The sequence below is a fragment of the Acrocarpospora macrocephala genome (genome assembly GCF_009687865.1).
In the GTDB taxonomy this organism is placed as follows: domain Bacteria; phylum Actinomycetota; class Actinomycetes; order Streptosporangiales; family Streptosporangiaceae; genus Acrocarpospora; species Acrocarpospora macrocephala.
The window spans coordinates 4,536-47,835 of record NZ_BLAE01000086.1 but is presented as its reverse complement, the minus strand read 5'-3'; the positions used below and the strand labels follow the sequence as shown (position 1 = coordinate 47,835).

Annotated in this window: 39 protein-coding genes; 33 read left to right on the top strand and 6 right to left on the bottom strand. The window is 68.3% G+C overall.

The genetic code is table 11. From position 1 onward, the window contains the following. The 23 genes from Amac_RS47290 to Amac_RS47180 form a co-directional block, all read left to right on the top strand. A partial coding sequence (locus tag Amac_RS47290; protein ID WP_155361003.1) for an HNH endonuclease occupies window positions 1-311 on the top strand: 311 nt, incomplete at its 5' end. Between the two features lie 365 nt (window positions 312-676). Beyond that, entirely contained in the window at window positions 677-1,678 is a 1,002-nt protein-coding gene (locus Amac_RS47285; protein ID WP_155360995.1) for an MDR family NADP-dependent oxidoreductase, read from the top strand. Between the two features lie 16 nt (window positions 1,679-1,694). After that, window positions 1,695-2,069, top strand: coding sequence for a MerR family transcriptional regulator (locus Amac_RS47280; protein ID WP_155360994.1), 375 nt, complete (start codon window positions 1,695-1,697; stop codon window positions 2,067-2,069). A gap of 38 nt (window positions 2,070-2,107) precedes the next feature. Further along, on the top strand, window positions 2,108-2,536 hold the full coding sequence (locus Amac_RS47275) for a hypothetical protein (protein ID WP_155360993.1): 429 nt from the start codon (window positions 2,108-2,110) through the stop codon (window positions 2,534-2,536). Between the two features lie 119 nt (window positions 2,537-2,655). Continuing rightward, the gene (locus Amac_RS47270; protein ID WP_155360992.1) at window positions 2,656-3,078 is read left to right on the top strand and encodes a Zn-ribbon domain-containing OB-fold protein; all 423 of its coding nucleotides are present in this window, start codon (window positions 2,656-2,658) and stop codon (window positions 3,076-3,078) included. Window positions 3,079-3,158: 80 nt separating this feature from the next. Then, window positions 3,159-4,217, top strand: a complete 1,059-nt coding sequence (locus Amac_RS47265; protein WP_246269153.1) for a thiolase C-terminal domain-containing protein — start codon at window positions 3,159-3,161, stop codon at window positions 4,215-4,217. Next, window positions 4,214-5,881, top strand: coding sequence for an AMP-binding protein (locus tag Amac_RS47260; RefSeq protein WP_155360990.1), 1,668 nt, complete (start codon window positions 4,214-4,216; stop codon window positions 5,879-5,881). Before Amac_RS47265 ends, Amac_RS47260 begins: the two co-directional genes overlap by 4 nt. Beyond that, on the top strand, window positions 5,878-6,642 hold the full coding sequence (locus tag Amac_RS47255) for an SDR family NAD(P)-dependent oxidoreductase (RefSeq protein ID WP_155360989.1): 765 nt from the start codon (window positions 5,878-5,880) through the stop codon (window positions 6,640-6,642). Before Amac_RS47260 ends, Amac_RS47255 begins: the two co-directional genes overlap by 4 nt. Continuing rightward, window positions 6,639-7,412 (top strand): crotonase/enoyl-CoA hydratase family protein, encoded by a 774-nt coding sequence (locus Amac_RS47250; RefSeq protein ID WP_155360988.1) that lies wholly within the window; start codon window positions 6,639-6,641, stop codon window positions 7,410-7,412. Before Amac_RS47255 ends, Amac_RS47250 begins: the two co-directional genes overlap by 4 nt. After that, a complete protein-coding gene (locus Amac_RS47245; RefSeq protein WP_170323016.1) occupies window positions 7,409-8,563 on the top strand; it encodes a CaiB/BaiF CoA transferase family protein in 1,155 nt (384 codons plus the stop codon). Before Amac_RS47250 ends, Amac_RS47245 begins: the two co-directional genes overlap by 4 nt. Beyond that, window positions 8,560-9,276, top strand: coding sequence for a CoA transferase subunit A (locus Amac_RS47240; RefSeq protein ID WP_246269152.1), 717 nt, complete (start codon window positions 8,560-8,562; stop codon window positions 9,274-9,276). The genes Amac_RS47245 and Amac_RS47240 overlap by 4 nt, the downstream gene beginning before the upstream one ends. Continuing rightward, window positions 9,263-9,928, top strand: a complete 666-nt coding sequence (locus Amac_RS47235; protein WP_155360986.1) for a 3-oxoacid CoA-transferase subunit B — start codon at window positions 9,263-9,265, stop codon at window positions 9,926-9,928. The genes Amac_RS47240 and Amac_RS47235 overlap by 14 nt, the downstream gene beginning before the upstream one ends. Next, window positions 9,925-11,352 (top strand): amidohydrolase family protein, encoded by a 1,428-nt coding sequence (locus tag Amac_RS47230; protein ID WP_155360985.1) that lies wholly within the window; start codon window positions 9,925-9,927, stop codon window positions 11,350-11,352. Before Amac_RS47235 ends, Amac_RS47230 begins: the two co-directional genes overlap by 4 nt. A gap of 28 nt (window positions 11,353-11,380) precedes the next feature. Then, on the top strand, window positions 11,381-12,307 hold the full coding sequence (locus Amac_RS47225; RefSeq protein WP_218041709.1) for a fumarylacetoacetate hydrolase family protein: 927 nt from the start codon (window positions 11,381-11,383) through the stop codon (window positions 12,305-12,307). A gap of 14 nt (window positions 12,308-12,321) precedes the next feature. Beyond that, entirely contained in the window at window positions 12,322-13,275 is a 954-nt protein-coding gene (locus Amac_RS47220; protein ID WP_170323015.1) for an MBL fold metallo-hydrolase, read from the top strand. Window positions 13,276-13,393: 118 nt separating this feature from the next. Next, window positions 13,394-13,972 carry a TetR/AcrR family transcriptional regulator gene (locus Amac_RS47215; protein WP_155360982.1) on the top strand — a complete coding sequence of 193 codons (579 nt, stop codon included), beginning with the start codon at window positions 13,394-13,396 and terminating at the stop codon, window positions 13,970-13,972. 357 nt (window positions 13,973-14,329) lie between these two features. Then, window positions 14,330-15,490: a substrate-binding domain-containing protein gene (locus Amac_RS47210; RefSeq protein WP_155360981.1), complete on the top strand. Its 1,161-nt coding sequence runs from the start codon at window positions 14,330-14,332 to the stop codon at window positions 15,488-15,490. Continuing rightward, window positions 15,491-17,029, top strand: coding sequence for a sugar ABC transporter ATP-binding protein (locus tag Amac_RS47205; RefSeq protein ID WP_155360980.1), 1,539 nt, complete (start codon window positions 15,491-15,493; stop codon window positions 17,027-17,029). It begins immediately after the preceding gene. Then, complete coding sequence (locus tag Amac_RS47200) at window positions 17,026-18,069, top strand: ABC transporter permease (RefSeq protein WP_155360979.1); 1,044 nt, start codon at window positions 17,026-17,028, stop codon at window positions 18,067-18,069. The genes Amac_RS47205 and Amac_RS47200 overlap by 4 nt, the downstream gene beginning before the upstream one ends. Window positions 18,070-18,078: 9 nt before the next feature. Further along, window positions 18,079-19,236 carry an acyl-CoA dehydrogenase family protein gene (locus tag Amac_RS47195; RefSeq protein WP_174900311.1) on the top strand — a complete coding sequence of 386 codons (1,158 nt, stop codon included), beginning with the start codon at window positions 18,079-18,081 and terminating at the stop codon, window positions 19,234-19,236. Beyond that, window positions 19,233-20,039 carry an HpcH/HpaI aldolase/citrate lyase family protein gene (locus Amac_RS47190; RefSeq protein ID WP_155360978.1) on the top strand — a complete coding sequence of 269 codons (807 nt, stop codon included), beginning with the start codon at window positions 19,233-19,235 and terminating at the stop codon, window positions 20,037-20,039. Before Amac_RS47195 ends, Amac_RS47190 begins: the two co-directional genes overlap by 4 nt. 6 nt (window positions 20,040-20,045) lie before the next feature. Continuing rightward, the gene (locus Amac_RS47185) at window positions 20,046-21,203 is read left to right on the top strand and encodes a CaiB/BaiF CoA transferase family protein (RefSeq protein WP_155360977.1); all 1,158 of its coding nucleotides are present in this window, start codon (window positions 20,046-20,048) and stop codon (window positions 21,201-21,203) included. After that, window positions 21,200-22,036: an HTD2 family dehydratase gene (locus Amac_RS47180; RefSeq protein ID WP_155360976.1), complete on the top strand. Its 837-nt coding sequence runs from the start codon at window positions 21,200-21,202 to the stop codon at window positions 22,034-22,036. The genes Amac_RS47185 and Amac_RS47180 overlap by 4 nt, the downstream gene beginning before the upstream one ends. Window positions 22,037-22,179: 143 nt before the next feature. Here Amac_RS47180 and Amac_RS56925 read toward each other — a convergent pair whose 3' ends face one another. The 3 genes from Amac_RS56925 to Amac_RS47160 all read right to left on the bottom strand — a co-directional run bounded on the left by Amac_RS56925 (window position 22,180) and on the right by Amac_RS47160 (window position 28,437). Next, entirely contained in the window at window positions 22,180-25,548 is a 3,369-nt protein-coding gene (locus Amac_RS56925; RefSeq protein WP_246269151.1) for a coiled-coil domain-containing protein, read from the bottom strand. Between the two features lie 215 nt (window positions 25,549-25,763). Beyond that, a complete protein-coding gene (locus Amac_RS56920; RefSeq protein WP_246269150.1) occupies window positions 25,764-26,978 on the bottom strand; it encodes a hypothetical protein in 1,215 nt (404 codons plus the stop codon). A gap of 247 nt (window positions 26,979-27,225) precedes the next feature. After that, window positions 27,226-28,437, bottom strand: coding sequence for a hypothetical protein (locus Amac_RS47160; protein WP_246269149.1), 1,212 nt, complete (start codon window positions 28,435-28,437; stop codon window positions 27,226-27,228). Window positions 28,438-28,500: 63 nt separating this feature from the next. Between Amac_RS47160 and Amac_RS47155 the strand changes: the two genes are divergently transcribed. Continuing rightward, on the top strand, window positions 28,501-29,466 hold the full coding sequence (locus tag Amac_RS47155) for a winged helix DNA-binding domain-containing protein (protein ID WP_155360975.1): 966 nt from the start codon (window positions 28,501-28,503) through the stop codon (window positions 29,464-29,466). A 247-nt stretch (window positions 29,467-29,713) separates the two neighbouring features. Here Amac_RS47155 and Amac_RS47150 read toward each other — a convergent pair whose 3' ends face one another. Then, window positions 29,714-30,442 carry a M50 family metallopeptidase gene (locus Amac_RS47150; protein WP_218041712.1) on the bottom strand — a complete coding sequence of 243 codons (729 nt, stop codon included), beginning with the start codon at window positions 30,440-30,442 and terminating at the stop codon, window positions 29,714-29,716. Window positions 30,443-30,541: 99 nt separating this feature from the next. Between Amac_RS47150 and Amac_RS47145 the strand changes: the two genes are divergently transcribed. The 6 genes from Amac_RS47145 to Amac_RS47120 all read left to right on the top strand — a co-directional run bounded on the left by Amac_RS47145 (window position 30,542) and on the right by Amac_RS47120 (window position 35,614). Next, the gene (locus Amac_RS47145) at window positions 30,542-31,654 is read left to right on the top strand and encodes a magnesium and cobalt transport protein CorA (RefSeq protein WP_246269148.1); all 1,113 of its coding nucleotides are present in this window, start codon (window positions 30,542-30,544) and stop codon (window positions 31,652-31,654) included. 114 nt (window positions 31,655-31,768) lie between these two features. Then, on the top strand, window positions 31,769-32,395 hold the full coding sequence (locus tag Amac_RS47140) for a class I SAM-dependent methyltransferase (RefSeq protein WP_155360973.1): 627 nt from the start codon (window positions 31,769-31,771) through the stop codon (window positions 32,393-32,395). A gap of 175 nt (window positions 32,396-32,570) precedes the next feature. Next, complete coding sequence (locus tag Amac_RS47135) at window positions 32,571-32,957, top strand: RidA family protein (RefSeq protein WP_155360972.1); 387 nt, start codon at window positions 32,571-32,573, stop codon at window positions 32,955-32,957. 226 nt (window positions 32,958-33,183) lie between these two features. Next, window positions 33,184-33,708, top strand: a complete 525-nt coding sequence (locus Amac_RS47130; RefSeq protein ID WP_170323014.1) for a PadR family transcriptional regulator — start codon at window positions 33,184-33,186, stop codon at window positions 33,706-33,708. Window positions 33,709-33,755: 47 nt separating this feature from the next. After that, the gene (locus Amac_RS47125; RefSeq protein WP_155360997.1) at window positions 33,756-34,760 is read left to right on the top strand and encodes an ATP-binding cassette domain-containing protein; all 1,005 of its coding nucleotides are present in this window, start codon (window positions 33,756-33,758) and stop codon (window positions 34,758-34,760) included. Beyond that, on the top strand, window positions 34,757-35,614 hold the full coding sequence (locus Amac_RS47120; RefSeq protein ID WP_155360970.1) for an ABC transporter permease: 858 nt from the start codon (window positions 34,757-34,759) through the stop codon (window positions 35,612-35,614). The genes Amac_RS47125 and Amac_RS47120 overlap by 4 nt, the downstream gene beginning before the upstream one ends. 43 nt (window positions 35,615-35,657) lie before the next feature. On the opposite strand, the gene Amac_RS47115 is transcribed toward Amac_RS47120, so the two are convergent. Beyond that, window positions 35,658-36,716, bottom strand: coding sequence for a hypothetical protein (locus Amac_RS47115; protein WP_155360969.1), 1,059 nt, complete (start codon window positions 36,714-36,716; stop codon window positions 35,658-35,660). 214 nt (window positions 36,717-36,930) lie between these two features. On the opposite strand from Amac_RS47115, the gene Amac_RS47110 reads away from it, so the two are divergent. After that, window positions 36,931-39,138 (top strand): thiamine pyrophosphate-dependent enzyme, encoded by a 2,208-nt coding sequence (locus Amac_RS47110; RefSeq protein ID WP_155360968.1) that lies wholly within the window; start codon window positions 36,931-36,933, stop codon window positions 39,136-39,138. A gap of 2 nt (window positions 39,139-39,140) precedes the next feature. Here the strand turns inward: Amac_RS47110 and Amac_RS47105 are convergent, their stop codons facing one another. Beyond that, window positions 39,141-39,707 (bottom strand): SACE_7040 family transcriptional regulator, encoded by a 567-nt coding sequence (locus Amac_RS47105; RefSeq protein ID WP_155360967.1) that lies wholly within the window; start codon window positions 39,705-39,707, stop codon window positions 39,141-39,143. Between the two features lie 37 nt (window positions 39,708-39,744). Here Amac_RS47105 and Amac_RS47100 point away from each other — a divergent pair, with 37 nt between their 5' ends. Then, a complete protein-coding gene (locus Amac_RS47100; protein WP_155360966.1) occupies window positions 39,745-41,313 on the top strand; it encodes a carboxyl transferase domain-containing protein in 1,569 nt (522 codons plus the stop codon). Window positions 41,314-41,318: 5 nt separating this feature from the next. Next, on the top strand, window positions 41,319-43,300 hold a 1,982-nt coding region (locus tag Amac_RS56915), incomplete at its 3' end, for an ATP-binding protein (RefSeq protein ID WP_281356413.1).

Below are 43,300 nucleotides of genomic sequence, written 5' to 3'. Positions count from 1 at the left end.
AGGTCCTGGACATGGGCCGCGCCGTTCGCCTGGCCACGCCCGCCCAGCGGCGGGCCGTCCTGGCCCGCTACGCCACCTGCTACCGCGAAGGCTGCCCCATCCCCGCCGACATGGCCGAAATCGACCACGTCCAAGGCTGGGCCGAGGGCGGTACCACCGACCTGGATCTCCTCGCCCCCGCCTGCACCTGGCACAACCGCGACAAAGCAACCCACCCCGACCGCTACCGCACCCGCCGCAACCACGACGGCACCTGGACCCTCCTCTACCACGGCAAACGAAACCGCTTCGCCGGACGGTTCCGGCGCTGAACCGAACCGGCACGAGAGCGCCACCCACCCAGGCCGGGAACCCCGGGGGTTGAGGGAGATCTCCGATCCTGAGACAGCGCGTGAAGGGTCAATCCTGGCCCGCCATGCGTAGCCACCTGATCGGTGCGCCACCATGCGTGGCTACGCGATCGGCGCGCTATGCCTGCTGAACTTCACCGACATCGCCGAAGGCGCCCGCTGGGCCCGCGACGACTTCCACAACCCGCTCATCGCCCTCGGTCTCACAAAGTGAGAATTCCTTCGGCCCTGCTATGGGGTTGCTCTTGACGTGCGCGTCAAGGGTTAGGGTCACCACGCCCTTTGGCCGTGAATCTGAGGAGCGTAACGTGCCGTCCCTGCCGCACATGTCAAGAGAAGTTCGGCTCGCCACAGTGCCGGACGGGCTGCCCCAGCCAGAGCATTTCGTGGTCGCCGAGGTCTCGCTGCCACTGCCGGACGATGGCCACGTGCTGGTCCGCAATCGTTTCTTCCACGTCCTCGCCGCGCTTCGCACGTTGATCGGTGGGAGTGTGAAGGGCTCGCCCATGCCGCCGCTGCGCCCCGGCGACACCCTGCTCGGGCCCGCGATTGGGGAGGTCGTGTCGGCCACCGAGGATAGCGGGCTGCGGCCGGGCGACCTGGTCTCACACTGGTTGGGCTGGCGCGAGTATGCGGTCGTGCCGGTCGGCCAGGTCACGCCGTTGGGCGACGCGCTGCCCGACCCAGTCGCGCATCTGGGCCAGGGCGCGTTCGCCTACGCGGCGCTGACCAGGGATGCCGAGGTCAGGCCGGGGGACACGGTGTTCGTCTCGGGCGCCGCGGGCGCGGTCGGATCGCTGGCCGGGCAGATCGCCCGGCTGCTCGGCGCCGGTCAGGTGATCGGCAGCACCAGCTCGCGAGAGAAGGCCGATCGGCTGATCTCTGAGCTGGGATACGGCGCGGCCGTGATCCGCGGCGCGGCGCCGATCGAGGAGCAGCTTGCGAAGGTCGCCCCCGACGGCATCGACGTCTACCTGGACAACGTCGGCGGCGACCAGCTCCAGGCGGCGGTGGCCACAGCCCGGCCTGGCGCCCGGTTCGTCCTGGTCGGCGCACTGTCCGGCCAGATGTCACCCAACGGAACGGGTGGGACGGCGCCAGTCGAACTCGACACCTACCAGCTAATCCTCAAGCGGATCTCGATGCAGGCATTCCAAGGCTTCGACGAGCAGGCACGATCCGAGTGGCTCGAACGCTTTGGAGGCTGGCTACGCGCGGGCGACATCACGTTCCCGCACGTTCGGGTCACGGGCATCGATTACGCACCCCGGGCGTTGCACGAAGTGCTCGATGGACGGCATTTCGGGACCGTCATCGTCGAACTGTAGGACTTCTGGAGGACGGATGCGCATCGGTGACGCGGCGGCCGCGGCGGGCACCACACCCCGGGCACTGCGCTTCTACGAGCAGCGCGGGCTGCTGACCCCGCCCCCGCGCACGATGACCGGGCAGCGTGAGTACGGGGAGCGCGAGGTGGCCCGAGTGCGCATTATCCGCGAGCTGCTGTCGCTCGGGCTGACCGTCGAGGACGTCCGCAGCTGCGCCGATCGCCTGGAACTGCTGGACGGCGACACGCTCCCGCCCCGTGGCGGCCCCGGCTGCACCATGTCGAGCGGCGTGGTGGAGCGCAGGATCGCCGCCCTCGACGCGGAGATCGCTCGCCTGTCCCAAGTGCGCGAACAACTCGCCGCGCGGGCCCGGGTGGAGGAAGACGCATGAGGGCTTGGACGGCCTTCTCCGACGTAGAGTTCACTTTGATGAGCACAGACCGCAATCCGCCGGGCTACATGACCGAGGACCTGCAGTTGCGGGAGATCTCAGGCCCGCCGAGCTACAAGGGAATCACCGACAAATCCGTCGACTACATCGCCATCGCGAATCAGTCCGACGTCATCATCGCGTACATCTACGCCAACAACGAGGACGACGTCGTGGGGTGGCAGGTACGTCCAGCTGCCGGCCACGAGGCGCACAGCGCCTACTATCCATGGATGATCAAGCTGCGTGACTGCAAGGCACGTGGCCTCAGGCCATCGGCCGCTCTCGCCGAACTCGTTCGGGATGAAATCGACGCTCCGGCGAATCCGCGCAGCCATGTCGTCCCTGGCTCGCGGCAGCACGCCGTCGGGCTCGCGGCACTCAAGCAGATCGCGGGTGCGCCGCCGATAGTCGCGAAACCGTCGTAGCCCAGGCTTGAGGGCGGGCGTCTAGGCGCCTCGGGCCTCAGCCTGGCGGGCATGTGCGCTTGTCCGGTACCGAATCAAGGCATATAGTACCGCTCGTGATACCCATCCACGACTCATCGATGGCCGTGTCGGTCGGAGCTGCCAGAGCACAACCCACACCGACGACGGAACCGTTCTGGTCCGCCGCGCGCGACGGCAGGCTTGACATCCAGCGGTGTGACTCTTGCGCGACCGTCGTGTTCTACCCGCGGGTTTCGTGCGTCGGGTGCGGCGCTCGGGAGTTGACGTGGGTAACTGCGAGCGGGCGAGCCACGCTGAGCAGCTTCGTCATCGTTCATCTGCCTGCTCCGGGGTTCGAGGACGCCGTTCCGTACGTTTTGGCGATCGTCCGGCTCGTCGAAGGTCCGTCGATGATGACCAACATCGTTGGCGTCGAACCGCGGCCAGAGAACCTGCGGGTGGACATGGAGCTGGAAGTCCGGTTCGAGCAGCGCGCTGGTCGCGTCTTGCCCGTCTTCGCTCCGGCCGGGGGTGTCCATTGAGGAGGTCGCTCGCCGCGATCACCGGGGCCGCCGAGACCGACCTGGGGCGGCTGGACGACCGCTCTGAACTGGACCTCCATGTGGAGGCGGCGCTTCTCGCGCTCGCTGACGCGGGACTGAGTCTGGCGGACGTCGACGGCGTCACCAGCGCTGTCCACAACCCGGTGGAGGTGGCACATGCCCTCGGAGTCGAGCCCACCTGGTTTGACGGCACGACCGTCGGGGGCACGTCGTTCCTCGTCCACGTCCGTCACGCCGCGGACGCCATCGCTGCGGGCCATGCGAATGTGGTGCTCGTCCTCCATGGTGAGTCCCGCCGGTCGACGGTCGGCCGCCACCCGCGGCCGATCCCGGCCGACGGCATGATGGGACAGTTTGAGCTCCCCTACGGCGTCTACGGCCCGCCAACCATGTTCACTCTGCCGTATATGCGGTACGCGCATGAGACCGGCACGACCGTCGAGCAGTTGGCCGCGGTGCCGGCGATTCAGAGCGAATGGGCTGACGGTAACCCGCGCGCAGCACGTCCGACCCGGGTGTCTGTCGATGACGTCCTCGCCTCCCAGCCCATCGCCTGGCCGTTCACCAAGCTCATGTGCTGCATGGTCAGCGACGGTGGAGGTGCACTCGTGGTCACGGCCGCGGACCGAGCGAAGGACGGCAGGCGACCCCCGGTCTACCTCTGGGGTGCCGGTGAGGCCGGTCAGAGTCCTCTGGTGTCCCAGATGCCCGACCTGACGAGGGCCGAGACGTTCGAGCGCTCGTCGACAGCGGCCTTCAGAGAGGCGGGTATCGCCGTCTCCGACATCGACCACCTGATGATCTACGACGCCTTCGCTCATGTGCCGCTCTACGGACTCGAAGCGCTGGGAGTTGTCGGCAGGGGAGAGGCGGGCGCCTTTATTGCCGATGGCAACACCCGCCCCGGCGGTTGGATGCCCCTCAACACCAATGGCGGCGGCCTGCGGTACACCCATACCGGCATGTACGGAATGTTCGCGATCCAGGAGTCCGTTCGTCAGCTCCGCGGTGAGGCCTTCGCCCAGCTGGAGGACGTCGAGATCAGTGTCGTACAGGGAGTGGGCCACTTCTTCTCCGAGGCTGCGACGCTGGTCTTGTCGAACCAGGAGCCGATGTGACCGCCTCGACCGATGCCGGAGCGCGGGAGGCCCGCGGGTTCTACGAGATCGCCGCCGCCGATCCCCGGCGCGCTGCGATCCACGTCGACGGTGCCGTGGTCACGTACGGCGACCTGCTCGGCCGGGTCAACCAGTGGTCGCACCTGCTGTCGGGGCCCCGGGGCGTCTCGCGAGGCGGAACGATCGCCGTGGTGCTGCCCAACAGCCTCGACTTCGTCGTGGCCCAACTCGCGGTCGAGCAGACCGGCCTTCGCATGGTTCCGGTCAACTGGCACCTGACCGCTGCGGAGATCGCCTATCTCCTCGACGACTCCGGCTCCGGCCTGGTGATCACCGATCCGCGGCATGCACATGTCGTGGGGGAGGCGGCGGCCGAGGTCGGCATCGCCGGCGACGCACTCCTCCTCACCGGCCGGCCGGACACCGGGATCGCCCTCGAGGCGCTGCTCGCCGAGCAGCCGGTGGCGATGCCATCAGGGAGGCACGCCGGATCCATGCTGTTCTACAGCTCGGGGACCAGCGGTCGCCCCAAGGGCGTCAGACGCCCCTTCCCAACCAGCACACCGGATGAGGCCGCCGACGCCCGGTCCCGCCAGCGCTCGGCCCAGTTCGGGATGGGTGAGGAACACCAAGTGCATCTCGCCGTCGCGCCGCTCTACCACCCGGGCCCGAACCTCAACGCTCTCAGTGCGCTGCACCTGGGTCAGGAGCTGGTTCTCCGGCCGCGTTTCGACCCACGGGAGATACTCGAACTCATCGACGCTCACCGGGTGACGAGCACCTTCATGGTGCCGGTGATGTTCCACCGGATGCTCGAGCTCCCCGAAGCGGATCGGGCCCGGTTCGACGGGTCCTCGCTCGAGGTCGTCATGCACGCCGGAGCGCCCTGTCCCGTCGAGGTCAAGCACAAGATGATCCGCTGGTGGGGCCCCGTCCTCACGGAGTACTACGGATGCACCGAGTTCGGTATGGCCACCTTGGTGACCTCGCAGGTCTGGCTGGACAAGCCAGGCTCGGTTGGTCGCGCCGCCGATGGGATCTCGCTGCAGATCCGCGACGACCACGGGGTGAGCCTGCCGCCCGGTGAGATCGGGACCATCTGGGTCCGGGGCGGCTACGAGTTCGCCTACAGTGGCGCGGCCGTGAGTGCGGCCAGCGACCAAGAAGGCCCTGCCGACGGCTTCCGGACCGCCGGCGACGTCGGGTACCTCGACGAGGACGGCTTCCTGTACGTCGGCGACCGGCGGGCGGACCTAATCCTTTCCGGGGGCGTCAACATATACCCGGCCGAGGTCGAGGCTGCCCTGGTCACCGAGCCCACGGTCGCGGACGCCGTCGTCGTCGGTGTCCCGGACACCGAGTGGGGTCAGCGAGTGGTCGCTGTCGTCGAGCTCAAGCCCGGCGAAGAGGCCGGAGAGGAAGCCGTCGAGCGGCTCCGCCGCCACCTGGCCCCCCGTCTCGCACGCTTCAAGAGCCCGCGCGAGTACCGGTTTGTCGACTCGGTCCACAGAACGTCCCTGGGGAAGGTCAACAGGACTCGGATCCTGGACGAGGTCCTTCTCCCGACGACCGCGAAGGCAGGACCCGCCAGCGACGCGGCCGCCCTCACCCGCCGTGTGCTGTGCCGCGGCGGCAGCCGCACTGATCGAGAGGAACCTAGGTGAGCAACAAATCTCCGGTGTACGTGGTCACCGGCGGGGCCGGTGGCCTCGGAGGCGCCACTGCCCGACGATTGGCGGATCGCGGCGCGACGGTCGTCGTGACCGACATCGTCGCCGTCGACGAAACCGCCGCGAAGGCACGGTGGGGAGAAGGCATCACCTTCGTGCAGGGTGACGTCTGCTCCGAGACGGACCTCGCCGGCGTCTTCGACATCGCTGCCGACCGCGGGCCGCTGCGTGGGCTCGTCCACTGCCCCGGCAAGGGATTTCCCCGTCGGATCGTCGACCGCGAGGGCATCCCCTTCCCCCTCGACCAGTTCGAGAACGCCCTGCGGCTGAACCTGGTGGGGACGTTCAACGCATTGCGTCTCGCCGCAGCGCACATGGCCGGCAACCAACCGGACGAGGGCGAGCGCGGCTCCGTCGTCATGACGGCATCGGTCGCAGCCTGGGACGGACAGGTGGGCCAGATCGCGTACGCCGCTGCGAAGTCGGGCGTCGTCGGCATGACCCTGTGTGCGGCGCGCGACCTGTCCGACCTGGGCATCCGGGTCAACACGATCGCACCCGGAATCTTCGACACGCCGCTGCTGGCCCGATTCGGCGCCGAGGTTCGTGAGCGGCTCGCGGCCACGGTCACCTTCCCCCGACGTCTCGGGGACCCGGAGGAGTACGCGTCGCTAGCCGACGAGCTCCTGCACAACCGATACCTCAACGGCGAGGTCATCCGGCTCGACGGCGCGATCAGGATGGCTGCCCGGTGACCGGGGCCACCGACTCCGTCCTGTTCGAGGAGGCGGACGGCGTCGCGACGATCACGCTCAACCGCCCGGCGGCGCGCAACGCTGTCGACGCGGCGATGGCGCAAGCCCTTGCCGAAATCGTCGACCACCTCAACGAGCGCAGCGACCTTCGGGTCGCCATCCTCACCGGGGCAGGGGGGAGCTTCTGCTCGGGCATGGACCTCAAGGCGTTCGTGCGCGGTGAGCGGTCCTCCATCCCCGGTCGTGGGTTCGCGGGATTCACGGCTCGACCGCCCGCGATCCCGGTGATCGCCGCCGTTGAGGGTGCTGCCGTCGCCGGCGGATGTGAGCTCGTCCTCGCGTGCGATCTGGTGGTCGCGGGGCAGTCGGCGAGGTTCGGCGTACCCGAGGTCAAGCGGGGCCTGGTCGCCGTGGGCGGAGCGCTCCTCAAGCTTCCCGCGCGGATCCCTTACCAGATCGCCATGGAGTGGATCCTGACCGGCGACATGGTCGGCGCCTCCCGCGCGCACGACGTCGGTCTCGTCAACGCCGTGGCGCCGGACGGAGATGCGCTCGCGGCAGCGCGGGCGATGGCGGACCGGATCGCCTCCAACGGGCCCCTGGCACTGCGAGCAAGCAAGGAGATCGTCATGACCTCGCCCTCATGGCGCCACGACGAGGCGTACGACCGCCAGCTGGAAGTCGCCCGCCCTGTCATGGAGTCGGCGGACGCTCGTGAAGGGGCGCTCGCCTTCGCCGAGAAGCGCCGACCGGTCTGGAGCGGCCGATGAACAGCGGGCCTCTCAACGGTGTGCGGGTGGTCGAGCTCGGCGGGATCGGACCGGCGCCTTTCGCCTGCATGATGCTCGCGGACCTGGGCGCCGACGTGATCCGGATCGATCGCCCCGGAGCAGAGCTCCACCCGGTTCTCCACCGCAGCCGGCGGTCCATCGCGCTGGACCTGAAGTCCGAGCAGGGACGCACGGTCGCACTGCGGATGATCGAGGCCAGCGACATCGTCATCGAAGGCTTCCGTCCGGGTGTCGCCGAGCGCCTCGGCCTCGGCCCGAGCGACGTCCATCGCGCCCATCAGCGGGTGGTCTACGGCCGGATGACCGGCTGGGGTCAGGACGGACCGTGGGCGCAGCTGCCAGGGCACGACATCAACTACATCGCCCTGACCGGAGCGCTTCATGCCATCGGCCCGGCCGGCGGCGACCCCGTCGTCCCGTTGAACCTGATCGGCGACTTCGGCGGGGGCGGCATGCTCCTCGCCTATGGCGTGCTCGCCGCCCTCGTCAGTGCTCGCACGACCGGTCGCGGCCAGGTGGTCGACGCGGCGATGATCGACGGATCGGCCGCACTCATGGCGATGCTGCACGGCTACCTCGTCGAAGGTCGATGGGTGGACCAGCGCGGGGTCAACCACCTCGATGGGGCGGCGCCGTACTACCGCACCTACGAATGCGGCGACGGCCGGCATGTCGCCGTCGGCTGTATCGAGCCCCAGTTCTACGCCGCCCTCCTGGACGGACTGGAACTCTCCGATGATCCGGCGTTCTCCAACCAGGAGGACCGCGACCGGTGGCCGGTGATGATCGAGCGGTTGCGGGAGAAGTTCGCCTCACGATCCCGCGACGAGTGGGCAGAGGCGTTCACGACGAGCTCGGCGTGCGTCACGCCCGTCCTGTCGATGAACGAGGCACCGCTGCACCCGCACCACGCCTATCGACAAACCTACGTGGCTCTCGGCAGCGGCCACATGCCTCGGCCGGTTCCACGATTCGACCGGACCCCCGCAGGCGACCCTCGGCCGGCGCCGATCGTCGGTAGCGACGGCGCGGCGCTCCTCGCCGAACTCGGCATGGACCAGCGCGAGGTGCGGCGTCACGTCGACGCCGGAGCCGTCGTGCTGCCGGCCGGGATCGAGGACCGGTCGTGAGGGCGGCAGGCGGGCTCGGGTCCGTCCAGGAAGTGGTCTACCCGCACCTGTTCGACGGGATGACGATCGCGGTCGGAGGTTTCGGCCTCTGCGGCAACCCGTTCGACCTGATCGAGGCGGTACGCGACTCAGGGGTGAAGGATCTGACGATCGTCTCCAACAACATGGGCGTGGATGGCAAGGGCCTCGGTGTTCTGCTGGAGGGCCGGCAGGTGCGCAAGGTGGTGGCGTCGTACGTCGGCGAGAACCAGTTGTTCGCCCGGCAGTACCTCGACGGGCATCTCGAGGTCGAGTTCACCCCGCAGGGCACGCTCGCGGAGCGACTTCGGGCCGGCGGCGCCGGTATCCCTGCCTTCTACACCCCGACCGGTGCGCATACCTCGGTCGCCGAGGGTAAGCCCACGATGGAGATTGACGGCCGCATCTACCTTCTCGAGCGCGCGATCGTCGCCGATCTCTCACTGGTCCGGGCGCAGAGCGCGGACCGGGCGGGCAACCTGACCTATCGCCGGACCGCCCGCAACTTCAACCCTGTCGTCGCCACGGCGGGACGGGTCACGATCGCGGAAGCCGAGCAGCTCCTCCCGGAGTTCATCGACCCTGACGCCGTGGAGACACCGGGCATCTACGTGGACGAGGTGGTCGTCGCATCGCCCCGGAAGAAGGAGATCGAGCAGCGCACGACGAGGAGAGTGGCGCATGTGGACGCGTGAGGAGATGGCAGGTGTCGCGGCCCGGGAGCTGGTCGACGGCTCCTACGTCAATCTCGGCATCGGGATCCCCACGCTGGTCGCCAACCTTGTGCCCGCGGGCGTGCGAGTCACGCTGCAGAGCGAGAACGGCCTGCTGGGCATGGGGGAGTTCCCTGTCGAGGGCGAGGAGGACGCCGACCTGATCAACGCCGGGAAGCAGACGGTCACGATCAACCCGGGTGGGAGCTTCTTCGGCTCCGACCAGTCCTTCGCGATGATCCGGGGCGGCCATGTCGACCTCGCGATCCTTGGCGCGATGCAGGTCTCCGAACTCGGCGACCTGGCCAACTGGACCATTCCGGGCGTGCTGGTGAAGGGGATGGGCGGTGCGATGGATCTCGTCGTCGGCGCCAAGCGCGTCGTGGTCGTCACCGACCACACCGCCAAGGACGGCCGTTCGAAGGTCGTGAGGTCGTGCGACCTCCCGTTGACCGGGCGGCGTGTCGTGGACCGCATCATCACCAACCTCGCAGTGTTCGATGTGACGGACCAGGGACTCGATCTGGTCGAGCTCGCCCCGGACGTCACGCTCGAGGAGGTACGCGACCGCACGGCATGCGATTTCGCCGATGGTCGTAATCGGCAGGACGAGCTCAGGAGGAGCGCACGGTGACCAACCACACCATCTACCAAGGTGCCCGGGTTCTGGTAGGAGACCCACGCGCAGGCTCCTTCCAGGACGTCGACGTCGAGGTCGTCGAGGGACGTATCGCGCGCCTCGGCAGAGACCTGGAGGCCGAAGGCGCCCAAGTCGTCGACGTCGGCTGGGCCTGGATCATTCCAGGATTCGTCGACGCCCATCAGCACATGTGGCAGGCCACGATGCGCGGCCTGACGGCCGACTTCACCCTCGCCGACTACGTCTGGGTCATCCGCCGGAATCACTCCGGAATCCATCGTGCGGCGGACGTCTACAACGGCACGCTCGGAGCCGCCGTCGGACTGCTCGACTCGGGTACGACGTGCTCGGTCGACTACAACCATTGCATCGTCACGCCGGACCATGCCGACGCCGGTCTCGAGGCGTTCGTCGAGTCGGGCATCCGCGGCGTGTGGTGCTACGGCCTGTACGACCAGCCGGCGGCGACGAGGACGTTCACGAGTGTGGAGCAGCGGATCGCCGACGCCCACCGGGTGCGCAACACCCGATCCAGCGACCTCGAAGACCGGGTCAGGTTCGGCATCGCGCCGACGGAGATGAGTCTGGTCGGCATCGATCAGGTCGCCCGCGAGATGCAGGTGGGCCGAGACCTCGACTGCCTCATCCACACCCACACCAACGCTCGCTGGCGGCCGGGCTACCCCTCGGAAATCCAGCAGCTCGCCCAGGCCGGTCTGTTGTGGTCGCACCAGCTGCACTCCCACTGCAACACCGCCGACGCCGCGGACCTGGCACTCCTCGCAGAGTTCGGGTGCAAGGTCTCCTCTACGCCGGAGACCGAGCTCGGCATGGGGATGGGGTACCCGATCGCCGCGGCGGCGGACCGCGCTGGTGTCGCGGCCGGGCTCGGTACCGACATCCAGTCCAACAACTCACCCGACATGTTCACCGCGATGCGGCTGATGCTGTCCGGCGAGCGCGCGCGGAGCAACCAGAAGGCCCTCGAGGAGGTCGGCATTTACGAGATGGAGGGACTTCAGCTCAAGGCAGCGGACGTGATGCACTACGCGACGCTCGGTGGTGCCATCGGCCTGGGCCTGGAGTCGGAGTGTGGGTCGATCGACGTGGGCAAGGCAGCGGACCTCGTGCTCATCGACCGCCGCGGACCCAGGCTCAACCCGTCGCTTGACCCGCTCTCGACCATCGTGATGAACGCGACCATCGCCGACGTGGACACCGTGGTCGTCGGCGGAGAGGTCGTCAAGTGCGGCGGACGGATGCGTGCCGACCTGCTCGAGAAGGCGACGCGTGGGCTCCAGGAGTCCGGCGCCTACATCCGAGAGCAGTCCCAGGCCTACGGCGGGCTCGTGCCGCCCAAGCCGGACTGGTGGGGCGCGGACACGGCCGGGTCGGGCGCACCCACCACCAAGGCATGAGCAGAGGGATGGCACGAGCATGCGCTGGGTGACCTGCGAACTCGAGGGCGAGGAGCGCGTCGGGCTCATCGTCGGGGACGACGTCCACCTGCACGACAGGGGGCCCGGCCTGATCGAGGTGATCGACGGCGGCGAGGTGGCAGAGGTCGCTGCGCGCCTGCGGCGGTCGCCGTCCGACGTACTGCCGCTCGACAAGTGCCACCTCGTCTCGCCGATACCGCGCCCGCCTTCGGTCCGCGACACTGTTGGGTTCCTCGACCATGTCCGGGGCTGCCGCCGTGCCTACGGTCGGGATCCTCATCTGGAGGAGGTGTGGCACCAGGTGCCGGCGTTCTACTTCGGGAACCCGTCCTCCGTCCTCGGGCCCTACGACGAGGTGCCGATGGCACCCGGCTCGCGCTGGTTCGACTTCGAGCTCGAGGTCGGTGCCGTCATCGGTAGGACGGGTCGCGACCTCGGCCTGCGTGCCGCGCAGGAGGCCATCGTCGGCTACACCCTGTTCTGCGACTGGACGGCGCGCGACCTGCAGCGGCTCGACACGGCGCTGGGAATCGGGCAGGGGAAGGGCAAGGACTCAGGTCTGACCCTGGGTCCGTGGCTGGTCACCGCCGAGGAGATCGCGGACTCGGTGCGCGACGGCGCGCTGGACCTGGAGATCTGGGCGTCGGTGAACGGGCAGGAGATCGCTCGGGGGACGCTCGCCGGCATGGACTGGACGTTCGCCGAGATCGTCTCCTATGTCTCGCGGGGGACCGATCTGCGCCCCGGTGACGTCATCGGCTCCGGCACCCTGCCCGGCGGGTGTCTGCTGGAGCACCTCACGGGGGATCCCGACACATTCGATCGTTGGCTGAGGCCGGGGGACGTGGTCTCCCTGGGGGGCGACCTCCTGGGGCGTACGGAGCAGAGAGTCGTCCCCGGTGTCCCGGTCCACCGTCTGCCGTCCGGATTCTAAAGGAGCTGGTGAATGTGGTCGAGTACACACGTGGGCTGCATCGTGTGGCCGAGGACGTCTGGGCGTGGCTGCTGCCCGATGGTGGGTGGGGTTGGAGCAACGCGGGACTGGTCCGAGGGGAGGGGGAGTCCTTCCTCATCGACACGCTCTTCGACCTGGAGCTGACCGGGGAGATGTTCGAGGCGATGACTTCGGTGACCGAGGAACACCCGATCCGTGCTGCGCTGAACACCCACGCGAACGGAGACCATTGCTTCGGCAACCAGTTGCTGGGACCCGAGGTGACGATCCATGCGACGGCTGACACCGAGCACGAGATGCGACATGGTACGACCCCCGAGCGGCTGGCCGGTCTGGTGGCGGGCGATCACGAGCCGCTCCTGTCGGAGTTCTTTCAGCACTGCTTCGGCGCGTTCGCCTTCGACGGGATCATCCTGCGCGGCCCCGACACGACATTCGACGAGGCACGCACCGTCGACGTCGGGGGACGTCTGGTCGAGCTCCGTCGGCTGGGGCCGGCACACACACACGGCGATGCGGTCGCCTTCGTCCCCGACTGCGGGGTTCTCTTCACCGGCGACCTGCTGTTCAACGGTGGTACGCCGATCATGTGGGCAGACTCCATATCGAGCTGGATCGCCGCATGCGACCGCATGATCGAGCTGGGGCCTGAGGTCGTCGTCCCCGGACACGGGGCCGTGACCGATGTCGACGGCATCCTCACGATGCGCGACTACCTGGCGGTGGTTCGCGACGGGGTCGACGCCTCGCTGGCAGCGGGCCGCTCCTGGCGCGAAGCCGTCGAGCATCTCGATCTCGGGCCCTACGCGCGCTGGCCGCAGGCGGAGCGGGTGGTGGTCACCGTCTACAACGCCTACCGGGGTGCCCGCCCTGAAACGCCGGTCTCCCAGGCGACCGAGCTGTTCGCGGAGATGGCGCGGTGGCGACAGCGCCACCAGGGCAAGTGATCAACCTGGCGACGAGGCGACGAGGCGACGATGCGGCGCTGGTATCCTCCTCGCCAGGAAAGTACCGCCGTGCGCTCGTGTCGGCCGCCCGGCGTCCACCGTGGGATCAAGGTGCTGAATGAGCGATGTGAGACCGAACCTGCTCTCAGCCCGGCAGGCCGACGTCCTCAATGCGCTTCAGGAGGTTTTCCTCGCCGAGGGCTTCCGCCACCTCACAATCGGTGACATGGCGGGGCTGGCGCACACCTCGCGTCGCACGCTCTACCAGCTCGGCCAGAGCAAGGAGGAGGTCGTGGTCGGCGTCATCGACCGATTCTTCAACGGCATGGGTAAGGACGCGTTGCGGCGGGCGCAAGACGCCGCCGGGGTCCACGATCAGATCGAGGCCTACCTGTCGGCGTCGGTCGAACGCAACCGGCGCGCCAGCCGCCAGTTCATCCACGACGTCGAGAACTACGCACCGACCCGGCACGTCTACGACCGGCACCAGGAGATCGCTATCCGCGAGCTCGAGAGCATCGTCCGCAAGGCGATGCAGAGGGGCGAGGTGACCGAAGGGACACCCGCCCTGTGGGCGGAGATGCTCGGTGCCGTGATCCGGCGCTTGCGGGACCCCGAAGTCCTCGATCGGGTCGGCGCCTCACGCGGTGACGCACTGGAGCTGTTCGGGCACTTCTGCCGTCGCGGACTGGCCTGAACGCCGCGTCCCTGACGCCGTACCGCGCAGCTCCTGGTGCTGCCGCGTGCCCTGAATCCGTCGTCTGATCGGCGCGTGCGAACGGGACAACCCGCTCCTGCGACGGTGGCCAGGCGTGCCCGAAACCCGCTGCCGATGCGTGCGGAGCGCGTGGCGACAGGGTTGACGTGGTACCAGAATCGTTCCTACGATACCGCTCACGGTACCCCACTGTGGGCCACATCACGTTCATTGGGCTGGACGTAGTCGGCATGGGGTGTGCCGAAGAGCTCGATCGAGCCACTCGGATGAATCGATCGACCTGCCACAAGACGGCACGGTTACAGGACCAGCGGCCGCAAGAACCGAGGAGATGGGATGAAGAGAACTCGTATCGCGGCGCTGTGCGCGCCGCTCCTGGCGCTGGTTCTGGCCGGGTGCGGGGGGTCCTCGAGCGACTCTGCCGGGTCGACGAGCACCGACGTGATCGACAAGGCGAAGGCTGCCACAGCGGCGGCGTTCGCGGGCACCGACCGTGCGCTGCCTGCTGACGGGCCCTCAGCGCAGGAGGGCAAGACCGTGTGGGCGCTCGCCTGCAGCACCCAGGCAGCGGGCTGCGTACTCCCCGCCGAGGGCTTCGTGGCGGCCTCGGAAGCCCTGGGGTGGGACGTCAAGCTCGTAGACGGCAAGGCCGATCCAGCGGTCTACAACGCCCAGCTGCGCGCAGCAGCCGCCGCATCGGTGGATGCGGTCGCACTGTTCGGCGTCGACTGCTCGATGGTGAAGGCCTCGATCGAGCACGTGCAGGGCGTGGGCGTGAAGGTCTTCGGCGGCAACGCACTCGACTGCGACGACAAGTTCAGCGGCGGCGGAAAGCCGCTGTTCGATGAATACCTGCGGTTCAACGACGACCTGATCTCGTACGAGGACTACATGAGCACTTTCGTCGGCCCGACGATCGCCGACTGGGTGATCGCCGAGACCGACGGCAAGGCCGAGATCATCCTGATGCGCCAGGACGACAATGCCACCCTCCGGCTCGTCGGCGACGCGCAGGCGGAGCGGCTCGCCGAATGCGGCGGTTGCCTCGTGCACGAGGTCCCGTTCACTGCCGGTGACCTCTTCGGTGGCAAGCTCCAGGGCAAGGCCACGGCAGCGCTGCAGAAGCACCCGAATGCCGGCGTGGTCATGGTTCCCGCGGACTCCGCGATCACCCTGGGCGTCGGCGCCGCAGTCGACCAGGCCCGCAAGAGCGGTCGGGACGGACTCCTGCTCACCGGCAACGAAGGCGTGCCCTCGTCGATCGAACTGATCCGTAAGGGGACCCAGTCGTACGCGGTCGGTCGACCGCTGACGTGGACCGGCTGGGCCGCCGCCGACGGGCTGAACCGCCTGTTCGCCGGTGTCGACCAGGTGGACTCTGGCACGGGTATCGGAAGCATGGACGCCGACCACCTCCCGGAGGGAGATGTCTACGACGGCAACCCGAAGTCGTCGAACTACCAGGGAAACTACAAGAAGATCTGGGGCGTGGACTGAGTGTTCGACGCCACCGTCGACGCCTCGGCGAGCGCGCTGTCGCTCGTCGGGGTGTCGAAGACCTTCCCGGGCACGAGAGCCTTGGCCGACGTCAGCTTCTCGATCGAGCCCGGTCACTTCCACGCTCTGGTCGGCGGTAACGGATCGGGCAAGTCCACGCTGATCAAGATCCTCGCGGGCGTGTACGGCGCCGATCGGGGCGGATCTCTGCGACTGGGCGACGCGACCTTCGACGTCGAGCGACTCTCGCCACGTTGGTCGCGGGAGTCCGGCATCAGGTTCGTCCATCAGGATCTGGGCCTGTTCCCGCAGCTGACCGTCACCGAGAACGTCCTGGCTGGGTCGTCGTACCCGCGCAGGGCCGGCGGGCTCGACTGGGGGGAGGCGCACCGCTCCGTGCAGCGACTCCTGGACGGTCTCGGTGCGGAGGTCGACGCGCGGACAGCTGTTCGCGACCTGCGACCGGCCGATCAGACGCTGGTCGCGATCGCCAGGTGCCTCCGCGACCGTGACGCGGGAGGGGTGGGGCTCCTCGTCCTCGATGAGCCGACGACCCGCCTGCCTGCGGACGAGGTCGAGGGGCTGCTGCGGCGGCTGAAGTCCTATAGCCAGCAGGGACAGAGCATCCTCTACGTCACGCACCGCCTCGACGAGGTGCTCACATACGCCGACACGATCACGGTGCTCCGCGACGGGAGACACGTCGACACCCGCCCGGCCGCGGAGCACGATCGAGCCGGCCTGGTCGCCAGCATCGCCGGACATGCTCCCGAGGACGTCAACCGGGTGAGCCGTACCGCGTCGGACGCCGTGGTGCTGTCGGTGCGCGGACTCACCGGCGGCCCCTTGAAGGACATCTCGTTCGATGTCAACTCGGGCGAGGCTGTCGCCCTGGCCGGACTGGTCGGAAGCGGTAGAACCAGCCTGTTGCAGAACATCTTCGGCGCGGTCCGCCCCCGCAGCGGGTCGGTGGAGGTAGCCGGCCTGCCCGTGCGCCGAGGCCACGTCGCGGACGCGATCGCCAAGGGGCTGGCCATGGTCCCCGAGGAACGGGGTCGCGATGCGGCGTTCCAGAGCCTCTCGGTCTCCGACAACCTCTCGGCGACCACGGTCGGCCGGTACCGACGCGGCGGGTGGCTGCGCCGTTCCGCCGAACGCCGCGACGCCGAGCGGGACGTGGCTGCCTACGGGATCAAGGGGGCCATCGATGCGCCCATCTCCAGGCTCTCCGGGGGGAACCAGCAGAAGGCCATCATTGCCCGAGCCATGAGGACCTCCCCAGCTGTGCTGCTCCTCGACGAGCCGACGCAGGGGGTTGACGTCGGCGCACGGGCCGACATCTACGCACAGATCGACGCGGCAGTCGCCGCTGGCGCAGGCGTGCTCCTTGCGACGTCGGACCTCGACGAGCTGCTCTACCTGGCGGACCGGGTGATCGTCCTCGTCGACGGTCGGGTCACGTGCGAGGCCTCGGGTGACCGCATCACGCGGCACTGGATCTTCGAGAACGTCTACCAGCATGAGAAGGCACCGAAATGACATCGCATGACGGCCAGAGCGTGACGCGCGCCGTGAGTCCAGACATCGAGGAGGTGCCGCAGCGTCAACCGTTCACCGCGTCGCTGCGCGTCGCCGAGCGCTTCGGGCTCGTGATCCTGCTGGCGGGAGTGGCCGCCTACTTCGCGCTCAACCCGGCGACCTCGGCGACGTTCCCGACCACATCGAACTTCCGCAACATCGCGGCCAACGAGTCGGTGCTGATCCTGGTCGCGCTTGCCGCGCTGATCCCGCTGGTCGCCCACCGATTCGACCTCTCGGTTGGGGCGATCGTCGCGCTGACGTCGATCGCGGCGGCCAAGGCCACCACCTCGATGGACCTCCCCATCCTGGTCGGCATTGGCCTCGCCGTCGGGACCGGCGCGATCATCGGCCTGGCCAACGGGGTGCTGGTCGCCTACTGCCGTGCGAACTCGCTGGTCATCACCCTGGGGATGGCGACCCTGCTCGGCGGGGTGGCCGCCAGTTGGTCGGGCTACCGGACGATCGTGGGTGTGCCCGAGGCGCTCACGAACTTCGGGAACGGACTCTGGCTGGGCCTTCCGCGGCCGGTAATCCTCGTGGTCGCGGTCGCGCTGGGCGTGTCGTTCCTGCTGGGCCTGACGGTCTTCGGCCGGCGGCTGCTCTCGGTCGGAGTCAATGAGTCGGCCGCGCACCTCGTCGGCCTCCCGGTCCAGCGGACGGTCGCCCTCAGCTTCGTCGCGTCGGGTGCGCTCGCGGGCCTGGCCGGTGCATTGCTGCTCGCCCGTACTGGCAGCGCGGCCTCCGGCGTCGGCGTCGGCTACCTGCTGCCTGCTCTGGCGGCGATCTTCCTCGGCTCGACGACGATCAGGCCCGGCCGCTACACCGTCGCCGGGACGCTCGTCGGGGTGTTCTTCGTGGCTATCAGCATCAACGGCCTGACCCTGGCCGGTGCCGCGGACTGGGTCGAGCCGGTGTTCAACGGTGGCGCGGTCATCGTGGCAGTCGCGGTCTCGTCGCTGCTGACCCACCGTCGCCTGACCGGCGCGGCCCGACGATAGGAGCATGGAATGTACGAGCTGAACGCCGAAGAGTCCGCCATCGTGTCGGTGGTGCGGGACTGGGTCGACCGGCAGGTCAAGCCGGTCGTCCGGGATCTCGAGCACGCCGACACCTACCCCGAGACGCTCATCGAGCAGATGAAGTTGATGGGGATCTACGGTCTCGCGATCCCCGAGCCGTGGAACAGCGCGGGGGTGTCCACACCCTGCTACGCCGCGGTGACCGAGGAGTTGGCGCGCGGCTGGATGAGCCTTGCCGGTGCCATGGGCGGCCACAGCGTCGTGGCGAAGCTCCTCGTCAACTTCGGCACCCAGGAGCAGCAGGACCACTACCTGCCGCGGATGACAACCGGTGAGATCCGGGCGACGATGGCGCTGACCGAGCCCGGCGGTGGATCCGACCTGCAGGCGATGCGCACCGTCGCTCGCCGGGACGGCGACGACTACGTCATCAACGGGTCGAAGACTTGGATCACCAACGCCCGGCGCTCACAACTCATCGCGCTGCTGTGCCTGACCGACCCCGATGCGCAGCCGACGCACAGCGGGATGAGCATCCTGCTGGTCGAGAAGGGTCCCGGCTTCTCGGTGTCACGTGACCTCCCCAAGCTCGGCTACAAGGGCGTCGAGAGCTGCGAGCTGGCCTTCGACGACCTCCGAGTCCCGGCGACGTCGTTGCTCGGGACCGAGGAGGGCCGCGGCTTCGGTCAGATGATGCGCGGTCTCGAGATCGGACGGATCCAGGTCGCATCCCGTGCCCTCGGCGTCGGCCGCGCTGCCTTGGAGGATGCGCTCAAGTACAGCCAGGAACGGGAGAGTTTCGGCCAGCCGATCTGGAAGCACCAGTCCGTCGGGAACTACCTGGCCGACATGGTGACCCAGCTGACCGCGGCGCGGCAGCTGGTCCAGTACGCGGCGCGCCGGTACGACGACGGTGGTCGCGCGGACATGGAGGCCGGGATGGCCAAGCTGTTCGCGTCGGAGACCGCGATGAAGATCGCGCTGGACGCGGTCCGCATCCACGGCGGCTACGGCTACTCCACCGAGTTCGATGTCGAGCGCTACTTCCGAGACGCGCCGCTGATGATCGTCGGCGAGGGCACCAACGAGATCCTGAAGAACGTCATCGTCCGCCAGCTCGTGGCGCGCAACCGGGTGGCGCGATGACGGTGGCCGGGGCCGCGACGTGGCTGTTCGTCCCAGGCAGTGACGCCCACCGGTTCGGTAAGGCGGTCGCTTCGGGCGCCGACGCGGTTCTGCTCGACCTCGAAGATGCGGTCCGCCCCGAGGACAAGGACCAAGCACGTTCGGCGGTCCGCGAGTGGCTCAGCTCCGGCGGACGTGCCTGGGTGCGGGTCAACGATGCCACGTCGCCCTGGTTCGCCGATGACCTTGACGCCCTGGAGGGGGTCGAGGGGCTCGCGGGCGTCATGGTGCCGAAGGCCGAGTCCCCGGGCGTGCTGGCTGCGGTCAGCGAACGGATGGGCCCGGTGGTCGCGCTGATCGAGACGGCGTTGGGCCTTCATCGGGTCCATGAGGTTGCGACAGGGACGGGCGTCGCGCGGCTGGCGTTCGGCTCGCTGGACCTTGCCGCCGATCTCGGTGTCGAGGATGACCCGACGCCGCTGCTCCACGCGCGCAGCAGCCTGGTCCTAGCCTCAAGGGTGGCCGGGCTCCCCGCCCCGGTCGATGGCGTCACCACGCTCATCCACGACGCCGGCGCCGTCGAGAGAGACGCCCGCCGTGCGCGGAGCCTGGGCTTCCGCGGCAAGCTGTGCATCCATCCGGCCCAACTCGCCGCCGCCTCGAGAGGTCTTGCGCCCGCTGAGGCAGAGGTCGCCTGGGCGCGCGAGGTGCTCCGTGCCCAGGACGAGTCGCCAGTAGCCGTGAGCAGTGCTCCGGACGGCCGGATGGTCGACAAGCCCGTCGTTGAGCGCGCCCGGAACATCCTGCGCTCCCACCCCCAGTGAGGTCAGATGCTTCCCCTTTCCGGCGTGACGGTCGTGGCGCTCGAGCAGGCGGTCGCGGCGCCGTTCGCGACGCGCCAACTGGCCGACCTCGGCGCACGGGTCATCAAGGTCGAGCGCCCCGGAGCCGGGGACTTCGCTCGTGACTACGACCGCACGGTGCACGGTGAGTCCAGCTACTTCGTGTGGCTCAATCGAGGCAAGGAGTCGATCGAACTCGACATCAAGTCCACCGCCGATCGTGCGGTGCTGGACGCGATCATCGACCGGGTCGACGTCCTCGTGCAGAACCTGACCCCCGGAGCCGTCGAGCGGCTGGGACTGGACGCGGTGACCCTCCGCGAGCGACGACCGGAGCTCATCCACTGTTCGATCTCCGGGTACGGGACCGGAGGGCCGGACGGCGCGCGGAAGGCCTACGACCTTCTCGTGCAGTGCGAGGCCGGTCTGGTGATGGCGACGGGCACCAGCGAGGAGCCAAGCAAGGTCGGGATCTCTATCGCCGACATCGCCACGGGTATGTACGCCTACTCCGGTATCTTGACCGCGCTCCTGCAACGTGCCACTCAGGGCGCAGGGGCCACGATCGAGGTGGCCATGATCGACGCGCTCGGCGAGTGGATGCTGCAGCCGGCGTACTACTCGGGGTACGGCGGACAAGCGACTCGCCGTACCGGTGCCAGGCATGCTTCGATCGCGCCGTACGGGCCGTACGCCGCAGGTGACGGCGCGCTGGTCTTCCTCAGCGTCCAGAACGACCGGGAGTGGGAACGCCTCTGTCGTGAGGTGCTGGATCGTTCGAACCTGGTCGAGGACCCACGTTTCGCGCACAACCCTGAGCGGGTGGCGAACGACGCCGCGATCCGGCCGTTGATCGAGGCAGCCTTCAGCCGTCTCGGCGTTGACGAGGTCGTCGCCCGCCTCGACGCTGCGGGGATCGCCTGCGCCCGGATGCGCACGCCCGCGGACCTATTGAGCCATCCGCAGCTGCTCGCGCGAGAGCGGTGGCGGACGGTGACGACCTCAGGCGGCTCGTTCCAAGCTCTGCTGCCGCTGGCGTCGATCGTCGGGCAGGAGGCGCCGATGGGTGCCGTGCCCCGGCTCGGCGAGCACAATGACCTGCTCCGCGCCGAGTTTCTGGCACCTCGTGATGTGGTAGGTCGATGAGCGACTCCCACGTGATTGTGCGGACGGAGATCCTGCGGCCCGCGCCGGCCGTCGCCCTGGCCCGGCTGCTCGACGTTGCGCCTCCGAACCTGGAGCGAGACGGCCTGCCATTGCTATGGCACTGGCTCTACCTCCTCGAGTGTCCGCACCAGGCAGATCTAGGGGCGGACGGCCATCCGGTCCGGGGGGTGATCCCCACACCGCCGGAGCCAGGTCGCCGCCGAATGTGGGCGGGCGGCCGGGTGACCCGGCTGCGCCCCTTGATGCTGGACCGAGAGGCCACCCGCAGGTCGGAGATCACCTCGGTCGCCGACAAGGAGGGGCGATCGGGGCGTCTGACCTTCGTGACGGTCAGACACACGATCACCCAAGCAGAGGATGTCGCGGTGGTGGAGGAGCAGGACGTCGTATACCGTGACGCCGCTCGCCCCGGCCCCGGGTCCGAATCTGCAGCCCGTGCGTTCGTACCGCAGCCGCCGGAGCGTAAGGAGTGGGAGGAGTGGGAGGTCGAGACCGATCCGACGCTGCTCTTCCGATTCTCAGCGCTGACGTACAACGCCCACCGCATCCACTACGACCGCGACTACGCCCGCGACGTCGAGGGGTACGCAGGGCTGGTGACTCATGGTCCCCTTCAAGCACTCCTCATGGCGGAGGCGGTACGACGATCGGGTCGTCGGGCCGCTGCAATCGAGTACAAACTTGTAGCCCCCCTCCTGGCGCATGAAGGGCTGGTAGTGGGTGCACGTCCCGGCGAGCCGAACTGGGACACGAGGATCCGGGATCATGGTGGCCGCCTGACGGCAACGGGCTACATCCGCCTGAACCCGTGACGGCATCCTGGAGCGGGCCCGGGATTCAGCGTGAATCCCGGGCCTGAAAGCATTTGAGAATTGATCCACCCGCCAAGAACGCTCCTTTCCGGAGGCTGCTTCTTGCCCCCGTTCCCACGGATTCCAAGACCGATTCAGGTAACTCAGCGAGTTATCCAGGGGCTGAGGGTGTGGACTCGTTCGGGGTGGCGGTCGTGGGCGATGATGATTGGGGGGTCGTTGTAGGGGGTCGTGTCGGAGGAGCGTCGGAGTTTGATGTACTGGCCGCAGGCGTCAATGGCGTAGGGTTCCATGTCGTCCTGGAGGGCGCCGATTACGGTGATGCCGTGGGTTTCGCCTATTCGGCGGAACAGGGAGACGGCTTCTCGGCGGTGTTCTTTGCCCAGGTTGCGGCCTAGTTCGTCGAGGACGAGGGTCAGGTGGGTGCCGCCGGAGGAGGCGATGGCGGCGGCGCAGACTAGTTTGACCGCTTTCTCGTCCATGAGGGCGGTGTTGGCGCGGCGGTTGTAGGGGACGTAGCTTTGGCCTTCGCCGCGGCGCCATTTGGGGATCACTCGCCAGGACCAGCGTTGTTCCGGGTCTGCGGGGGCGGTGGGGACGGGGAAGTCGAGGGTGGCACCGTAGCCGCCGTAACCGGTGTCCAGTTTTCCGAATTCTTCAGCCACTCGGGCGAGTCTTGTTCTGATGGCTTCGGTCAGGGCGGCACGGTGGACGGCAGTCGATTGGGCGGCTTCTTCGGCGCCTTTGGTGGCGGCGGATAGGTCGCGGCGGCGTGACGTCACCTGAGATTCGATTTGGCGGCGCTGGTGGCGTTCGTATTCTTCCTGGCCGCGAAGGTAAGAGGCGAGGGAAGCACAGAGGGCGGGGAAGGTCGCCAGTTCCTGAGCAGAGCGTCCGCTGCGGCGCTCTTTGATAAGAAAGTCGAGCTCTTCGGGAGTCTCATCGGTTTCGGCGAATGTGGCCCGCAGAGCGGCGTCAAGGTGCCGTTCGGCAGTGCGCCACCATTCGTCGGCGGTCAAGGGGTCGGCGGCGGTCAGCCAGTCCCGGGCCGCCTCCAGTTCGCGGACCATCTCCGGCCTGCCGCTCGCCCCTGATGTGCGAGCCGCCTTCGGGGTCCGCGCCGTTTCCGGGGTGCCGCCGCTCTCCGAGATGCGAGCCGCCTTCGAAATGCCGTCCGTTTCCGGGATGCGGGCCGCCTTCGGGGTCGGCGCCGTTTCCGGGGTGCCGCCGCTCTCCGAGGTGCGGGCGGCCATCGAAATGCCGTCCGTCCCTGGGGCACGGGCCGCCTCTTGGCCGTCGGCAGCGCCGCTGGGTAGGTCGCCAGACAGTGGTTGGCCCACCCGCTCACCCGGCGTGCCGTTCTTTTCTGGGGTACGGGCCGTTTCTGGAGTACGGGCCGATTCTGGGGTGCGGGGCGTGGAGCCTGTTGCCGTTCTCGGCTGAGGCGTTGGGGGAGGGGGCCAGTTGCTTGCCCATTCTTGGGACAGGGCTGGGAGGTCGAGGGCGTGGCGTTCCGTCGCTATCTCGGTGGCTCGGAGTCTGGCCTGGTCGCGTTCGGATTCCAGGCGCTGGCGGCGGGCGTCGAGGCGTTCGATCTCCATGTTGCGGGTTCTGGCGCGGAAGTCGAGGGTGCTCACTTCCTGTTCTGCGGTGTCCAGGGTGGGGGTCAGTTCGGTGATGGCCGCTTGCAGGATGCCGAGTTGGTCGCGCTGGTCTGTCAGTCGCCGGTGGATTTCGGCGAGTCGGATGGTGGCCTCGGCGCCTTCTACGCGGCGTTTCGCGGCGGCCACTCCCTCTTCGGCTTGGCGTACGGCGTGGAGTGCTCGTTGCTGGGTGTCCCGTGCCCGGGTCAGGCGTTGTTCGGCGGCTTTGATACGTGCGTCACGGCCGGTCACGGCGTCTTCGAAAGCCCCGATCACGGTCACTCCGGCAGGACTGACCAGGACAGAGCCGGGCAGATCCGCCAATGCTTGTGCCGCCGCCCGCATGTGTCCCGAGTCGACGATCACGGCGAGGTCGTGGGGCCATCCGCCGGGGGTGGGCAGGGTGTCGTGGGCGTGTTCGGCGACGTCGAGGGCGTCCAGGAGGCTGGCGGCGGGCAGGCCCGCTGCGGACAGGGCTCTGAGCTGGGCGGAGGCGGGGCCGTTCTCCGCCTCTTGGAGGGCGGTTTCCGCGGTTTGGGCTTCACGGTCGGCCACGCCCTGGGCTTTGAGCGCCTCGTTGAGGCGATGCCGGGCGTCGGCGAGTTCGGTGTTCGCCGTGGGGACGTCAAGGCCGTCGGATTGGCGCTGAAGATCCTCAAGTGCGGGGATTCGCGCGCGGAGTTCGTCGGCGGTGTTCTGGATGACGGCGCGTTCGGTCTCCAGTTTGTTGGCGCGAACCTGGATGGTGGCGAGTTCGCGGCGGGCGGCGGCCAGAGCTCGGTCGAGCGAGTCGTCCTTCAATCCGCTGATCTCGGTCTTGACCGCCGCGATCGCCTCGGAGGTGGTGTCGGCGGCGTCCTCGTGGGCGGTGAGGTCGGTCTTGAGTTCCTGGTCGCGGTCCGCGGCGTCGACGAATCGGCGGGCGATCCTGCCCCGCCAGCAGCGCAGTGCCTCGGCCAGCCGGGCTCTGGCCTGGTCACGCCGGTCGAACGTGCCGAGCAGAGCGGCCGAGTCTCGCTCGAATTCCCGCAGGCGCTCCTCGGCTTGGGCGGCGCGGACACGTTTGGCGTGCTCGTCGCGCCGGGCTTCGCGTTCCTGGTCGAGCTCCCCGTCCAGGCCGGTCAGCGCGGCGATCGCTTCGAAGATGCGCTCGGGCGAGATCTCATTCAGCGGTTGCGAGAGCAGGTTCGTGGCGACCTTGCTCCGGACGGACGTCGACAGGAACGAGACACACCTCACGCGATCCCCATAAAGCACCCGGGTGAGGTCACGAGCGACCACGTCCCGGCGCCCCGCGCTCTTCGGCAGCTCCGCCCACAGCTCATCGGCTCTGCTGACCCGATCGGCCTCGGACGCCGCCCTGGACAGGCGCACGCCCTCCGCCCACCGCACTTCAAGATGCGGCGCCTCCTGATTCACCCGCACCCAGACCGTGATCGGCAACCCCGCCGAGGGCACGTCGAAGACACCGATGATGTATCCGTGATCGGCGCTCGCCCACTGCTGATCGCCCTGCGCCGCCAACTCGGCGTTGAACAGCAATTCGGACACGGCCTTCGCCCCCGACGCGAACCGCCACTGCTCATCCCCGAGCAACGCCGTGATCGCCGCGATGAACGACGATTTCCCCGCCCCATTGGAGTCCTTGGGCCCGGCCCCCGCCACCACGATCAACGTCCCCGGCACTGTCGGCACCGGATGCGTCGACAACCGCGAAATATTGATCGCCTGCACAGCCACCAACACCCGATCCCCGACCACATTCTCCGTCACCGTGGGCGTGAGGACCGCCGCAGTCACGTCGGTCGCCGTCCGCATGGCTGCGGCCGTCTCGGGCAGGGTTGGTACGGCTCCCGCCCCCCTGTTCACCGGACGCACCCCAGGGCCAGTGCCCTTGGCGGATGGATCATGCGCGGTCGTGGCGGTCTTCTTTGTGGCTGGCTGTGCTGGCGGTTGGGTGATTTCGTCCTCGGCAGGGGTGTGGTTGGCGGTTGTGCTGGCCTTCTTTGTGGTCGGCCGTGTCGGTGGATGGGTGGGTTCGCTCTCCGCGGGGGTGAAGTCGGAGGGAGCTGGCGAGGGTTGCGTCACGCTTGTCCCCTTGTGGTGGTGGCTCGGCGGGAGCGGATGGCGATGGCCAGGGGGGTGTGCGGGCCGGCGGCGAGGATGAGTTCCTCCTGGAGGCGGGCCCGGGCGGTTTGGGTGAGGCGGTGGAACTGAGGGCCGGGAACGTAGCCGCCGGAGATTTCGTCGGCGCTCTTGATCTGGGTGAGGAGTCCGGCGTGGCGGAGTGTTCTGAGGGCGGCCTCCAGTTCGCCGATCGGGAGAAGGGTTCGTTTGCGCAGTTCCTCGACTGGCACGGGATACGGCGAAAGCCAGGTGTCCTCGGACAGCAGGCCCTCAGAGCGGGGGATCGCCACGGAATGGATCAGCACCAGGGTCAGGACCGCGCGCTCGCCCTCGGAGAGTTGCCCGTCGCCGGATGCGATGCCGTCCTGGTAGCCGGAGATCCAGGTGTCGCGGCGCTGGATCAGCGTTCGGCCACGGCGGGACAGCATGTCGGCGAGGGTGCGGCGCAGGGCCGGGTCGCGCAGGGCGGCGAACCGTGCCTCGTGCACCGGTTCCGCGACCTGCTCGACGACCATGAACGCCGCCACCAGCTCCGCCCGGCGGCGCTCGTCATACGGGGCTAGGAGATCTTCCAGATCGGCGGCCCCTTCGTCCCGGTAACCGCTCACCGGCAGCTGCTTGGATCCGGTGTCCTCGTTCGGCGGGGGAACCGGCATTCTTCGCATCAGCTCGCGGAGCTGGGCATGCGAATCGGCGGGCCAGGTCGCGCAGCGGGGACCAAGCCGGACATACGCCTTCGTCAGATCACCAAGCCGGGCTCGCCCGCCGCGTGTGGCGATGTCGTCCAAGCCGGATGTGAGGGTGATCCAGGCGGTGTCGTTGAGGCGGCGGAGGGCGCCGATCGCCCAGCTTCGGGTGGAATCGTCGGGGCGGCCCGTCAGCGCCCGGTAGCAGGTGAGCACGGAGGCCACGGGAACGGCAGCGCCAGGCCAGGGATCGCTGCCAAGGTCGGTCCAGCACACCCGGAGACAGGCCGCGAGCATGCGACGGGTCTCGCCCGAACGCTCGACGGGAAACGCGGGAAGCTGGTATTCATCCAGCACCGACGGCGTAGCGCCATCCGGCCATTGGGCGAGAGCCAGCGCGGCCTCACCCTGCGCGAGACCCTGCGCGAGCCGGACAAACCCCGCAGGAACGCTCTCAGCCGGACTCAGGGGGAGAACCCCATTCATCCGCGCCCGAGCGTGCGCCTGCGGCTGCCGTTCCGATACAGGCCGGGAACCTTCCAATGCGTCCCGCGATGCGTGGATCGGTGATTGACCTGTGCTCCGCGTTGTCGAGGTCTGCGATGGCTGATAACCAAGTACTGGTTGGGCGCCTTCCAAGGTGCTCTGTATTTCGTGGATCCGTAGCGGACGATCAGGTCTAGGTCGGGTGGCTTCGAAGTCGTCCCGCGATGCGTGGGTCTGTGGCTCGGGCTCAGGCATCGGTTGGGTGCCTTTCGAAGGTGCCGTGGGAGAGCCAGCTGGGGTGACCCGCCGGATGCGAGGTCAGGGTGTCGGACCAGCGCAACCGGTACGGCAGTTCGGAACGAAGGTCGGCGGCCGTGAGGTCGGCCAGGAGCCGGCGGATCGCGGGCCAGCGGTCGGTGAGAATCTCACTCAGGGGGACTTCGGACCGGCCGGCAAGGGCGGCTTCGGCGACGGTGGTCAGACGGTCGAGGCCGGTGATGACCGGAGCGTACGAATTCTCGGGACCCGGGTCGGGAAGAGGGGACCTGGGCGGAGTCGGCCGGATCGGGGCCGGGCGAGGGGCTTCGTCGACGGCCTGGGCGATCGCGGCGGGATCGTGCCAGGGGGCGGCGGCGTCGAAGGCGAAACCGTCGAGAACGGCGGCGAGGCGTTCCCTGGTCGCGGTCTGGGCGAAGGTGCGCCAGGTTTCGGCGGGGAGAAGGGTGAGGTTCCTGGTGGTTCCGGCGGAATCGGCCAATCGTCCGGCGGCGCGGCGGGAGGCGTCGCTGTAGGCGTAGATCGCCGTACGCAGGTCGGTGCACGTCCGGTCCAGGGCGGGCCAGCGGCCGAGAATCGTGCCGTGCAGGCTCTGCGCCCGGCGGGCGATCTCCTCGGTGCCCCACAGTTTGGGCGCCTGCTCCCGCAACTCCTCGATCGTCCCCGTGCTGAGCGTGATCAGCTCCAGCGCCCACAACCGGAACGCCCTGGCCAGGTTGTACGCCGATTGCCTGGCCTGCTCCATCGTGGTCCGCGGATCGGCGACGTTGAGATCCTCCAACGCCAGCAGGCGATGCATCTCGCTCTGCCCGCCGTCGTCCATCATCCGCCGGATGAACATCAACCCGACGACCGAGGTGAACGACGCCCGATATCGGAGCTGGTTCGGTTTGGGGAACACCTCGCGAACCGCGCCCAGCCCGCGCAGCACCCGCAGCCGATTCTCGAACTGATCGGCCGGATAGGCACGGCAGGCATGCCGCATCTGCTCATGCGTCAGCCACTCCTCCCCGGCCTCCGCGAACGCGGCGAACAACGTCTCGGCGATGTCCACCAGCTCCGGATCGTCGACCACGGCCCCGCTATCGCGAGCCAGCGCCGCGAACATCCTCCGATAAGTGACGAGCACCGCCTCATCGGTCAGCGCGGCATCCAGCGTCTCCGGCACGTTCTCCTCAAGCACGCGCCCTACCGTAGGACACGCCGCCGACAGTTCTCCGGCAAGCCGACCTTCTGAGGAATCCCCATGAACGATCTGTGGCCTGCGCGGGCGGTGTCCCAGCTGCTGCACCGCCCACCTGGCACCCCGGCCGGGATCGTACGGCACCTGCTCGCCGTACAGGCACAGGACGCGCGCGCGGCGGCGCTGGCGCTGCGCGCGCGGGGGACGGGGTTCCACCGGACGGACGTGGAGAGCGCGCTGGCCGAAGCGGAGATCGTTCGCGCCTGGGGGCCTCGGGGCACGCTCCACCTGATCGCCGCGGACGACCTGCCCTGGCTGCTCTCCCTGGTACGCCCAGGAGTCCAGAACGCGATGCGCAGACTCCGCCAGCTCGGCGTCGAGGGACAGACCCCGGAACAACTCGTCAATCGTGTGGACCGGGCGATGCGTGACCAAGGCCCGCTGACCAAGGCGGAACTCGCCGCCCGGTTGAACACCTCAGCCCAAGGCCAAACGGTCATTCATCTGGCCGCCCTCGCCGCCGAAAAAGGGCTCCTCGTGCTCGGCCCCAACCGTGATGGCAAAGCCACATATGTCCACACCGCCGACTGGCTGGGCGCTCCTCTCGCCTTCGAACCTGACCGTGACAAAGCACTCACCGAGCTGGCGAAACGATATCTCCACGCCCACAGCCCCGCAGCTCCCGAAGACCTCGCCGCCTGGTCAGGCGTCTCCTTGGGCGACGCCCGCCGCGCCTGGAAACTCGCGCGATCACCCGAGAAACAACCACAACCCCACCCACCCGCCGATCTGGTACGGCTGCTGCCCGCCTTCGACGAATACCTCCTCGGCTGGCGCAACCGCGAAGGAATGTTGTCCCACGTCCGAGAGATCCATCCCGGCGGCGGAATCATCCGACCGACGATCATCGTGAACGCCACAGTCACCGGCACATGGACGATCCGCCAAAAACAGATCACGCCCACCTTCTTCGCCGAACAAGTCCCCCTCAACGACGAAATTTCCGACGTCCAAACCTTCCTAACCTAGGAACGCGGACGGCCGGCGAGCGCCAACCGTCTGGGAATGCCGACGGCCAGGGAACGGCGGCCACCGGGAGCGCGCCCCGGGCGGCGCGCCGGGCTCCAGGACAAGCGCAGTCAGCGGTACGCCCCGCCGCCGAGGGCGGACAGGATGACGTCGCAGGCGGGCTCCTTGTGGTAGCTGCCCACGAACAGCACCGGAGTTCCGCCGCTGCGTTCCGTCGAATTCCGGATCGGACGCGTGTCTTCGCTCCCTAGCTCAGGAATGCCAACGGCAGCGCAATCTCCGACCGAACCAGCAGATACCCCCCATACCCAAGCGCCGCCAGCGCGATCACAAAGAACACCAGCACCCAGAACCCTCCGGGAATCCGCGTCAGCCGTGCCAGCTGATCCGCGTCCGAATCCGGCGCCCGGCCGCGCCGTCGCTTCCCCTGGAGTTCAAGGATCGGCCGTACCCCACCAAGCATCAGAAACCAGGCCGCTCCATACGCGATGACGCCCTGCACATCAGCCGGAGCGAACCATGACACCGCGAACACCGCCCCGCCCACCACCAGCAGGGAGACAACCCCGAACGCATTGCGGATCAACAGAAGCATGCACGCGAGAAGCGCCAGAACACCCCAAAGCAGCAACGTCACATATCCGGCCGACGTCAGCCAAGCCGCCCCCACCCCCACCAGCGAGGGCGCCACGTACCCCGCCGCCGCCGTGATCATCATTCCTGGACCGGTTGGGTTGCCTCGGGTCAGCGTCACCCCGGACGTGTCCGAATGCAGGCGAATGCCGCGCAGTTTCCGCCGCGTCAGCACAGCGGCCAGCGCGTGCCCACCCTCATGCGCGATCGTGATCAGACCCCGCGACAGATGCCAGGACGGCCGATATCCCACGACGACCAGCGCCACCAGCCCAGACACCCCGATCAGCCACAACGGGGGCGCGGCCTGCGTCGCGATCAGCTGGTTCCATAACGCCTCCAGCGCGGCCACCTCCAGGAAAGCGAAACTTCATTGGCGATCATTGTCCCGTATGCCGAACACCATCGGTATACGTCATCATTTCGGGGATAACGTCAGCGTGTGGCAAGACTTCGTTTGCGATCCTGGATGAAGCGGGAACTCGCGCCCGAGCACTCGATGGACCCCCGTCGCGTGGACGATCAGTCGATCAAACAGAGCGTGATCGACAACGCCATCTACGTGAACGGCCAGCGTGTCGACTCCCCGCTCTCCCTCGGCGGCGCGATCGACTGCCTCCGCGATCGGCCCGGATCGATGGCCTGGATCGGGCTCTACCGCCCAGAAGACGACGAACTCATCAAGGTCGCCGAGGAGTTCTCCCTCCACGACCTCGCCATCGAAGACGCCATCGTCGCCCACCAACGCCCCAAAGCCGATAGATACGGCACAACCCTCTTCGTCGTCCTCCGGGCCGCTCAATACCTGGACCAACCCGAAAAAGTGGCCTTCGGCGAGTTGCACGTCTTCCTCGGCCCCGACTTCGTCATCACCGTACGGCACAGCGAAGCCCCCGACCTGGCCGTGGTCCGCCGCCGCATGGAAGCCGACCCCGACCTCCTCCGCCAGGGCCCCCAAGCCGTCCTGTACGCGATCCTGGACGCCGTGGTCGACGGCTACGCCCCCGTCGTCGCCGGACTCCAGAACGACATCGACGAAATCGAAGTCCAGGTCTTCGGCGGCGACCCCGCCGCGCCCCGCCGCATCTATGCCCTCTCCCGCGAGGTCATCGAGTTCCAGCGCGCCACCACCCCCCTCATCGCCATGCTGGACGGCTTCATCGCCGGCTCCCCGAAGTACGGCGCCGACGAGGAACTCCAGAGTTACCTCCGCGACGTCGCCGATCACGCCATCGTCGTCACCGAACGCGTAGCCGGCTTCCGCCAGATGCTCCAGGACATTCTCATCGTCAACTCCACCCTGGTCAGCCAGGCCCAGAACGAGGAAATGACCAAACTCACCGCCGCCAGCATCGCCCAGGGCAACGAGGTCAAGAAGATCTCCGCCTGGGCCGCCATCCTCTTCGCCCCCACCCTGGTCGGCACCATCTACGGCATGAACTTCGACAACATGCCCGAACTCCACTGGACCTTCGGCTACCCCCTGGCCGTCGTCCTTATGGGCGTCGTCTGCGCAACCCTCTACCTCGTCTTCAAACGCCGCGACTGGTTGTGAACGAGCCGCTTCCCATGGTCCTTAAGGGCGATTCGAGCTGGTCCTTAAGGGCGATTTTCCCCGTCTCATATCGTGAAATGATTCGCGGAGTACCCGTTCCAGAGAGGTCGCTCGATGCGTACTACCACGGGTGCCGACGTGCGCCGGGTATTCGACCGGATCGCGGATCGGTATGACGACCAGATGCAGGCCTGGGAACGGCGCCTGTTCCCGGGGAGCCGGGAGTGGGCCGTCGGGGAGGCGCGCGGCCACGTTGTGGAGATCGCGCTCGGCACCGGGCTCAACCTGCCGCTGTACGGCCCCGACGTCACGGTGGTCGGGATCGAGCTGTCCGAGCCCATGCTGGAACTGGCGCGGCGGCGGGTGGCGCATCTCGGCCTTGGCGAGCGGGTGGAGCTGCGGCAGGGCGATGTGCAGCACCTGGAGTTGCCCGACGGCATCGCGGACACCGTGCTGTCCACGTTCACGATGTGCACCATCCCGGACCCGGCGGCCGCGGCGCGCGAGGCCTACCGGGTGCTCAAGCCGGGCGGGCGCTTCGTGCTGGCCGAACACGGGCCGTCCAGCAACCTGATCATCCGGGCTGGGATGCGACTGGTGGAACCGCTGTTCGTCCGGTTCGCAGCCGACTACCTCACCCGCGATCCCCGGCCGTTCCTGGAGCAGGCCGGTTTCCAGCTCGAGTCGGTCTCCCGGATGGCCCGCGGTGTCAGCTTCCGGGTGGTGGCCGTCCGGCCATGACGTGCCAGGTCGTACGCCGGTGAGCTCGAACAACGCGGCGGTCAGGCAGTCCTGATTAAGTGCGTCGACACGGTTCTGTTCGTGCAGCAGACTCGTCCTCGCAGCCTCGGTAGTGATCTTCATGATCCCGCCGGGGCCGCTCCCTTGTCTGACGAACGATCAAGAAGGAATTCCCATGGAGACCGTGACGCACACCCCGACCGAGGGCGTCTACGCCGCCACCGGTGACTACGCGCACGCGATCGAGGTGCGTAACGCCGAGCGTCTGTTATTCGTCGCCGGCACGATGGGGCTGGATCCCGCGGGCGTACCCGGAAAAACGCTCGCGGAGCAGCTCGAACTCATCTGGTCGAACCTTCGAGCCATCCTCGCCTCCGCCGACATGACCGTCGACAACATCGTGCGGGTCACCAGCTACCTGCGCGATGCCTCTTACGCCGAGGCGAACGCAAGGGCTCGCGTGGCCGCCCTGGGCAACCGCCTCGTCCCGACCACGGCGATCGTCGCTGAAACGCTTGTCAGCGACTGGCTCGTCGAGATCGAGGTAATAGCCGCAGGCTGATACGGCCGGGCCTGGGTGGAGGCTGGCTGTCGCTCCCGCGCGTCGGCCAGGGGCATCCCTCCTGGTGATCAGCAACAAAACGCCCAAAATCCCATTGCTCCGCCAACTATCTAGATATATCGTTCACGTATCTCGATAGTTGGGTGGTGCCATGGAAGACAATCTGATGTGGGTGGGCGGGCCTCCCTTCCCGCCCCCTCCTCCTCCCTTTCCTCCCCATGGCGGGGTGGGTCCGTTCGATGCCACGCGCCCGCCGGCGCGCGGGGTCCCCCTTCAGGGGCCGAGGGTCCGGCGAGGCGATGTACGGCAAGCGCTCCTGCGCCTCCTCCACGAGGAACCCCGCAACGGCTACCAGATGATCGAAGAGATCGCCCGCCGCAGCAGCGGGATCTGGCGTCCCAGCCCGGGTTCCGTGTATCCGGCGTTGCAGCAGCTCGAAGACGAAGGGCTGGTCAGGGCGGAGGAGTCCGGCGGTAGCCGTACCTATCGGCTGACCGACGAAGGTCGGCGGCGGGCCGATGAGTGGTCGGGGGCGGAGCCGTGGGACGAGGTGGCGCGGAGCATGCCGGAGGACCGGCATGAGCTGAGGCTGCTGTGGGGGCAGCTGGGGGAGGCGTTCGTGCATCTCACCCAGGTGGCCTCGGATGGGCAGGTCGCGCAGACGAAGAAACTGCTCAAGAACACCCGGCGGGAGATCTTCAGGATCCTCGCCGACGATGACTCGGAGGACGAAGGAGAGGGACGGCGATGAATCCAGCAGCGGAGACCGAAGGACTTCAGGAGCCGGATCCGGCGGAGATGGTCCGAGGGCTGGCCGGAGGGCTGCAGAAAGCGGATCCCGCCGTGGCGGTCCGAGGGCTGCAGAAGATCTACGGGAAGGTCGAGGCCGTCAAGGGCGTCGACTTCGAGGTCGCGCCCGGTGAGGTGTTCGGGTTCCTCGGGCCCAACGGCGCCGGGAAGACGACCACGATCAGCATGCTCTGCACGCTGGTGACGCCGACCGGCGGGACGGCCACGGTCGCGGGGCACGACATCGTCTCCCAGCGCGACGAGGTCCGCCGCAACATCGGCCTGGTCTTCCAGGACCCGACCCTCGACGGCTACCTGACCGCGGAACAGAACCTGCGTTTCCACGCCGAACTCTACGGCGTCCCCAGAAACGTGGTCGACGACCGCCTCCGCCAGGTCATGGAGATGGTCGCCCTCTGGGACCGCAAGGACAGCAAGGTCATGACCTTCTCCGGCGGCATGAAGCGCCGCCTGGAGATCGCCAGAGGGCTGCTGCACTCCCCGCGCGTGCTGTTCCTGGACGAGCCCACCGTCGGCCTCGACCCCCAAACCCGCGCCGCCATCTGGGGATATATCAACAAACTGCGCCGCACCGAGGACATCACCATCTTCATGACGACGCACTACATGGAAGAAGCCGAATACTGCGACCGGATCGCGATCATCGACCACGGTGAGATCGTCGTCATCGACTCCCCGGAAGCGCTCAAGGCCAGCATCGGCAAGGACCGCGTGCAGATCCAGACCGGCGACGACCAGGCCGCCATCCGCGCCCTCCGCGACCAGTTCGGCCTGGAAGCCCAGGTCAGGGAGGGCCAGGTCACCTTCGGCGTGACCGGTGGCGAGTCCTTCGTGCCGCGCCTGTTCGCCGAACTCGGCCTCCCGATCCGGTCGGTGAGCGTCTCCCGCCCGTCCCTCGACGACGTGTTCATGGAATACACCGGCTCGACGATCAGAGACGCCGAGTCCGAGGGCAGCAAGAACCAGTGGATGAAAGTGATGGCCCGCCGATGACCGTGACCGATGTGGTTCGCGTGGCGCTGCCGCGTGGCGGCGCCTCGCATGATGTGCGCGCGGTGCGGGTCGTGCTGCACCGGGAGATGCTCCGGTTCGTCAACGACCGGACCCGGATGGTGTCCTCGCTGGTCCAGCCCGTGCTCTGGCTGTTCGTGCTGGGCACGGGACTCGGTTCGCTGGTGCGGAACTCGATCCCCGGCATCGACTTCCGCACGTTCATGTTCCCCGGCATGATCGCGATGACCGTCATCACGACCGGCATGTTCTCCGCGGCCTCGATCGTGTGGGACCGCGAGTTCGGCTTCCTCCGCGAGATGCTGGTCGCCCCGGTCAGCCGGGGCGCGATCGTGCTCGGCAAGTGCCTGGGCGGGGCGATCGTGGCCACCTTGCAGGGCGTGATCATCCTGGCCTTGGCCGGTGTGGTCGGCGTGCCGTACGCGCCTGGGCTGCTGCTCACCCTGCTCGGCGAGATGTTCCTCGCGGCGTTCGTGATCACCGCGTTCGGGACGCTGCTGGCGGCCAGGATGAAGTCGATGCAGTCGTTCTTCGGCGTGATGCAGATGGCCATCATGCCGATGGTCTTCCTGTCGGGGGCGATGTTCCCGCTGGCCAACCTGCCGTCCTGGCTGCACGTGCTGACCACGGTGAACCCGCTGACCTACGCGGTGGACCCGATGCGGCACGCCGTGTTCGGGTATCTGACCGTCTCGCCGCAGGTGGACGCGGCGCTCAATCCGGGGATCGTGTGGTTCGGGTGGCGGCTGCCGATCGGGCTCGAACTGGGGATCGTCGCCGCGCTCGCGGTCGTCCTGCTGGGGGTCGCGATCGCGCAGTTCAAGCGGGCCGAATAGGAACAGCCCGGGGCATAGGCCCCGGGCTGTCCGTTGAACAGGGTTAGCGCTTCACACGCACCCAGTCCCGCGCGCTGGACGACGGGTCAACGTCGCGGTCGCCGCTGAAGACGACCTTCCAGTAGCCGGACTTGGTGGCCTTGGTCTTGGTGTAGAACTTCCCGGAGCCGTTGCTCCAGGTCGTCTTCACGTACTTCCAGGAACCGTGCTTGGTCTTGAACCAGACCGACACCTTGGCGTCGTATCCGTCCCAGCTCCAGCCGTCCTTGACCTGCAGCGCGCCACGCAGGTAGACGTACTTGCCGTACTTCACCGGTTCGGGTGAGGCGTTGAACTTGATGATGCGGCTGTCGAGGTCGGGCTTGGGCGCCGGCGGGCGGGGCTTGTGCCGGACGTCGACCTGGTCACTGTCACTGGTGCTCGGGTGGAACTGGTTGCTCACGCCTTCGAACTCGGCGCGCCACCAGCCCGACTTGAAGACCTTGATCCGGTCGGAGAACCCGCCCCGGTGGTCGGTGCGGTCCCAGGCGATCCGCTTGTAGGAGGAGCTGCCCTCCTCCTTGAAGGTGATCCAGACGCCCTGACCCGGCAGGCCCTTCCAGCCGGTGGTGCTGTTGGCGACCAGCGCGCCCTGGACGGTCAGGTACTGACCGGCCGCGATCGGCTCGGGGGAGGCCCCGAAGCCGCGGATGTCGGTCTCCCAGACCTGGACGACCTTGAATCCACGGGATTCGCTGGTCGACTCGTTACCGCTGGCAGCGGTGATCTGAAGCTTCCAGTCGCCTTCAGCGGACTGGCGGGCGAACTTCGCGCCGCCGCTCCACTTGGTGCTGTTGTCGGACGCCGTGAGAGTGAGCGACGTCGTCGCCCCACCTGGCGCCTGGAGGGACGCCGTGACCTTGGTGGGATCCGCGAACTCGGTGCCGAAGCTGAAGGTCGCGCTGACTTCGGTGCTGCTGGTGACCACCACAGGGCTCGGACTGATGGAGATGTCCTTGATGATCGGTTTTGCCACGCTCGTGGCGTGGGCCGCAGGGCTGGCGACCAAGGTCGCCGCTCCCATAGCGGCCGCGATGACCACGGCGCTGATGCGTTTCAACATGCGGGTCCTTTCTACTCCCCGGTGCTGTTGAACGCGGCGTTTGAGGGTGCCACGTCATGTTCCTTACTAGTAGACGGTTTTAAGGGGCGAGTGGTTGGATCTCTTTACAAGCTGTCATTAACTCCTGTTGAACCGAACGCGCTCTGCAACAAGACATGAACAGAGTGAGCAAGGCTTGTCGCGGAGCCCGCGTCGTGGCGACATAATCGGGCTTGTGGCGCGGGACACTGTTGAGACGCATTTCGCCGAGGCCGTCGGTGCTCTCCAGCCGGGCACCCCGAGGGATCCGAGCCTGCCGGTGCGGCACGGAACCACCCTGACGGGGACCCGGTGCAGGGAACTCTTCGGGATCCAGCTCGGCAGCCGGCTCCTTGACATCGCCGCCCGGTGGCTGCGCGCCCAGGGCGAGGGCCACTACACGATCGGCTCGTCCGGGCACGAGGGCAACGCGGCCGTGGCGGCGGCCCTCCAACCCACCGATCCCGCCCTGCTGCACTACCGCTCCGGCGCGTTCTATCTGGAGCGTTCGGCGCAGACCGGGCGGCTCGCCGAGGAGGGCCTGCGGGATGTGCTGCTCGGGCTCGCGGCGGCGGCGGAGGAGCCGATCGCGGGCGGGCGGCACAAGGTCTTCGGCCATCCCGGCCTGGCGATCATCCCGCAGACCTCGACCATCGCCAGCCACCTGCCGCGCGCGGTCGGCGTCGCCTTCGCGATCGAGCGGGCCAAACTGCTCGGCGTGCCGGGCCGCTGGCCGGGCGACGCCATCGCGGTGTGCAGCTTCGGCGACGCCACCGTCAACCACGCCAGCGCGCTGACCGGTTTCAACACCGCGGCGTACGGCGAGTTCCGCGGCCTGAAGCTGCCGCTGCTGTTCGTCTGCGAGGACAACGGCCTGGGCATCAGCGTGCGCACCCCGCCGGGCTGGGTCGAGGCCGGGCACCACCCGCTGCTGCCGTACTTCGAGGCGGACGGCTGCGACCTGCCCGACGTGTACGACACCGCCCGCCGCGCCGCCGACCACGTCCGGGCCGGCCGGTCGCCCGCCTTCCTGCGGATCAGGACCGTACGGCTGATGGGCCACGCCGGATCCGACGTGGAGATGGCCTACCGGACCCGCCGGGAGATCGCTGTCGACCTGGCGCTCGACCCGCTGGTCACCACCGCCAGGCTGCTGGTCGAAGCCGGACTGGAAACCCCCGAAGGGCTACTCGCCCGGTACGAGGCAGAACGCGACCACGTGCTGAAACTCGCCCTGGAATGCACCCGGCGCCCCCGGCTGGAATCCGCCCACCAGGTGATGGAACCGCTTGCGCCCCGCCACCCCGCCGCCGTCGCGGCCGACGTGGCCCGGGTCGCCCCGGCGCGGGAGCAGGCCTTCCGGACGCTGCCCGAGGACGAGGACCGCCTCACCCTCGCGCAGGCCATCAACCGCACCCTGGCCGACGCGATGGCCCTCGACCCCGGCGTGCTGCTGTTCGGCGAGGACGTGGCCCGCAAAGGCGGCGTTTACGGCGTGACCCGCGGCCTGCTCCGCCAGTTCGGCGTCTCCCGGGTCTTCGACACCCTCCTGGACGAGCAGGCCATCCTCGGCCTGGCGCTCGGTTCCGGGGTTTCCGGGCTGCTGCCGGTGCCGGAGATCCAGTACCTGGCGTACCTGCACAACGCGCTCGACCAGATCAGGGGCGAGGCGTCCTCGCTGCGGTTCTTCTCCCAGGGCGCTTACCAGAATCCGCTGGTCGTACGGGTGCCCGGTTACGCGTACCAGAAGGGTTTCGGCGGGCATTTCCACAACGAGAACTCGGTGGCCGCGCTGCGCGACATCCCGGGCCTCGTCGTCGCCTCCCCGGCCCGGCCGGACGACGCCGCCGCCATGCTGCGCACCTGCCTGGCCGCGGCCAGGACCGACGGCAGCGTCTGCGTCTTCATCGAGCCGATCGCGCTCTATCACACCAAGGATCTGTTCGAGGAGGGCGACGACGGGTGGCTGGCGAAGTACGCGCCGCCCGCGCGCTGGGCGGAGACGCACGTGCCGATCGGCCGGGCCCGCTCGTACGGCGACGGGCGTGACCTCACCATCGTCACCTTCGGCAACGGCGTGCGGATGAGCCTGCGCGCGGCGGTCAAGCTGACCAAGGACGAGAAGAGCTGCCGGGTGCTCGACCTGCGCTGGCTCAACCCGCTGCCGATCGACGACCTGCTCAGGGCCGCCGAACTGACCGGCAAGGTGCTGATCGCGGACGAGACCCGCAGGACCGGCGGCGTCTCGGAGGGGATCGTCGCGGCCCTGGTGGACAACGGGTTCTCGGGGCCGATCGCGCGGGTGACCTCGCAGGACAGCTTCATCCCGCTGGGCGCCGCCGCCGACCACGTGCTGCTGACCGAGCACGAGATCGAGCAGGCGGCCAGGAAGATGTTGTCCTGAGGTTAGTCACCGCTAACCGCGAGGGCGGCCTGGGCCATCCGGTGCAATAGCTCGGCCATCTCGTCGGCGGGCAGCTCGCCCGCGCTGTGCGGGGTCGAGTTGATCAGCCCGAACACGGCGTGGGTGGCCGAGCGCAGCCGGACCGGCGCCACCGCCGGGTGCAGGTCGCGCAGCACGCTCACCCATTCCTCCACGTAGAGTCGCTGCAGGCGGCGGATCTGGCGGCGGGCGGTCTCCGGCACGTTGTGCAGCTCGCGCTCGTGCACGCGGATCAGGGCGGGATGGCCGAGCGCGAACTCGATGTGGCCGGTGAGCAGGGCGTTCAGCGCGTCCTGCGGGGGGAGCGCGGCGGTGGCGGCGCCCTGGTCGTGCAGGCGGGCGCTGATGTCGAGCAGGATCTCGCTGAGCAGCGCCTCCTTGCCACGGAAGTGGCGGTAGAGGGCCGGTCCTGTGACGCCGACGGCCGTGCCGATGTCCTCGATCGACACGCCGTGGAAGCCGCGCTCCGCGAACAGGGCCGCCGCCGCCTCAAGAATCTCGACGCGCCGATTGCGGGTAGGGACTGCCATGAGGCAATGTTAGTCTCAATTAACAGGGAGGTGGCGCGTGAATACCTGGCCGGTGCTGGCGAGCACCTGTGATCAGAACGCGGAGGCGTACAAGCGGAATGCGGAAGCCAACGAGCGGCTCGCCGCCGAGCTGCGGGAACGCCTGGAGATCGCGGCACGCGGCGGCCCCGAGCGGTCCCGCGCCCGGCATGTCGAGCGCGGCAAACTGCTGCCCCGCGACAGGGTGGACAGCCTGCTCGACCCCGGGTCCCGCTTCCTGGAGCTCTCCGCACTCGCCGCCACCGGGCTGTACGGTGACGAGGCCCCCGCGGCGGGGATCATCACCGGAGTGGGCCGGGTCGCGGGCCGCGAGGTCGTCGTGGTCGCCAACGACGCCACGGTGAAGGGCGGGACCTACTACCCGATCACCGTCAAGAAGCACCTGCGGGCCCAGGAAGTCGCCCTGCACAACCGCCTGCCCTGCGTCTACCTGGTCGATTCCGGCGGCGCGTTCCTGCCCCGCCAGGACGAGGTCTTCCCCGACCGCGAGCATTTCGGGCGGATCTTCTACAACCAGGCGACCATGTCCGCGCGCGGCATCCCGCAGATCGCCGCCGTCCTCGGCTCCTGCACGGCGGGCGGCGCCTACGTGCCCGCCATGAGCGACGAAGCCGTGATCGTCCGGAACCAGGGCACGATCTTCCTCGGCGGCCCGCCCCTGGTCAAGGCGGCCACCGGCGAGACGGTCACCGCCGAGGAACTGGGCGGCGGCGACGTGCACGCCCGCGTCAGCGGCGTCACCGACCACCTGGCCGAGGACGACGCCCATGCCCTGCGCATCGTCCGCGACATCGTCGCCACCCTCGGCCCCCCGGCACAACGCCCGTGGACGGTCGAACCCACCGAATCCCCCCGGCACTCGCCGCACGACCTCTACGGCATCATCCCCGGCGACACCCGCACCCCCTACGACGTGCGCGAGGTCATCGCCAGAATCGCCGACGGCAGCCGCTTCCTCGAATTCAAATCGGAGTACGGTCCGACGTTGGTGACCGGTTTCGCCAGAATCCACGGCCACCCGGTGGGGATCATCGCCAACAACGGCATCCTGTTCAGCGAGTCGGCGCTGAAGGGCGCGCACTTCATCGAGCTGTGCGACCAGCGCGGCACGCCACTGCTGTTCCTGCAGAACATCAGCGGGTTCATGGTCGGCAAGGCGTACGAGGCGGGCGGAATCGCCAAACACGGCGCGAAGATGGTCACCGCGGTCGCGTGCGCGCGGGTGCCCAAGTTCACGGTGATCATCGGTGGGTCCTTCGGGGCCGGGAACTACGCGATGGCCGGGCGGGCATACCAGCCGAGATTCCTGTGGATGTGGCCGAACGCCCGCATCTCCGTCATGGGCGGCGAGCAGGCCGCCAACGTGCTCTCCACGGTCGGCAACGCCGATCCCTCCGAGATCCGGGCGCAGTATGAGGAGCAGGGCAATCCCTACTACTCAACCGCCCGCCTCTGGGACGACGGCGTGATCGATCCGGTGGACACCAGGACCGTGCTCGGCCTGGCACTCGGGGCCGCCGCGAACGCCCCCCTCGAACCCGTCGCCTACGGCGTCTTCAGGATGTGATCCTCATGTTCGACACGGTCCTGGTCGCGAACCGCGGCGAGATCGCAGTCCGGGTGATCCGGACGCTGCGTGCGCTCGGCGTGCGCTCCGTCGCCGTTCACAGCGACGCCGACTCCGGCGCACCACACGTCCGCGCCGCCGACATCGCGGTACGGCTCCCGCGCGGCTACCTCGACATCGACGGCATCCTGGACGCGGCCCGCCGGTCCGGGGCGCAGGCGATCCATCCCGGCTACGGGTTCCTGGCGGAGAACGCCGGTTTCGCCAGGGCTTGTGCGGAAATGGGGGTGGTCTTCGTCGGGCCGCCGCCGGAGGCCATCGAGGCGATGGGCGACAAGATCCGGGCAAAGGAGACGGTGGCCAAGGCCGGGGTGCCGGTGGTGCCCGGAGCGACCGGCGACCTGTCCGGGTGGGCGGAGTTCCCTGCGCTGATCAAGCCCTCGGCCGGGGGCGGCGGGAAGGGCATGCTGCTCGTCCGGTCGGCCGCCGAACTGCCGGAGGCGATCGAGTCGGCGCGGCGGACCGCGCTTGCGGCGTTCGGCGATGGCACGCTGCTGATCGAGCGATTTGTCGCCAATCCCCGGCATATCGAGATCCAGGTGCTCGCGGATGGGTTCGGGAACGTGGTGCATCTGGGCGAGCGGGAATGCAGCCTGCAACGGCGACACCAGAAGATCATCGAAGAGGCGCCGTCGCCGTTCGTGGACGCGGCGACCCGCGAGCGTATGGGCTCGGCGGCCGTGGAAGCGGCCCGGTCGGTCGGGTATGCCGGGGCCGGAACTGTGGAGTTCATCGTCCCCGGCGGCGAAGGGCCCGGCGAGTTCTTCTTCATGGAAATGAACACGCGGCTCCAGGTGGAACATCCGGTCACCGAACTCGTGTGCCGGGTCGCCGGGGAGCCACTCGACCTGGTGGAGCGCCAGCTGCGGGTGGCGGCGGGGGAGCCGCTGGGGTTCGAGCAAGATGATGTCCGGCTTGTCGGGCACGCGGTCGAGGGGCGGGTGTACGCGGAGGATCCCCGGCGCGGATTCCTGCCAACAGGCGGGACCGTTCTGGCGCTGCGCGAGCCTGCGGGATTCGTTCCTCTGGGAGGAGTGCCGAGAGAATCCAGGCAGGAGCTCCTTGCCTTGGGCGGGCAACTGCGGGAAGCCGGGCGAGACGTCCTTGCGTCGGGCGGGCAACCTGGAGAAGCCGGGCGAGACGTTCTTGCGTTGGGCGGGCAACCTGAAGGAGCGGGTCAAGACGCCCTTGCGTCGAGCGGGCAACTGCGAGAAGCGGGTCAAGAACTTCTTGCCTCGGGTGGGCGGGTGCCGCAGGAACCCGGGCGGGGCGTCCCTTCCTCGCTGGGACCTGCGTCGCGGACACCTACCCGTGTTCGGGTGGATTCCGGGCTGGCTGAAGGGGTCGTTGTCGGGAGCGATTACGACCCGATGTTGTCGAAGGTGATCGCCTGGGCGCCGGAGCGTGAGGGTGCGCTTCGGGCTTTGGGGGATGCGCTTGGCGAGACGGTCATTCTGGGGGTGCCCACCAATATCGCGTTCTTGCGGGCTTTGCTGGCGCATCCCGAAGTGGTCGCGGGACGCCTGGACACGGGTTTGGTGGAGCGGCACCTCGACGAGCTGCTCACAAGCGCCGAAATTTCGGATATTTCGGTATTCGTGCTGGCGGTGGCCGCGTTGAACTTCCATCCCGAAGGGGATGAGAGCGGCGATCCATGGGAGGTCGCGGATGGCTGGCGGCTGGGGGAGCGGGCCTGGACGCGATATCGCCTCGAAGCCGGCGGCGAGATCGTCGATGTCCGGGTCCGAGGCACTCGCGACCACGCCGAGGTCGCGATCGGCGACACGGTGGTAACCGCCGGACTCGGACCCGAAGGAACCGCGACCGTCGACGGAATGACCAGGCGATACATCATCGCGGGTGCGGGGCGCAGCCCCGAGGGCAAGCAATGGGGGGCGGGGCGGAGCCCCGAGGGAAAACAAAGGGT

Coding starts and splice junctions, on each gene's coding strand:
- Amac_RS47285 (WP_155360995.1), top strand. CDS start 677: ATGTCAAGAGAAGTTCGGCTCGCCACAGTGCCGGACGGGCTGCCCCAG.
- Amac_RS47280 (WP_155360994.1), top strand. CDS start 1,695: ATGCGCATCGGTGACGCGGCGGCCGCGGCGGGCACCACACCCCGGGCA.
- Amac_RS47275 (WP_155360993.1), top strand. CDS start 2,108: ATGAGCACAGACCGCAATCCGCCGGGCTACATGACCGAGGACCTGCAG.
- Amac_RS47270 (WP_155360992.1), top strand. CDS start 2,656: ATGGCCGTGTCGGTCGGAGCTGCCAGAGCACAACCCACACCGACGACG.
- Amac_RS47245 (WP_170323016.1), top strand. CDS start 7,409: ATGAACAGCGGGCCTCTCAACGGTGTGCGGGTGGTCGAGCTCGGCGGG.
- Amac_RS47235 (WP_155360986.1), top strand. CDS start 9,263: ATGTGGACGCGTGAGGAGATGGCAGGTGTCGCGGCCCGGGAGCTGGTC.
- Amac_RS47215 (WP_155360982.1), top strand. CDS start 13,394: ATGAGCGATGTGAGACCGAACCTGCTCTCAGCCCGGCAGGCCGACGTC.
- Amac_RS47210 (WP_155360981.1), top strand. CDS start 14,330: ATGAAGAGAACTCGTATCGCGGCGCTGTGCGCGCCGCTCCTGGCGCTG.
- Amac_RS47200 (WP_155360979.1), top strand. CDS start 17,026: ATGACATCGCATGACGGCCAGAGCGTGACGCGCGCCGTGAGTCCAGAC.
- Amac_RS47195 (WP_174900311.1), top strand. CDS start 18,079: ATGTACGAGCTGAACGCCGAAGAGTCCGCCATCGTGTCGGTGGTGCGG.
- Amac_RS47190 (WP_155360978.1), top strand. CDS start 19,233: ATGACGGTGGCCGGGGCCGCGACGTGGCTGTTCGTCCCAGGCAGTGAC.
- Amac_RS47185 (WP_155360977.1), top strand. CDS start 20,046: ATGCTTCCCCTTTCCGGCGTGACGGTCGTGGCGCTCGAGCAGGCGGTC.
- Amac_RS47180 (WP_155360976.1), top strand. CDS start 21,200: ATGAGCGACTCCCACGTGATTGTGCGGACGGAGATCCTGCGGCCCGCG.
- Amac_RS56920 (WP_246269150.1), bottom strand. CDS start 26,978: ATGAATGGGGTTCTCCCCCTGAGTCCGGCTGAGAGCGTTCCTGCGGGG.
- Amac_RS47155 (WP_155360975.1), top strand. CDS start 28,501: ATGAACGATCTGTGGCCTGCGCGGGCGGTGTCCCAGCTGCTGCACCGC.
- Amac_RS47140 (WP_155360973.1), top strand. CDS start 31,769: ATGCGTACTACCACGGGTGCCGACGTGCGCCGGGTATTCGACCGGATC.
- Amac_RS47135 (WP_155360972.1), top strand. CDS start 32,571: ATGGAGACCGTGACGCACACCCCGACCGAGGGCGTCTACGCCGCCACC.
- Amac_RS47125 (WP_155360997.1), top strand. CDS start 33,756: ATGGTCCGAGGGCTGGCCGGAGGGCTGCAGAAAGCGGATCCCGCCGTG.
- Amac_RS47120 (WP_155360970.1), top strand. CDS start 34,757: ATGACCGTGACCGATGTGGTTCGCGTGGCGCTGCCGCGTGGCGGCGCC.
- Amac_RS47115 (WP_155360969.1), bottom strand. CDS start 36,716: ATGTTGAAACGCATCAGCGCCGTGGTCATCGCGGCCGCTATGGGAGCG.
- Amac_RS47105 (WP_155360967.1), bottom strand. CDS start 39,707: ATGGCAGTCCCTACCCGCAATCGGCGCGTCGAGATTCTTGAGGCGGCG.